Below are 57671 nucleotides of genomic sequence, written 5' to 3'. Positions count from 1 at the left end.
CGTAAGGTTTTTGCGATGTGGACTGCTTGTTCTATGGCTTCTTTGGCTTTGCCGGGAATGAGCGGTTTTGTAGCAGAATTAATGGTGTTTGTGGGTTTTGCAACGAGCGATGCTTACAATCCTGTGTTTAAAGTTTGCGTGGTATTCCTCGCTGCTGTCGGGGTGATTTTGACTCCGATTTACCTGCTATCGATGCTGCGTGAAATCTTCTACGGGCCTGAAAATAAGGAATTGTCGGATCACGAGGAATTGGTGGATGCGGAACCGCGAGAAGTGTTTATTATTGCGGCTCTGTTAGTGCCGATTATTGGCATTGGTTTGTATCCGAAGATGCTGACTCAGGTTTACGATGCGACTACTGTTCAGTTGACTGCAAAATTGCGCGATTCTGTGCCGTCGCTGGTGGCTAAGGCTGCTACGGACAAAACTGTGTCTCTGCGTGCTCCGGCGATCGAGCCGAGTAAGTTGTGATTTGAACTGGATTTAGGAAGAAAACCCCCAAACTTGATTTTTAAAAGGGTTTGGGGGTTTTCTATTTAATATAAGAAGGGGTTGACATAAATAAGCGACCTGTGGTATATGTAGGTAATATCGTGTATACTAAGCTGATGGGCATTTAAATCGAATAAAGAGACGAGCAAAATGCTTATCCCAGAAGCACCTCATAAAAATCAACTGTCAAATTAGATGCCAAGCAGCTTACTGCATCTGCAATACAATTATTAAGTTATAGCGGTTCTCATCAAGATGAGGTGCACCTGGTTCTTTGAATTTCAGGGTTTTTGAGCGTTTTTTTGTACCTCATATCAATTCCGCGCTTCCGGAGTCGGGCGTAAACTCGAATGAAGCTGCCAACAAATATCAACGCTATTTTCATTTTTTTGACTCACAGTCAACAGTTAACAGTCAACAGTCAACAATCATTCCGGTGCAACCGGAATCGATATCACCTACCTGAGAAAGGCTATATGTCGCAAGTTCTAGGTTAAGCTCAGAGCTTGTTGATTCTATATTAGGCTTTAGATAAATTAGCAGCGAGGCAACTAAGTGTGGTTCGATCTCGCCGAACAGCTAATCATATTTCCGGAGTGACCGGAATCTTGGTGTAGTAATTTACAGCGGGGTTCGCGGGCAATTAGATTAATCCCGCGTGTAATTTATTTTGCGTACTCGCTTATCAAAATGTAAAGCGCAATATTTATTTTCATCATTAAATCACTTATGCTTGAACAGTTACTCAACGGGCGCTACCAAATTGTAGAAAAGCTTGGTCAAGGCGGACAGGCTATTACTTACAAAGCTACAGATACCAAAACATTCGACCAAATCTGTGTTGTTAAGCACCTTTTACCTGCCAGAAGCACAGATCCCACCCTCTCTGAACAGGCCAAACACGATCTCTGGCAAATCGGCAAGCGTCTGTTTGCTCAAGAAGCAGAAGCCCTCGCAGAATTGGGGTATCATCCCCAAATTCCTCGACTGTTGGATCAGTTTGTAGAAAATCGAGAATTCTACTTAGTGCAAGAGTTTATTGAGGGACAGCCTCTCAGTGTGGAGTTGCCACCAGGTAAGCGTTGGAGCGAAAATCAGGTCATTCAACTGCTGCAAGAAATCTTGTCCATCCTAGATTTTGTTCACAATAAAAACGTTATCCATCGAGATATTAAACCTGATAATATCATTCGGCGAAGGTTGGACAATAAATTAGTGCTGGTAGACTTTGGCGCGGTCAAGTTAGAGCGACAGCTAACAGAAGTAAGTAGTGCGTCTCGAACCCGTATAACTATCAGTATTGGCACTCTAGGCTACGTACCCTCAGAGCAGCAGGATGGCAAACCAATTTTTGCCAGCGACTTGTATGCGTTGGGCATGATTAGCATCCAAGCATTAACCGGGAAAAATGCTGCCGAGTTGATGTTAAATCACAAAAAACGTGGCGAGATTGACTGGCATCCTCTGGTGACTGTAAATAAAGAGCTAGCTGAAGTCCTCACCAAAATGGTACGCTGCTTTCCTGAAGACCGTTACCAGAGTGCTAAGGAGGTTCTACGGGCGCTCAATTATAATAACGGTGCTTATACACCCCCAGAACCGCCGAAAAGACAAACTAATTACCCCACTGAGACAGTTTCTCAACTACCTAAAACTCAAAATTGGCAGTGTATCCGTACTCTCACGGGTCATGCAACCTCAGTTCGTTCCGTTGCCATTAGCCCAGACAGTCAAACCCTTGCTAGCGCTAGCGATGACAACACTGTTAAGGCGTGGCATCTCGACAGTGGCAATCTAAGAAACACCTTCAAGCAACAGTCAGGGTTTTTTCAGCGTGAAGCTACTTGTTTTACTTCCGTTGCTATCAGTCCAGACGGGCAGATACTTGCCAGCGGTTGTTTAGACAAAACTATCAAGCTGTGGCATCTAAATAATGGCAATTGGATTCGCGACCTCAAAGGGCATTCCGACTCGGTTTATTGCGTTGCTATTACCCCAGATAGTCAGACACTTGTTAGTGGCGGTCGAGAAAAGATAATTAAGGTTTGGAATTTATCTAATGGGCAAGAACTTCGCAGTCTCACAGGTCATTCCGACTCGGTTTATGCTGTTGCGATCGCTCCGGACGGTCAAACTTTGGTCAGTGGTAGTCGAGATAACACTATTAAAGTTTGGAATATACTGAATGGCAAATTGCTTAACACTTTCACGGGTCATGTAGACTGGGTTAATTGCGTTGCCATCAGTCCGAATGGCAAGACGATCGTCAGTGGTAGTAACGACAATAACATCAAGCTGTGGAATTTAGGCAGCGGACAACTAATTCGTACCCTGAACGGACATTCAAACTGGGTAACTTCTGTCGCCATCAGTCTCAATAACAGTACCCTGATCACCGGCAGTCGCGACAAAACTATCAAGCTGTGGAATCTAAACAGTGGAGAACTGATTGCCACTCTCACGGGGCATTTAGAATCGGTTTGCTGTGCAGTCCTCAGCCGAGAGGGAAATACTATTGCCAGTAGTAGCGATGACGGAGCTATCAAGATTTGGCAAGGTAATTAATTCAATAATTCAACTAAGTATGGAGCCAAAAATATGACTGAATTCAATCAGCCAATCGAGCGACAATTTTCCAATGTAATGCCTGTAAGGAAATTTGGCTTTTTGATGATTATTACTTGGGGACTGTATCAACTTCCTTGGTGTCACAAGCAGTGGAATTTTTTAAAAAACAGGGATAATTTGAATATTAACCCTTGGCTGAGGGCTTGGTTTTTCCCTTTTACAATCCACAGCTTAGCCAAAAAAATTTTCTTCCTAGCTGAAAAAGAAGGGTATAGAGAAAAAACTTCTGCTTTTCAGGTGACATTGATTTATTGGATATGTATTGTACTGTATCAATTACCGGGTATTTTTACGCTCCTCGGGTTGTTTTATTTTGTACCATTCTTAACAATTTTGAAAGCCGTCAATTATTACTGGGAACAACAACAACCCAATCTTCCAGTCAGGGAATCTTTCACAGGAGGGGAAGTTGCTTGGATTGTATTCGGTGCAATCCTTTGGCTGTTCTTTTGGCTGTTAGTAATTATCGGACTATTGTCACCGTCAGAATCGTAAACAAACATATCCTACTTTAATATGATGTCACCTAAATTTGAAAAACTGCTACAGCGCATTCAAGGCGTTCAGAACTTTGTAGCAGCTAGAGTCAATCAACACCCAATTTTTGGCAAAGTTGAACGAGAATTGAACAAGTTAGTTGAAATTCTCAAAGTAGGTAAGCTCAGGGTTCTAATTGTTAGTGAATCTCCGATCTTGGCAGAAGCGCTGCAAAACTTGGTTTGCCAACACAACAACCTAGCAGACATCTACCAATTTAAGACGACTTCCTTACCTTCTCATGCTCAAGGAAGTGAAATAACATCGCCTGTGGCAGTCACCATAAAATATACCAATAGTGCAGGAGAGCAGTCAACTCGTTTTTCACTACCTCAAAATCAGAAAGTAGTAATTGGGCGGAGCAAAGACAGTCAAATTCGGATTCCAGATGAATGCAAATTGGTCTCTGGACATCATGCCGAAATTATACCTCTTGTAAATTATGGATTTGGCAAAACAGACTGGCAATTTTGTGACACCAGCAATAATGGAACTTACATCAACGGTCAAAAGTTGCTGAAGGCTTGTCGTACTTTACAGGCAGGGGACTGTATCATACTCGGTTATCCAGAAGCCACTAGAAAAAGTCCTGAACTTGTTTTTGATGTTAAATTTAGCCCCAGCGAGAATAATAATAATGAGCTGGAAAAACAACTGATTGATTGTGACATTCTATATCTAGTTCTTGGCTCTGGTCAAACCCTTTCTGCTGATAAAAAGCAGTTTATCGATCGGGCTATTAAGGCTCAAGTATTAAAAGTAGTTATTGCAATAGATAGCACAGCTACAAGTCAAGGATGTAAAACTAATTTAGCGGTTATGGATACTTGGATTAAGCATCAAAACTTTAGTCAATCCTTGGTTTTAGTTTCTGCGCCTATTAGCTCTTTTTATTGCCATCATCAAGAGAATAGAGTTGAGCTAGTGGCCCAGTTAAAACCAAATTTATTTAGACCTGTTTTAGAGAGTCTAGCCAATGATGAATTCGATGAGGTTTTAAAGGAACGAATTAAACAGCAGTTTTTGACTCAAATAAATATTCTTGATGATTTTTTCAATAAGCAAGAAGATGCTCTAAAACAAGAAAGTCAAAAGCTGGAAGAATTGTTATGCGAACTGAGCGAGCGAGAAATCAATAAAGTATTACTCGAAGTGAATGCAGATAAAGAGCGAACATTCCAGCAAATAAAAACTAGGATATTAGAATCAAAAGATGCTTTCATTCATCCGTTCACTACAAAAAGCTTGCTTCACAGAATCAAGATGTTTACTGAAGAATTGCAGCCTGCGGTAACAAAAAAAGGTTCTGAACTATACCTAAGTTTAATGTCAGAGCAAATAGGGGAACGTGATAGTTTAAACCATTATATGAGGAATCATCTTTGCTACAAGGAAATTATTAATTGGGTGAAGGAAGAATGGAAGCAAAGTTGTTACGATTATGGGGATGGAGGATTGAATGGGCTTTTTCACAGGACGGAGACAAAACTGCTGAAGTTGATACAAATTAAAAACCTACCTAATTCATCTTTCTATTCGGAGCAACCGAATTTTGATGTTTACAAATATCTACAAGATTCTGTAGTAGAATTTCCTAACGAAATTTCTTATCAAGAAGTTGGTTCGTCTGTTGCTGGTGGGATTGGTATAGCGGTATCAATGATAATAGCAGCCTCAAGATTTCAGGCGGGTGATGGATGGTCGTCTATTATGGCATTTAATAATATTATAAATATCCTACTTGGAGGAGATGCGAAGCAAAAACAAGCGGCGGTCAGGCTAGAACAACAAACAGAAACTTTGAAGAAGGGTTTATGCAATCATTACCAAGGCTTAGCAAAATTTTTAGTTGAAAGATTGGTGCAAAATAGTTTTTTACTTGCAATTTTTGACCAGGAAGCTCTGCGTTTAAAGGAAATGACTGAGGTGATTAAAAATGAGCGAATTAAACTCTACGTTAACGATGTAAAAAAATGTGTGGAATACTGTGCAGATAGGCAAAATGCTTTGAAAAAGCAACAGATGGAACTCCTACAAATAATTAAGGGGAAGTGAATTCTTTGCCAGCCATTATTGGCTTTAAAATCAAACAAAAATTTTAATTAATTTACGGGTAAATTTATGGCAATACTAAAATTTTTTGCTAAAATTAGGATAGTTACTTAAGGAGACTTAACGAAGTATGACATCCTTTGATTCGACAGAAAATTTTGATACCAACAACGATGGACAAGTAGATGTTGTCGCTCACTTGGCAGATCATGATGGCGATGGTGTAGGTCATGTTGTTAATGCTTTCGCCGATCTAAATTATGATGGCACATTTGATGCTGTTTTCACGCGGAATGGCGAGCATACATTTAATGTTGGTTATGATACGAATCAAGACGGCAACTTGGATGCTTATGATTACGGTAATGATGGCACAATTGACGTAGTTACCGATGTCAATAACGACTCTCAAATCAACGAACAAGATGTTTCGATTGCTTCAGCAGCAATAGATGCGTTGAAGGACGTTTAATTTTGAGTTTAATAAAGTAAAAATTCTGAATGAGAACTCCCTGGTACTTACAGGGGGTTTTTCTGACGTTAGATCGAGTCCGCTAGCATCGGACTTGTATATCTAACTCTTCCCCTTGATGACTGAGTAGGTTGGGGGTAAGGATGCAAGTCCTATGTAACCTGACATGATATTACACAAGTTATCTATGACTTCCTGAAGCTGCTTGCCACCAAAAAACTTCTAGGTTATGAGCAATATCGATCCCATTAAACTGCGCCAACTAATGGCTCGATTGGAAACAATTGCAGGTATTCACCAAGGCTTCGAGGAACTCAACGCAGGACTTACTCGCCCTATCGAAAATTTTGTCCAAGAAATGCAGCAGAAATATGACTTTTCAGGTTGAAATTACCCCGATCGCTTCTTCTGAGATTGAGCAAGCATACGGCTGGTATCGAGAGCGAAATCCCGATTTTGCCGATCGCCATTAACCGCCGATGACCTGGATGAACTAGAAGGTGAAGTTTAGAATTTTCAGGCACTCATCAAGCGTCGTTATGCTTCGATCGCCCTACTCAATACTTCAAAATTACCACTAGAGCGATCGCTCTTCAATTAAGTGCGTTAGCGAAGCCCTCGAAGAAGATCGCTCTCTGAGTTTCTAGCCTTAAGTTTATTGGTGAGTGTTCTGCATCAAGTTGGATGGAGACATTTTTACAGTTGGCAAATTATATTTTGTCGCGGAAAGCTGTGCAACCATTTCTGCACGAGACGAAACCTCAAGCTTACGGAACATTCGCTTCAAAGCTTGCTTCACTGAATTCTCAGTAATCCAAAGTTCCCTCCCGATTGCTGCGTTGGTTCGCCCCAAAGCAACCAATTCGGCAATTTGCAATTCACGAGGCGTTAGGCGTGAGGTCTTGAAAGGTTGGTGCTGCGATTCCCTACGGGATAGCTTCGCCGCGCGTACTGTTGCAGCCCAAACAGACAAATGCAAACAGATCGCACTCAAATCCGCTAGATTTTCTGTATCGAAAGCGGGCATGGATCGATCGCGCGTACAACCCACTACACCCACTAATTGACCGCGACTGACAATCGGCCCCGCCATCACGTGCCAATGATCGGGTCGGGGACAAATTATTGTCCAAACCTTGGGAGATGCCACCAATGCTTCATGGACAGGAGCGTGACGTTCTGCTAAATAACGCACAACAGGATTGTGTTCGATCGATAGCCCAACTTTCAGTATTTTCTGAAGATTACTATCTACCAAGGGCAGTTGATCGAAGAAAAAGATTCCCGATCGCTTAGCTGCAAAATACTCACCGATTTTAGGCAGGACTTGCGATCGCAAATCTTGTTCGTCCTTTACCTGGTCGAGCGCTTCAAATAAAAGCTGCAAGGGACTTTTCATCGTCATGGTGTCAACCGATTTTAGATTTTAGATTTTAGATTTTAGAATTGACCCCACGGATGAATCCGGGCGCTTGTAACCAAATTGCTTGATTGTGAAAAAGAGTACCCGATCGAGGTCTAGAAGCATTGCAATACTCGAATTATATTACCCTTGTAATCTCAAAAGCAACTTGACATGACAACAAGTTCGGAAATCGAGCCCGATCGCACTCCCACACGTGGGATACTCATCAGCTTTTATGTGACTTCAATCATCTTTAATGTCTGCTTGATTGCTCAATTATTAACGGTTGGAGTTGCCTACTTCAATAATCCTGCATGGTGGAATATTCATGTTTGGCTAGTGCGAGGGTACAGTGGGCTGTCATTAGTATTACTGGGATGGTCGTTTATCGCCCCATTCTCACGCAGAATACGACATCTCGCCGCCAGTTTGCCAATCCTGCTTGGACTACAATTTTCCAGCATTCATCTCAAAAGTCCTCTTCACCTAGAGATACTGCATCCTCTAATTGGATTTACGTTACTCTATGTTTCTTCCAGCCTTGTACATCGCATATCGTCTACTTTATCGTCCAGCAACTATCACAATAATCAAATTTGAGAGGTATAAATGACGCAAGATGCAATCTTCACTCCCTTCTTTGCCACAGTGTTTCTAACACTCCTAGTCTGGGTGTATATGTACATCCGCCGTATCAGTTTTATCACCAATATAAAGCTCGCCCCGAATCAACTTGCTGTACCGGGCGCACTGGCACAAATTTCGCCACCAAGCGTATCCAATCCATCGGATAACCTAAAAAACCTGTTCGAGATTCCGGTACTTTTCTATGCGCTTGTCCTATACCTGTTCATCACAAAGCAGGTGGATACAGTGTATGTGAACGCCGCCTGGGTCTTCGTTGTGTTTCGCACCTTGCATAGTGCTGTCCATTGCACATTCAATCTCATCATACTTCGGTTCTACCTTTACCTATTTGCCACACTCGCGGTGTGGTTCATCGCGATCCGCGCAGCACTTATTCACTTTGGCACAATCAATTAACCTCGCTCAAATGAGCTAGAAGTTATCAACAGTAGCCGAACAATGAGCGTGCAGCGGAAAGCCGGCCCTGTTTCTACGTGTGTGTTCCGGGTCTTGCGGGGCGGTCTGCAACTGAACCGAGTCGTTAGGTCGCGATCGCAATACCCAATACTTTAAAATTACCAGTAGAGCGATCGCTCTTGAATTCTGTGCGTTAGCGAAGCCCTCGAAGAGGATCGCTCTCTGAGTTTCTAGTCTTATTGTTATACGAAGAGTGCGATTTTTGATTGGGCGATCGGGCAGTTTGCGGTAATTGATAATCAGAGCGATTATTAAAACCCAATGCGGTGCAATGTGCCTAACAAAGCTTTACAATTTAGTTCAAAACAAAATTCTGTATGCTGACCGACCAAAACAAAGCAATCGTTCTCCAGTTCTACAAAGCCTTCGACGATCGCAAAATCGAACAAGCCTTAGAACTTCTAGCGCCGAATTTTATTGCTCGCATGGCGGGAATCCCGGAGCCATTGGACGGGGAGGGGTTCAAGCAGTTCGGGATGTCATTTTATCTAGCTTTCAGTCAGGGTAAACACGTTTTTGATGAGGTTCTGGTTGCAGGCGATAAAGTAGTGACGTGCGGAACCTTCACAGCAACACACGTCGGAGAATTTCAGGGTCTGCCGCCAACGGGCAAACAAATCAGCTTGGCGATTATGCACATCGATCGAGTCGAGAACGGCAAAATCGCGGAGCATTGGGGGCAGGGCGATGCACTTGGATTAATGCAGCAGTTAGGGATTGTCTTCTTGCCGGGTCCAAAGTTACTACCACACATTTTGAGAGGTGCTGCGTCCAAACTGTTTAAGAAATCCGCCCAGAAATAAGATTGTCAGAGCTTATAGTTGACGGCGGCAGAACAAGTCACGGTAAGAGTTAGGTCGCGATCGCAATACTCAATACCCAATACTTCAAAATTACCTGCGGCCGATCGCCAAATGAATCTCCCCAATCGCTCCAATTCGTCTTAACAATATTTAACTTTTAAAAGTATCAAGAATCGGCAGATGTAGAAGAAAATGGTTTAGTTTAAATTGATTCTGGCAATTATCTTCAGGTGTACTCGCACGAAGGAGGAGTTTATGGGCATTCAAAACCCATCGTTCAGACGGAACCTCAAATTTCTGGGTGGTTCGGCTGTTGGGTTGGCGGGACTGCTGGCAGTCTGGATTGTGGGCGGCAACTATATCGCCTCTGTGCATGAAAAAGAAATCGAGCAGGATTTAGCAGCATATGCCCAACGGTTTCCCCAAACAGAGCCGAATGATGCGACGTTGAAGCTGGCGGCGTCCCTCGCTAAAGTGGGGTTCGATGGAGGGGCAAGTTTCTCTTCTGTTGATCGCTCCATCGGGTCTAGGGCTGATTTTAGGTCTTCAAAGGACGATCGAAAGGCATTTGAAGAAATCAGACAAGAATTAAAGCAGTACCTAGACGCTGAGATTGCCAAACCAAACGATGCCGTAAATCCACCTTCAGAGAAATTACAGCGCTATCTCGCCTCCAAGCAAACGGCTTTAACAGAACTTCGCCAGCAGGTTTTAAATAATGAAGTGCCGCACTGGGGAACAGATATTACCTGGATTCTGGAAGGAGATATGACGGCTCCCGTACCCGCTTATTTATGGCAGGTTAATTTCCAACAAGTGTTAGCCCTAGACATTCTAGAAAAATACCGTAAAGGTCAGACGGAAGCAGCAGCAGAAATGCTGGAAGTATCCTGGAAAATCAACCAGTCTTCAACAGAAAGCCCCCTCTTCATCTCTCAAATTGTAGCTTTGATTGTGACTAAATATCCAGCAGGGGTGATGCGGAAAGCCGATCGCGTTCCGACCCAGTGGCAGCAGCGCTTGCTGGAACACGATTACCGCGAATCGATATTGACATCCTTGCAGGGACAATATTTGTATGAGTTCAAATTTTTGCAAGACTTCCTTTGGAAACACTCGTGGTCTTCGCTACTAGACACGTACTCTTCGATACTAAAAGATATAGGCGCTTCTAGTGATAGGGGAATGCTTTCACTAATTCAAGGGAAGTATTTCTCAAATTTAACTTCAAATTTAACTTTAGAAGAAAAAATCTTAGACTGGACTTTCTCTCATGTCTTGGTATGGTTCAAGCCGGTGATCAAACCTTATGTTCGCTTTTGTGCGATCGATACTTATCACGCCTATAAACGATCGCTTGCAGCATCTCGCCAGCACAATTTTTGCGCTTCTGATTCAGTCACCGTAAATGACTTTGCGTGGTGGAATTATATAGGTAGGACATCTACAGATGTATCCTACCAAACCAGTAAAGGAGCCAAATCTATGCTGGATTTGGAACTGACTCAGAAAATTCTGCAAGTCAAAGCACTAGCAGCCAAAACCGGAAAATGGCCGTCATCGGTTCCCGAGATGAAGTCGTCTATTTGTCCGGGGGCAAAATGGCTGTATCGCGTTGCTCCAGATGGTACGATGTCGATCTCGTTTAGCGAGAAACCCAAATGGTTAGAGGAGAGATTAAAAAGCCGCAAAGGGCTACCATTTACCTATAGCGACAAGACACCGCCACAGCTCAAAAACCGAGCATCTACCCGACCAAAGCGATGAGCGCACATCCCCAACGACAGTTTGCGAACTTCCTCACCGTTGCCGTTCTCAGCAGCACGTTCGCGCTGGCAACCGTTGGCGAAGCATCGGGAAAAAATGCCTCAGATCCCGATATTTCCACGTACATCAAACAGTTAAAAACCGATTGTTAGAGATGCTGAAAGATGCTGTTCAGGGTTGATTTGAAGTCGCCCGTCAAAAAAATGAACTTGCGCCGGAGAAACAGTTAATTGAGTTATCTCTATGAAATATGTTGCTGGCAAAGCACTCTGCAACATCTTTAAGCAACATGATTTTAAGCTAAAAATAACCGCTTTATCTAGTTATAATGGTCTTTGGCTATCCCTCCCTAATAATTATTCAATTTTCCTGGTTGTATTTATTAATAAAAATGAAAAAATAAAATCATTTCTAGTGCTATGAAAGGGTTGATTCAATATCTTTACGAAATCAAATTAGATAAAGCTATTCTCTGGTGCTATCTCATTTGGTATATTATAGTAGTTTGTTTTCATTTTGATCCTTCGCTTAAAATATGGATCAATTCAATGGGTATAAGTGCTGTAATCGGTACGGGTCTGATGCTAAGTGTTTCTTCTAGTAAAGGCAAAAGAGATCATTGGCAGGCATTCAGGTTATATTTCATGCCATTTTGTGTTTCAAGTTTCTCTGCCTTGATTAAAGACCAGGGATTTATCATATTTATATCACCAAATATCACCGAAACAATAGTATCAGTATCATGCTGTGGTCTGTTTTTATTACTTATTTTAGTAGTCAAACTATTCAAAAATAAAGTTATTTAGCGCGCTTACAAAATTGGTGGAAGCAGTATAAATATGACATTTTAGGTTGAAATTACCCCGATCGCCTTTAAGGGCAATCGAGTTTGTAGACAGCTTACACCCCGATGAAGCGATTGAATTGCTTTCTTAGTTTCTAGTCGGATAGTTCTTTGAGTGCGATCGCTTTTTGGTTGGGCGATCGCCAAGTTGTACTATACTGACCCCTGTAAAGCAATTACCAAGATCCCCAGATGAGTATCGGCGGTAAGCTGGTTGCTAAAATCGGTCGATCGCGCTGGAATTTTTTGCCCTCAAATTGCTTTATTTGGATTAATTAGCGTTTTAAATTCTGCGTTCTACTTTCTCCGTTGCGGCGACACAAGCGGCGGGTAATGTCCTCCCTACCGTCAATTGTCAATAACCAATTATTAATTGTTAGTATTCCATAAGAGCGCCAAAAAGATATATCATAACCTTAACCGGATCATTTCTTCCCAGATATGTTCTACTGTTCTAATCCGACGTGTTCTCATCCTTTCAATCCCGACAACTCTAAATTTTGTCAAAGTTGCGGCCAGTCCGACCTCACGCCTCTCTTCAGAAACCGCTACCGCGTGATTCGACTGTTGGGCGAAGGGGGATTTGGCAGAACTTACGAAGCGGTAGATACGGATCGCATGGACGATCCGTGCGTAATCAAGCAGTTTGTACCCCAATTTCAAGGAACCTCAGCACTTGAAAAAGCCTCACAATTGTTTAAAGAAGAAGCGAAACGACTTTACGAACTCGGTGAACATCCCCAAATTCCTCGATTAATTGCTTATTTTGAACAAGACAAGCGACTTTATTTAGTACAAGAGTTGATTGAGGGGCAAACTTTACTAGCCGAATTAACTCAGCAGGGTGCTTTTAGCGAAGAAAAAATTTGGCAGTTGCTGGCAGATGTACTGCCGATTTTGAAATTTGTGCACGATCGCAATGTCATTCACCGAGACATCAAACTTGAGAATATCATGCGGCGCCGCACTTCTGTTAGCTCCTCGCTGCCAAAGGCGGGAAATTTTCGGAATTCAGCTTTCCGAAGAGGAGGGCGCGGAGAGTTAGTTTTGATAGATTTTGGCATTTCCAAACAAGTGACGGGCTCGCTGATGAGCAAAGTAGGCACGACGGTAGGAACGCCCGGATATTCGCCGATAGAACAAATGCGCGGTCAAGTTTTCCCCGGCAGCGATTTGTACAGTTTGGGAATAACTTGCCTGAGACTGCTAACTCAATGTTTGCCAAAAATTGACGGTTCCGATGACCTTTATGATCCGATAAATGGCGGCTGGATTTGGAGAGAACGGTTGCCAGCCGGCACAAAAATCAGCAGCGAGTTGGCAAATGTTTTAGACAAATTAATTCAAGATTATCTCAAAAATAGATATCAATCTGCTGATGAAGTAATCAAAGCTTTAAATCTCTATTCTTTACCTCCCCAACCCCATTGTGCCAATGGAGGACAACTTGCTCTAAATTCTTTTCGGACAAAGGGAGGACAACTTGCAATCAATAGCCCGCTCAATCAAAGCGGGCAAATCAACAGCAATATCTCTGTCAATCCGAGGAAAAAATCCAACACCACTCCGCCATTGAACAAGGCATCGCAGAGAATTGCTGCTGTCAAAAGCACTTTTGAATTTCAGGTGGTGACAGTAGACAAGCGCGGGAAGCAAATTAATGTTAACAGCGGCAAAGCGCGTTTTTTTGAAGAACCTCTTGGTAGCAGTACACTGCTGGAAATGGTATCTGTTCCTGGCGGTACTTTCCTCATGGGTTCTCCAAAAGATAGAGGTGACAGCGACGAAAAACCGCAGCATCCAGTAACTTTAGCATCTTTCTATATGGGCAAATTTCCAGTCACTCAGGCCCAGTGGACAGCAGTGGCGGCGCTGCCGGAAATTAAAATATTTCTCAATCCCGATGCTGCCCGTTTTAAAGGTGCAAATCGACCTGTAGAAAATGTATCTTGGTACGAGGCTGTGGAGTTTTGCGATCGACTTTCTCGCAAAACTGGTAAGAATTATCGCTTGCCTACCGAAGCCGAATGGGAATATGCTTGCCGGGGGCAAACTACGGGGCCGTTTCACTTTGGGGAAACGATTACCAGCGAGTTAGCCAATTACAACGGAAATTCTAATTACGCTGACGCGCCCAAGGGAGTTTATCGCTTTCAAACGACAGATGTTGGCAGTTTTCAACCTAATGCTTTCGGATTGTACGATTTCCACGGAAATGTTTGGGAATGGTGCGCGGATTCTTGGCACAATAATTATAACGGTGCGCCTGCGGATGGTAGCGTTTGGGAGTCTGACGGGGACTCTTCGCTGAGGTTGTTGCGGGGCGGTTCTTGGAACGATCATCCTCCGAATTGTCGCAGCGCGTGTCGCCTCAGATATCAGCCGGATTGTAAGGCTAGTATTGTGGGTTTTCGAGTGGTTCTTTCTGTTGTTTAAGAATGGCGATAGCTCTTTTTAACTTAACTAAAATTCAACCAGCTAAAAACGGTTTCAACCGTCAATTCTAACTCAATTCCATTAAGGATTGGTAAATCAGTTGCACCTTCGTACAACTCCACTCTTTGCCCGGAAAATACGGCTAAAATACTTTCTTCTTCGGGAATCATTAACCAGCCCAATTCAGTGCCTTGTTGCGAACAAGCTAGTAATTTAGCAAGCACTTTTGTTTGGCTTTGTTCGGGAGAAAGAATTTCAATCGCCCAGTCTGGATAAATTTCAAAGCGGTTAGCAATTCTACCCGATGGTAGAAATGGAATTCTTTCCCACCGAAATACTGCTACATCTGGGACGAGTGATACACCGCCGAAAGTGCAACGCAACTCTGGAAAAGCATAAGCAATCTTTGGTATTTCGACTATTTGGTTGATGACATTGCAAAGCTTAGCCTGCAATCTGCTATGTTCACCTTGAGGCATGGGTTTTTGAATGATTTCTTTGTTAATATATTCGGAAGCTGGCTCCGTTTCTGGAAGTTTGAGAAACTCCTCTAAGTTGGGCAAGATTTTAATGAGTGTAGTCATAGGTCAAGTCGATTTTAGATGTTCGATTTTAAATTGGATAGATATCAGAACCCCGACTGTTTAAAAGTCGGGGTTCGGGTATCTATTATGAAGGACAAATTCAAGCCTTAACTAGCCTTCTTCTGAGGAGCCATTATGCGTTCCACACTCATAGCAGCCACGCTTAATGTCACCACAGCCATGCCAAGAATTGCCACAGGCTGCAACTTCTCGTTGATAATTATAAACGCAAAAAGTGCCGTCATCGCCGGCCCCAAAGTGCCAATTACTGACGCTAAGGCCGCCCCCGCGAACCGGATGGCAAAATTATTCAAAAGATAGCTAAACAGCGTCAGCACCCCTAAAATAACGCCTCCGATAATCAAACCAGGCCAAACATTTTGGTCGATCTTAGGAGAAAAATTTTCCGACAGCGGCACCCACAAACTCAGGGAGGAAAATACAAAAATCGCGGCGAAATTAACTAAACTAAAAGGAATTGGGTGCAGCTTGCCCGCGGCCATTTGCGTCAGCAATACGTAACCTGCAAAGGTAATCCCAGAAGCCAGTGCCGCCGTGACTCCCACCCCGACATTGCCGCCGCCCGGAGGTGGGGCTGCAAAACTCGGCCACCCAGCTAAAATCAGACCTGCGGTAATCCCGACTATCGCAAAAAAGCCGACTCTGCTGGGGCGAGAACCAAACAAGATCCAAGAACCTAGTACGGTGACGATCGGGTAAATAAAGAAAATCGTAATCGCAATCCCCGCTGGAATATTGCCGATCGCCAAATAAATCAAAACCTGAGACAAAAACAGAAAAAATGCGCTTCCTAAAACCTTCCCCCACAAAGCTCGATCGCCCGACTGGAACAACCGCCTAATATCTTTCCAAACAGAAGGATACAGAAATGTCGCCAATATCGGCATCAAAGCCATCACCACGATCAGCCGCATCAACAAAATCAACAAAGAATTGCCAAAACCGGGAGTCACCACCCCCGGAAATTCAAACAAGCCAAAAACCACCCGAGGATTTCTGCCTTTAATCAGAATTCTTAAACAAACATTAAACAGCGACAATACCACCGCCGAAGACAAAGCCAGCACCAAACCTGTCTGTACAGAAGGTGCTTTAGCGGATGCGGTCGAGGGAACTGAAGAGGGTTCCGGCACGGCTTCCCGCGGCCTTTCCACAGGTGTTGGCTGCAGAAGTTGCGGGCGGACAGAATTAACAGAATTAGTTGATTCCTCGACATAGGAATCTTGAGCATCGAAAGGATTCTCAAGATATTCTTCTTCTTCTTCGAGTTCTTCCCTGATGCGGTTTACGAGATTTTGTAACAGCTCTTCCCCTTGCCGCTCTAGGGTTTGCATATTGTTGAGCCGCACGGAAAGCTCGCTTTCATAGCTGCTCAAATCTTGTTCCAGCATCTGGAAACTGCGATCGATCCTTTCATCCAGCGCCGCCAGCAACTGCGAGGCGCGTTCGTCGTAGTTGCTCGGCGGCAGGGGTATCGGGAACTCGCCGCTGGGAATAGGGCTGCTGAGAGAATTTCCAGAGTTAGCGCTGAGTTCGTTGAACCGCTGCACCAACAAATCCTGCAAATTGTGAGCCAAAACTTGAGCCAACTGCTTCAGCCACAATTGCTGCTGCTGAATGTATCGCCCAGACAGAGATTCCATTTGCTGAGACTGCAATTTGCGATATTGCTCTCTGAGGTCTTCAATATCCTCAATCAGGTGATTTTTTTCAGTTTGCAGCCGAGTAATGTCTTGATTTAACTGGCCTTTGACATTTTGATGCAAAGCGTCCAGTTCTTGCATTACTGAGTGGAGGACTTCTTCTGCTGATTGTACTTCCTCTGGCTCGTCCTTTGACGAGTATACGTTCCGCTGCGCCATTAGCCTATAACCTCTAATTTAAACTGCACGTTCACTGTTCTTAAGTATTTTGGCAAATCAGGCCGCAAGTTCTAGTGATATCAAATCCGTTAGCATCGGAATAGTAAATTCCAGTTCACTGTTCACTGTTCACTGTTGACTGTTCACTGTCAACCGTCAACCGTCAACATCATGTATGAGTGTAACCGGAAATGATATGAGTGGCTCTAAAAGATTGCGGACACTGTTGAATCAATAGTAGTCGCTAAGCTACAAATGTGAGAAAATTGCGTGAAGCAAAGCTATCCCGCTCTTAATCCCCCCAAGAACACTTTGTGCAATTAGAAATCATACTATAGCAATCCTCGCATCAGTTGTAAAAATATGTAGGGTTAGTGCTACCCCTACTCCCCGTGCCTACCCCAGCCTGCATCGGGGCAACCGGGCGTGGGTTTTGCCCCTACAAGAATTACACAAATCATTGAGGATTGCTATACAGCTTGACCTCTCCACGGATTGCTCCCGGTAATTCTCCCATCTAACTCACCCGATTGCACCCGAATCACAAACTTAATGACCGAAAGCATCCAGGATACAAGCCCCCGGATTCATCCGTCCAGAAATAAAAAACTTGTATCCGATGAAACTTGCCCCCCGAATTTATCCGTGGCGTCAAGGCTTCAATCTAAAATCTAAAATCTAAAATCTAAAATCGATTGACCCCTTCTGCGACTAAATTTGATTGGGGGGTGTCACTCCTAGCCCCTCAACGGATAACTTGATGCTGCGGGCAGAAATCCGGTTTCTTTTGCCCGCATTTCTCCCGCACTCCCGCACCCAGATTTATTATATTAAAGGTTCCGATCTTTTGCTCGCGAAAGTTTTAAGAGGCGATCGCACCCTCAATAAGCAACCACACGCATCAAAAAATTAACACATCCCATCCCCGAAGAGCAACAGATATGGCATCCGAAATTTATGACAATTCCTTTACAAAGGATATAGAAAAACTGAATATTTCTTCAGAAGCCGAAGTCTTTGTGTTTCCGGCATCATTTGCCCAGCAGCGGTTGTGGTTTCTCGATCAATTCGCACCGGAAAACCCTTTCTATAATGTAGTAACAGCACTGCGCTTAACTGGTTCCCTCAACTTAACAGCCTTAGAGCAAACATTCAACGAAATAGTGCAGCGACACGAAACTTTGCGAACCACTTTTGCAGCGGTATCAGGTCAACCAGTGCAGATAATCTCTCCCGCTTTCAAGACTAATTTAAAAGTATTAGACTTGCAAGATTTGCCGCCCGAACAACGGCACACAGAAGCAAAGAAACTCTCTGCCGCAGAATCTCTTCGCCCTTTCAATTTATCCACGGGGCCGCTGATGCGAATCACCCTCCTGCGGCTGACTGAAACCGAGCATATTCTCTTGCTAAATATGCACCACATAGCCTCCGATGATTGGTCGATCGGGGTGCTAATTCGAGAACTGGAGGTTATCTATACAGCTTTGATAAATCAACAGCCATCTGCCCTGCCAGAATTATCACTTCAATATGCCGACTTTGCCGAGTGGCAGCGCGAATGGCTGCAAGGTGAAGTATTAGAAACTCAGCTTGCTTATTGGCGGCAGCAATTGCACGGGATTTCTGTGTTAAATTTGCCGACTGATCGCCCTGCACCAGCTAGGCAAAATTATCGGGGAAAAACTCAATATTTAGAACTGCCTAAAAAGCTGAAGGACGCACTTTTAGCGCTCTCGCAGCGAGAAGGAGCGACTTTATTTATGACAGTGCTCGCTGCATTTCAAACTTTGCTTTACCGCTACTCGCAACAAGAAGATATTGTTGTAGGTTCGCCGATCGCCAATCGCAACCGCAGCGAAATCGAAGCATTAATCGGTTTTTTTGTCAACACTTTAGTGCTGCGAACAGACTGTTCGGGAAACCCGACATTTCGAGATTTTTTGGGCCGGGTGCGGGAAGTAACCCTGGGAGCTTATGCTCACCAAGATTTGCCTTTTGAAAAGCTAGTCGAGGAATTGCACCCAGAGCGATCGTTGAATCGCCACCCGCTGTTTCAAGTGGTATTCGGGCTGCAAAATGCGCCGCTGGACGAGCTAGAATTGCCAGAATTAAAGTTGAGTTCTTTTCCTTTGGAAACTCAAACCACGCGCTTTGATTTAGAGCTGTATTTGTGGGAAGCTTCCGATAATTTTAGGAGCAGATACGGCGAACATTGGGAAGATTCGGAAGGGATCAGAGGCTTAGCTGTGTACAATACAGATTTATTTGATGAAGTTACGATCGCCCGAATGCTGAAGCATTTTAAAACCCTGCTGGAAAGCATTGTCGCTAATCCAGAACAAGGAATTGCTAACTTACCTTTATTGAGCGAGGATGAAGTGAATCAATTATTCAAAGAATGGAACGATACTCGCACAGATTATCCTCAAAATAAGTGCATTCATCAGTTATTTGAAGAGCAAGTCCAGCAGCATCTGGAGAATGTCGCCCTAACTTTCGACAGCGAGCACCTCACTTACAGAGAACTCAACAGTCGCAGCAACCAACTGGCGAGTTACCTACAAAAAATGGGCGTGGGGGCGGAGGTTTTAGTGGGGCTTTGTGCAGAGCGATCGATCGACCTAATTGTCGGGATGTTGGCTATACTGAAAGCGGGAGGAGCTTATCTACCGTTAGATCCGAGCTATCCGCGCGATCGGCTAAACTTGATGCTGGAAGATGCTCAAGTTAAAGTCTTGCTAATTCAAGATAAATTGATTGAGAATTTCCGAGACTTCTCAAACTCGGTGATTTACTTCGATCGCGACTGGGAAGACATAGCCAAAGAAAGCGCCGAAAATCCCGCCAACACCGTAACAGCAGACAACCTAGCTTACGTTATTTACACATCTGGCTCAACAGGAAAACCCAAGGGAGTTGCTGTCACCCACAAAGCAGTAAATCGGCTGGTACTCAACACCAACTATATAAAAATAGAACCTAGCGATAAAATTGCCCAAGCATCAAACGCTTCATTCGATGCAGCCACATTCGAGATTTGGGGAGCCTTGCTTAACGGCGCTCAACTCGTGGGAATTAGCACAAATATTACCCTTTCGCCTCACGATTTAGCCTTAGAACTGCGCCAACAAGGCATCACCGTCTTGTTTTTAACAACGGCCTTATTTCAACAAATTGCTAGAGTTTTACCGCAAGCTTTTAATTCGCTGCGCTGCTTGCTGTTTGGCGGAGAAGCGGTCGATATGAGATGGGTTAAAAAACTTCTCCAACAAAAGCCAAGCACTAAATTAATTCACGTTTACGGGCCTACAGAAAATACCACATTTTCGGCTTATTATTGCGTGCAAGACGTACCCGAAACCGCAACATCTATCCCCATCGGCCGCCCGATCGCCAACACGCAAATTTATCTCCTCGATGCGGATTTGCAGCCGGTGGCGATCGGTGTTATAGGTCAATTGTACGTCGGCGGTGACGGATTGGCGAAAGGCTACCTCAACCAGCCCGATTTAACGGCTGCTGCATTCATTCCTAATCCTTTTAGCAATAAATCTGGTTCTAGCCTTTATAAAACAGGTGATTTAGGTCGCTATTTAGCTGACGGCAACATCGAGTTTTTAGGTCGCGTTGATGACCAAGTAAAAATTCGCGGCTACCGCATCGAGTTGGGAGAAATTGAAGCGGCTTTGTGCCAGCATCCACAAGTGCGCGAAGCAGTAGTAATTGTGAGGGAAGACATCCCCGACGATAAACATTTGGTAGCTTATGTTATTCCTGACGGCATCAATGAAAAATCAGAAAGTCACAATCTAAAATCAAGTGACTTGCGCCAATTTTTGAAAGAAAAGTTACCAGGATATATGGTTCCTGCAACTTATGCAGTGTTGGAGAATATGCCACTGACGCCTAATGGCAAAGTAGACCGCCGGGCCTTGCCTGATATAGATACAGACAGCGAGGATATAACAGAAAATTATGTAGCGCCTCGGACTGATCTCGAAAATGCGATCGGGAAAATTTGGGCTAAAGTTTTGGGCAAACAGCAGGTTAGTATCTACGATAATTTCTTTGAACTAGGCGGGCATTCCCTGCTAGCAACTCAGTTAATTTCTCGCATCCGAGACGCTTTGCAAGTCGAGCTATCGGTCAGCAGTTTGTTTGAGGCTCCGACTGTGGCGAGTCTGGCAAAATACATTGAGACAATGCGCTGGGCCGCGAAAGGTTTGGATACTCCTAGAACAGACGAAAATGAGCGGGAAAATGTGGAATTTTAAGGTCTTATACCAATTTTATATGAGGCTGCATAGAATCCGATCCCCCCTAGCCAAGAGGGCGGGCACGGGGGCACCGCCCCTACTAAGGGGGGGACAAGATTCCGATCTTTCGTCCCCCTTCTTAAGGGGGATTTAGGGGGATCGAGATATGTGCAACTTCACATTAAATTGGTTTTACATAATTGCGGGATGATTTTGATTGTTTTGTGGAATTGGCATCTGCCCTGTCGGTAGAAATTACCGCAATGGGAACTTATATTCAAGCCTGCTTCACGAGAAGATTTAGACCTCTGACTTGCTAATATAAAGGCTGAGGCTGCCTATATACTTGCAAGATTGCTTGCGGGGCATTACAAATAAGGGAGAAAAGGTTCTCTCAACAACCAGTCATCCAGAAAATCACAAACGATGTCCAACCAAGCGTCTGACCGTCTTAAACAAAATGCTGAAAAAATTATGCAGATATGGGAGAAGCGGGCGCGCGATGAAGTCGGTGCATCAACGCGTCACAATTCTCTTGTCTTGCAAGATTCCCTACCTCTGTACTTAAACCAACTGGTAGATGAACTCTCAAACAGAATTGTCAGGACACCTGCCCGAATCACAGCCGACGAGGTAGAAAGTACGCGGATTGGCAAGCTGCATGGCCATGAACGGGCGGGTTATGCTGACTACTCTATGACTGAACTCATTTTCGAGTATCAGCTCCTCCGTCAAGTAATATTTCAAGTTTTAGAAGAAGAAGCACCTTTAGGAGTGCAGGATAGAGACATTATTATCGGCTCCATTGAGCAAGCCGTTAATGACGCCGCCACTCAATTCTCCGAAACGCTGCGAGATATTCAAGAACTATTTATGGTGACGCTAACTCACGACCTCAGAGGGCCTCTTAATGTTGTAAAAATGGGAAGTCAACTCACTCTGCGGCGGCTTCAACGAGGAGACACCCATATCGATGTGGCGACGAGGATGATCGGTGCGGTCAATCGGCTGGATTCGATGATTCAAAATCTCCTTGATGCGAGTCGGCTGCGGGCAGGGCAGAGCTTAAAGATTGAATTTGAAGAATGCGATTTTGAGATGCTAGTCCAAGAGGTGGTAGAAGATTTGAGCTTTGCGTATGGAGAGCGGTTTGTTGTAGTCTCTGATTCTGAGATCAGGGCTGTTTGCAGCCGTAAAGAAATACGGCGGGTGATTGAAAATTTAGCAATTAACGCTGTGAAATATGGTGCGCCTACTACGCCGATTACACTCACGCTCCAGCAAACCCAAACGCAGATCAGCCTTACTATCCATAATGAAGGCGATCCGATCGCCCTAGACGCTCAATCCATCCTCTTTCAACAATTTCGTCGAACCATTTGTGCCCAGGAGCAAACCGGCTGGGGATTAGGATTATTTTTAGCAAAGAGTATTATTGAAGCCCATAAAGGGACACTTGCGGTTGAAAGTGCAGAGGGCAAGGGGACAAGCTTTATTATCCATTTACCTAAAGTTCTTGCTTAGTTCGGGACATTAAGACTAAGAAGAAAAATAGGGTCTAAAACAATACGGTTTAATTTTCCTTAACTGAACCCTATTGTTCTATAGAGTTGGAGTATCTATGAGGTTGCTAGTTAGAAATTTCCCACCCATCAGCTAATTTAGTTATGCCCTCCGATGGTTACACAGCATTTCATTATTGGTATAACATAAGTGGCAGAGGGATATATATGCTTTAGGGCAAAACAACATGACATTTATACGAGCGTGGCGATTCATAACACTGATGCTGGCTTCATTTAGTCTGAGTTTGTCTATGGCACATTTGCTAGAGTTGCCGCAAAGAATGCAGTTTGACCAGCAACTTTGGGTGAGAGTAACGGTCTTTGAAAATGTTTATAAATTGTTTGGCTCAGTCGGCGCAGCTTTTGAAATTACAGCGATTTTGACAGCAATCGTGCTGGCATTTCTTGTTCGCAAACATGGTTCAACTTTTTACTGGACGTTGGGCGGAGCTATTCTCTTGGTGCTAGCGTTTGTGAGTTGGATCATGTTTGTTGCGCCAATGAATGCTGAATTCGCCCAATGGTTGACGAATCCCATTCCAGCAGATTGGACGCGGTATCGGGATCAATGGGAGTATGCACACGCAGTAAACGCCTTGATTAAAATCCTTGGGCTAAGTTTGCTCGTGATTTCTGTGCTTGTTGAAACGCCGAAAAAGAGAGCGATCCATTCTGAGCGTGAGTGAGGCTTATTTAGATGAACGAGCTGGATTGAGTTCGGGCGTGAAGTCATCAAACAGCTTAATGTTTTTAGTAAACCAGAAATCTCAGAATGGTTCGGTATGTAGAAATACAGTGTAATTCTAGCTAAATACAAAATGACGTAGTTCTGGACTATTAGAGGCGAATAAACTCATCTGAGAAGCAGAAAATGCTGCCTCGATCGTGTTCATTTTATGGCGAATTATGCTTTATGAAAATCAACAAAATCTAACCCAATGAACCAACTTTTCCGCCTCATTTTGATATTCATGAGTGCGTTGATTGTCATCACATTCAACATCAATGGCAGTGCAAACCAACTGGACTTGGATGATAGGATCGATCGCTTCATCACCACTCAAATGAAGACTCATCACATTCCGGGTTTGGCACTCGCGATTACTCACAATAACCAAGTGTTGCACGTTAAGGGATACAGTACAGCAAACAACGAGCGGCCTGTTACAGCACAGACCCAATTCTTGATTGCTTCGATGAGCAAATCGTTTACCGCAATGGCAGTGATGCAGCTAGTTGAAGCGGGACAAATTAATCTGGATTCACCCGTGCAAACTTATCTACCAGAATTCACCGTGACCGATCCAGCGATCGCTGCCAAAATTACCATTCGTCATCTCCTCAATCAAGTGAGTGGTTTATCTGACGTAGGCTTTCCTGAGTTGCAGGTTTCTCAAGCAACAACAATTGGCGATCGCGTTACTAGCCTCAGTCGAGCAAGTCCCGTTGCGTTACCGGGCGCTCAGTTCCACTATTTCAATCCCAATTACGAAGTGTTGGCGCGAGTGGTTGAAGTGGTGAGTCAACAGCCATTCTCAGCCTACTTACAAACGCATATTTTTACACCTCTTCAGATGTCGCGGACGCTCAATGCAACTACAAGTGCTGACGCATTCCCAGGTGCTACCAACATGGCACAAGGACATCTGATGGGATTTGGACTTCCCTTCGCATATCCAGAAATGTCTGGTTATTTGAGCGGCAGTAGCGGGATCGTTTCCACCGCAGAGGACATGGCAAATTATCTAATCTTCCAAACCAACAGTGGACAACTTAAAGAGACAAAATTGCTTTCTGAAAGTAGTGTGGCGCTGATGCACACTCCACCCAAAACCATCGGTAGTTCCTATGGCATGGGTTGGTTCAAGGGCAGCGAGAACGGTGAACCAGCGATCGAACACTCTGGAATTTTGTCTACATTCTCTACGTATGTTGTGCTATTGCCGAAGGAAAAGTATGGAATTGCGCTACTTTGCAACATCTATGCGTGGCCGTTAATTCCAATGGCATTTCCGCAAATCAAAACTGGACTGATTCAATTACTAAAGGATGGGCAGCCTGCCGCAGGTGGGTTTTCAATAACCTTGTGGGGTATAGCGATCGCACTGTTAATGTTTATAGGTGTAATGCTGGCAATCCGCAGTTTGCTTTACTTACCACAATGGAGACAAGCGATTCGTAGAATTCCATTGTGGCGGGTCTGGTTAGGGATTGGCTGCACATTCTTGCCAGCGTTTTTCCTAGTTGTATTACCTTGGCTATTCGCATTGGTGTCCGATCGATTCTTTGGATATGTAGTTCTGTTTCGATCTATGCTCGATCTGATGCTTTGGCTGAGTGTGTGTGCGGTTTTGGGCGTAATAAATGGAATTGCACGTTTGATACTTCTGGCGCGTTCCAATGGATCAGAGTATTAGAAAAGCCAAATTATCTATTCAATCTCACGTCCATTTCACAATTCAAAAGAAATTATTTTATGAAGAAGTTAAACCAAACTGCTAATTCATCCCAAAAACCTAGATATAGCCCCTACGCCGACCTATTGATTGGTTTCTGCGGAAATGATGAGATAGTTACATCTAAAATCACTTTCTGACTAATCAATATAAAACGACATTTAACGAATCACGATTATGTATACCAGCACATCAAATAAATCACCGCTAAAGTTCTTTCTACTGGTTTTTGCTCTTGCTATTCCATTATGGGTTATTGAACCAATGGTCAAAGTTAAAGGACTTCCGCTGGATCTTCCTATTACTGACCTTATAGGTACCTTTATACCGTTAATAGCTGCCTGTATCCTTGTTTATAAAGAAGAAGGGCATGGTGGCGTCAAGAAACTGCTGAAAAGAGTTTTCGATTTTTCAAGAATCAAGCCAAAAATCTGGTATTTGCCTCTTATTTTCTTGATGCCAATAATATATTTATTGATATATGGAGTAATGCAACTGTTTAGACTGCCACTTCCTGTAGGAGTGGAAATTCCCTTTCTAAATAACGCGCTAATTTTTGCAATCATCTTTATCGGTGCTACAGGTGAAGAAGTCGGCTGGTCGGGATATGCCGTTGATGCTCTGCAAGAACGATGGTCTGCACTAACAACCGCCATCATGGTGGGCTTGGTGTGGGCAATATTGCATTACCCATCAATCATTCAACAGGGTCACGATTTGATATGGATAGCATGGGCAACTCTCGGTCTTGTTGGTATGCGGATACTTATTATTTGGCTTTATAACAACACTGGAAAGAGTGTTTCAGCGTGCATCATTTTTCATAGTTTGGCTAATATTGGGAGGATTTTATTTCCCAAAGATCAAACTCACAATCCGCTAGTTGACTATCCTGATATTCACTATTCAATAATTGCGATAGCCGCTGTCACTGTAATCTTTCTGTGGGGATCAAAGACATTAGCTCGATATAGATATAGATATACTTGATTTGTGCCCAGTTGCTTTCCTGAAAACGTATGAAAGTAATATGTCATTGGCCCATGCTTGAAAATTTAGATTGGCTAAGTAAATTAGTCCAGCAAAGAATTCAGGAAGTTCAAAAATAGTTATTAACAAAACAAGAAACTGTAGCCAACATAATTTAGTAAGATAAGGAAACAATTATTAACATATACAATTGCCATAATTCAGGGGGGAGCAAATCTAAATCTGCAAGAAATTGGGATGATAAATTCCTTTAATCCTCCAGCGATTATCACTTTCCTCGGCTAGAAATCTTGCACAAGAATCAATCAGCCTTTTAGGGGATGACTCTTGGGCCAACCCCACAATAAAATGGAAGTTTAGCTTAGCAGGTATGAAAGGCTGTTCGTGCAAATGGTGCAAGATATCCGATCGCACTTTACTCTCTTCAAGGAACAACGATGAATTACGATATCTTTGACGAACAATACTACCTTTCGCAATATCCTTGGGTGAAACCAGCCATTGATGCAGGAAGCATCAAATCTGGACTAGAACACTTTCAAAAATATGGTCAAGCCGCCGGCCTCACAAAAGTATCGCGGTATTTTGACGAATCTACCTACCTTGCCGACAATCCAGAGATAGCACCCTTCGTCCGCACAGTCAACCCAAACGCGCCCTTTGCGACCGGACTAGACCACTTTATCCAATACGGTTACGAACAGGGTCGCAGCCAAGTATCGCCTGAGTATGACGAAGAGTTTTATGTAGCAAATAACCGAGATTTACTGCCGTTTATTCAGAATGGAACTTTTAAAAATGGCTACCAGCACTTCATTCAATTCGGAATCAAAGACGGTCGGTTTGGAACTTCATTTTTGGAATCGGAATACTTACAGAAAAACCGCGATATTGTGCCGTTTGTCAACTCTGGAGCCTTAAAAACTGGTCGCGAACACTACTTCAAGTTCGGAAGTTCCGATCCAAGCCGCTCTGCGACTTTTGTTGGAACTTCGGGCAATGACATTATAACTGGTTCCGGGGTGGGGAATGCCGAATTATTTGGAGTTGAAGTAGGTATAGAACCTCATTACGGCGCCCGATTGTATGAAAGTGATGGCAGCAATGAATTTGATACTCTCATTGGCGGTATCGGTCGTGATAAATTTGTGTTAGGCCAATATCAAGCATTCGCCCGTAATGTGTCATTGCGTGGAGTACAGTATTACATCGGGCCGGGTTTTGCTACAATTCGGAACTTTACCAAAGGTCAAGATAGCATCGAGTTATTAGTGGATTCCTCAGATCAGTTATTGGTGTTTCCCATCAACAATAATCGAGATTTAGCTATCCAAAGGAAAGGCTATCCCACCTTTGAGAATGGAGTTTCTGTTCCCTCAACCAGTCCATTTGATACAATTGGTGTTATTGAAGGTGGCGGAAATCTCAGTTTGAATCTATCACCAGGATCTGGTTTCACACGTTTACTTGTGTAGAAATCTCGAAGCTATTCAGAATTTGCCCGATCGCTGCTGGGAGTAAGATCGCACATTCAACAAAATCTGCGATCGCACTTGCCGATGCCAACAACTCGCCTTTCGCGACTGTACTTTACTTTTTTTAAGAAAGCAACCATGAATTACGCAATTTTTGACGAACAATACTACCTTTCGCAATATCCGTGGCTGAAACCAGCCATTGACGCAGGAAGCATCAAATCTGGAAGAGAACATTTTGAAAAATTTGGTCAAACCGCCGGCTTAACTAAAGTATCGCGGTATTTTGACGAAGCTACTTACCTCGCTGGCAACCCAGACATCGCTGCCTTAGTCCGCACTCCCAACAACCCAAACGCGCCTTTTGCAACCGGCTTAGACCACTTTATCAAATTTGGCTACGAAGAAGGCCGCACCCCCGTATCGCCTGAGTATGACGAAGCGTTTTATGTAGCAAATAACCGAGATTTGCTGCCGTTGATTCAGAACGGAACTTTCAAATCAGGCTACCAGCACTTTATTCAATTCGGGGTAAAAGAAGGTCGTTTTGGAACTTCATTTTTTGAAACAGAATACTTACGGAAAAACCCCGATATTGTGCCATTTGTCAACTCTGGAACCTTGAAAACTGGTCGGGAACACTACTTCAATTTTGGAAAAAACGAGCCAAGCCGGTCTGCGACTTTTGTCGGAAGTTCTGGGAATGACATCCTCACCGGTTCCGGGGTGGGGAAAGTTGAATTAATTGCAGTTGAAGTAGGTTTAGCTACAGGTAATGGCTTTGGAAGCAGTCGACTTTATGAAAGTGATGGCAGTAATGAATTCGATATTCTCATTGGCGGTAGCGGCCGCGATACATTTGCGCTTGGTAAGGAGAACATAACCCGTAGGGGATCGCTACTAGGATCGACACAGTTTTATATCGGGCCGGGTTTTGCTACAATTCGGAACTTTAATCAAGGTCAGGATACTATTCAGCTAGCAGGATATTTCACACTATCAAATTCTTACTTAGATATATTCTCGGTGTTTCCCATTAACAATGGTCTAGATTTAGCTATCCAAACGAAGGGCTTTATAAACGCTATAAAGGGAGTGCTATCAACCAGTTCATTTGATACGATCGCTGTTATTGAAGGCGGCGGAAATCTGACATTAAATCAATTACCATCATCTCCAGATGATACATTTTCACTTGGATAGAAATCTCGAAGTTATTAGGGATTTGCTTGATCCTGCTGGGGAGTGCGATCGCACTTTTTTATTGGCTTGGGTGGAACAGAAAGATGGCTTGTTTATCCAATTGTGCTATGGATAACAGGCTTAGGCGGTTATTTGATGAACATAACAACAACCAAAAAACTTGGCGATTAGCACCTATAAAATAATTTTGTAAAAAGTTAAGGAGAGATAAAAATATGAAACAAAAGAAGCGATCGCTAAAGCAAATTGGATTTTTTCTACTTTACACTTTTGCCATCACATGGTTGTGCTGGATAATTATCATCATTGGCAACAGATATTTTAATGCTCTTTGGTATGGTGAGCCTTTATTTTTGATACTTTACTCAATCGGCAGTTTGGGGCCAGCCATTAGTTCTTATATTATTTATCGACAGTTCACTGAAGATTTTGGTGAAGAATCTTTTGTTAAGTATATCGTTGGTGAAAAAATTGATAAAAAAGTATGGCTGATATTTGGATTATTTTTAATTTGGCGTCTATTTATGGTTGGGATTGGCTTTGGAATCAATAAGCCTATATCAATTCTTTCTGTAATTATTAATCTACCACTGCTTATTCTTTTAGGTGGATTAGAGGAATTAGGTTGGCGTGGAATTTTGCAACCTAAATTAGAAAAGGTAGTTAATTATTTACCTTCTATCCTTATGGTGGGAGCTATATGGAGCATATGGCATTTGCCGTTATGGTTTATAAAAGGGACAATTCAAAGTTCATTTCCATTTGGATTGTATTTATTCTCAGGCATAATTTTAACTTCCAGTTTTACAACTCTGTATAAATACACAAGCAATTTATTTCTCTGTGTATTAACTCATGCCTGGTTCAATGGGTGTATTGGCTTAGCTTTATATATAGGTAATAACGGAGCCTTGCAACTAAATTTGAATTGGAAAGTAATTGTTGTTTTTTCCATCGAGCTAATAGTATCCGTCATTTTAGGAATAGCATATAGTCGTAAGAAAGCCCTTCTGTGTTAAGCAATACTTTCACTTGAAACAATTACTAACGTATTTCCGACTTGCATACTTAATCCCTTGGATGATTTGGTCGATTATAAGTCATCTCATTCAAACGTTACTCACAGTTTCTTCATTTTTGTTCGATATCATGAAAGATAGTTAATTTTCTTGTCGTTGACGAGGATGAAATCTATGAAATGGCAACAATTAATTCTGGCTTTTATAGCTACCATTTGCTTAATATTTGCAGGCAATGCCCTGGCGCAGACTGATATCAATATCAACAATACCAACCTCATCCGCTTTGGTGGAAGCGTAACCGTACCAGAGAACCAAGTTGTCGAAAATGCCCTTGCTTTTGGCGGGAGTGTTACGGTATCCCCTAATGCCAAAGTTGTGGATACAGCGATCGCGTTTGGCGGAGATGTCATCCTGCAAAAAGGAGCGCGGGTAGAAGGGGATGCTTACTCCTTTGGCGGCAAAATCGTACAGGAACCAGGTGCGATTATTGGTGGTGAACGCGCTACATTCAGCGATCGACATGGCATGATGTATGGCTCCAATCGAGGCAGAAGTAGCTTCTTCGCCCACTATTTCTTCAGTACCATTTTTAGAACTTGTTCCGCTGTAGTAGCAGCTATTCTCGGACTGATCATCTTACAAACCAGCCCACAGTTCCTGCCAAATTTGGCGACAAAATTGGGTCAACACCCCGGTTTGACTGCTCTATGGGGAATCGGGGCGATCGTTTCCTTGGTCTTTGCTACCGTGTTTTTAGCGATTACGCTCATTGGTATTCCTCTGATTCCACTCCTGAGTCTGACTGCGGTGATTACTGCTCTAGTCGGATCATTAGCCGTAGCACTTTTTGTCGGTCAACGCCTATTCCGTAATGGTAATTGGTCTTTACAGCAGCAGTTCTTGGTGGGTTTGGCGATCCTGACAGTTATGACACTAATTCCCTTTTTCGGAGGGTTAGTAGTTTTCCTAGTCAATCTGTTCGGGTTGGGTATCATCTTGCTGTGGCAATTTGGTAGAGAAAAACCCCAAATAGCTACTTAGTGAGTAGGGCGGTATAAATGTTGCTCAGGGTGAACAAGGTTCTGATGAAGGCAACGACCAAAAATGTTGAAGGTAAATTTCAATAATGAGAAATCCCCAGAAACCTTTCTCGCTCAGAACATATCTATTGATTGTCGTGGCGATATCTTGGCCATTTCAAATTGCGTATATCCTGTGGGCAAAGACGCCGTTTATGCGCTATGCCTTAAGCTCATTACCAATGATTATGGTCACAGTTGCTACTTATATTGCTGGTCGATATATATTTCATGATAGCTTCTCAAAAGCTGGTTGGAGTAGGGGGAAATCAAAACAATATTTCGCAGTCTTCTCACTAGCAATCTTTGTCTGGGTTGTTCCTACAATCCTCGAATTAGTCTTAGGAATGCGGAGTATTCCTAAAGGCGTTATCGTTCCAGAAATTCTCGGAAATTTTCTACTTCGTTTTATCGCAACCTTGATTCCAGCCTTTGGTGAAGAGTTTGGTTGGCGCGGCTATATGTTACCGCACTTGGTAAAACGATACAGATTAAGAACAGCACTGCTCCTTCATGGATTTATTTGGTGGGCATGGCATTTGCCTGTGATTGTTGGAATGGGCATGGCTGAAAAACTTACTGATAATATAGGTACTTCAATAGCCATTATGCTTGCAATCACTTTAATTCCTAGCATGATGCACGCGATGATTTATGCCTACATTTGGACAGTTACGCAAAGCCTTGCTGTTGTAACTGTTTATCACGCGGCATTTGATGAAATTCGGGATGCGATTGAGGCTTCGATCGGTTTTGGTTCTCTGGTTGAAATCTGGCAGATGCTTACCTTGACAGTCTTAGGGGGACTGCTGCTGTGGAAGGGAAATTGGAAACAGTTAACTGCGAGGAAAACATGAGCAAATCACTCTTGGCAAGGTGTCAGGGAACTTTATGAAATCAAAAACAGAACGAATGGCACGATTTAACGCCGAAAATGGAGAAATCATATTGACACAATATGAAAAGTGAAACCAAATTGACTCTGATTAAAATTATTCACACTGCGGTCTGGATATTCTTCAATTTTGTTATTTTCTATATGCTTTACGCCGCCATCGCCAATAAACTCGATCTTGGGCTCTGGATTGGTTATGGGTTTGTATTGCTAGAAGGGCTAACCCTACTAACTTTTAAATCACACTGCCCATTAAATCTACTTGCTCGAAAATACTCCAATTCCACAAAGGACAATTTTGATATTTATCTTCCCAGTTGGCTCGCCAAGTCTACGAAGTTAATCTATACAACTATTTTTGCGCTCATTACAATCATCACTATCTATCAAATGTTGAATTAAAAAATACCAAAACACTGGAGGCAGTAATGACCAAACAAATTTCTCTTGATGCGCTATGGGATTCAGCCACATCTCAGGATCGTGTATTCCACTTAGATGACTTCACTCACTTGCCAGAAGCAGCAAGACGATATCTCGAACACGCGATCGCACCTGGAACAAAGCTCGCTTCTGCGGTTCGCTTGAAGATGCACGGCGAAATCAAACTGAAGAGTTGGATTCCATTCAAAGCCGAGCAAGTCATTTGCTGGGAACATGGACTGATTTGGAGTGCTACAGCATGGATGAATAGCTTCTTGCCAATTGTCGGATCAGACCGCATTATCGACGGCATTGGTGCGATGCAGTGGAAGCTTTTAGGATTATTCCCTGTGATGACGGCGAGTGGTTCGGATATTACACGGTCGGCTATTGGTCGTCTCCAATCAGAGTCACTCTGGTTACCGTCTGTATTCTGCGGCGATGGCGTTTCATGGGCAAGTCCAGATTCATCGGATCTAGACTCCAACTTGCATCCCAGTTTTGTAGTGCAAGGCGAGAGAGCCGAACTAGATTTCACCCTTGATCAAACGGGTTGTCTCAAGACCTGTAAGCTACCACGCTGGGGCAATCCAGACGATGCTGAGTTCCGTTATGTGGACTTCGGTGGAATTTTAGAGGAAGAGGGCACATTCTGCGGCTACACCATTCCAACTCGGCTACGGATTGGATGGTACTTTGGCTCCGATCGGTTTGAGTCGGAGGGCGAGTTCTTCCGAGGCACGATCGATGATGCAATCTATCGATAGACCAACTTATGTCAAAGGAGAGAATGAAAAATGAGAAAATATCCGATTGCTTGGTTCTATATCTTGGCTTTTGGTATCTCATGGCTTGGCATGATATCGACCGTCTTAGCCTCGCGAGGCATTGCCCCATTTAACAGTCCTTACTTCCAACTTCTTTCCATCTTTTATGCCATTGGCCCTGCTCTTGCGGCTATGATTGTGTCACAGGTGACGCATGGTAAAACAGGGATTCGGGATTTGAACAAGGGACTAATCCGATGGCGGGTTAGCCTAATCTGGTACATCGTAGCGGTGCTGGGGTCTGCAATTTTGCTGATTGTGGCGCAAGCCGTAACGAAATTATTGGGCTTTTCGGTAACTATCGTAATGCCACCAGTCAATCTATCTCCCTATGTTATTTTCGGTTTCGGAGTAAATTTCCTCGCCCATACCTGCGAAGAAATTGGGTGGCGCGGTTTTGCATTACCACACTTGCAGAAACGATATAACGCTCTGATTGCTACTCTCATTGTGGGCATATTGTGGGGTTTATGGCATTTACCGCTTGTCTTTTTGGTAGGCAACCCGATGTCTGAGTTTCCTTTCGTCTGGTTTATCAGCATCGTGACCAATGCTTTTATCTATACCTGGATTTACAACAGCACTAAAGGCAGTATTTTGCTAGTGGCGCTTTTTCATGGTTCGGGGAACGTATGGGGACTATTTATAACTGGGGTGTCCCCTGTCGCATACGCTCTCGTGAATTGCGTTGTGGCGATCTCCGCGATCGCAGTATTTGGAAGAGCGCATCTCTCTCGCCGCCAGAGGGTTTGTGCGGAATAAAATGGGGTTGCAACTGAACTTAAATAATCCTGCAACGCTCGAACCGATAGGGGCTTCCTCTTGATGGACTGGATGGCGGTGGCGGTGGCTCCAGCGATCGCGCTACTTTGACGGATGGCGCAACAACTGTCTCCCTCGTGTTTCAGTTTAATGCTGAAGGGGCGATCGCTACTTTTCGGGTTGATGAATCAACGATTAAACGAATTGGACGCTTGGGTGAAACTATCGGGGCGAGGGTGGAATATCGAGAGTGTTTCCTCTATCTTTTCTCTTCGCTGTGCTTATCTTAATGGTCAACTTTCAGCTTGATGTATCTGCAAAAGTGAGATGCACCCGGGCGTCCCGCCCGAAGGCGTGTATTTTCACAGCAGGCGGGACACCAGACAAGAACCATCCTCAAATTGTGCAACGCCGAATTTTAAGGCCGACACAGCCAGAACCTACAGGATTTTAAGTCACATTTTTAGTCACGAAATTTCTGTGCAGAATGCCCTGACAGCTTCTGCAAACTGCTGGTTATGCTCGATTAATGCCATGTGTCCTCCTCGCTTGATAGTAACTAGCTCTGCTTGAGGTAATTCTGCTTTCATTCGCAGGCTAGCTGGGGGGGTAGTGGCGATATCTGAATCGCCGCAGATCACCAACACTGGAATGTCAATTGATGGCAAAGTTTTTGTTTCATCAAATTTGAGCATTCCCAGTGTGCCGCGAGCGAGAACGCCGGGAGAGCCCAAGGCTGATAGGAAAGCTGAGAACTCTAATTGACCGCGCGTTTCAGTGCCTTTAAATCCCGATAATTCTACACTGATGTGCAGTGAACCATTGAGATAGCTCAGCCAAGTCATTCCCCACATAATGGGTTCAAGAGCTATGGTGAGATAGAGCATAGGTTGGAGCAGCGGCTTCTGCAAAGCGCGTAATAAACCGCTAAAAATAGCGGTTTTGACGGGATTAGTATAAGTCGTATCTACCAGGATTAAACCAGCTACTCGACTACCGAGAAGTTCTGGAAAAAGCCGACTGAATGTTAGAGAAATCATGCCGCCCATACTGTGTCCGAGTAGGATAACAGGTTTAGTTCCTGCTATGGCAATGACGGCTTCGAGATCGCGGGCAAATTTTTCTAGGGAGTAGTCGCTGTTTTTTGGTCGAGTGGATTTTCCCAGACCTGGAAGATCCCAAACAATCACTCGGAAGCGATCGCTTAGTTGCCGTTTCGCGTAATACCAAACCATACTGTTCGGCCCCCAACCGTGGGAGAGAATAATCGGCTGTCCGTCCTCTGGGCCGTAGAATTCTACTTGTAAAATAGTGCCATCAGGCCTCTCTACCCGCTGCACCGTACCCGTCCGCGTCGGCTTGGGTTCGTCAGCACCGGGGCGGCGGAACAGCGGCAAACTGATAAAGCGGCCGCCAACAGACCAAAGAAGCATCAAGACTCCGCTGACTAAGTAGGACATCCCTACAAGTTCGCCGATGTACCATTCGTAAATAATGTATATACCTCCGCCAAGTACCCCGACGGACAGCAATCCCACCAGCCATAGGAACAGGAAATTGAAGGGCATGAACGGCATAAGCTGAAACCTTGGGTAGAATTTGGGTTGCGGATTCACACAGAATCATACTCAGGTTAGGCCACAGTAAGCAAGCGGTAAGTTAAGCTCTTAATTTGTGCGCTGGTGGAATTTAATTTATTGATTTGCCCAAGTAATGACAGGATGACTCAAAATGCCCGATCCAAAAATATCGAGTTCATCGCCAAATGCCAGAGATTCTGTCACGGTTGAGTTAGTTGAGTTTTTATCTTACCTTCGCAGTCTAGATATTAATATTTTTGTTGAGGGCGAGATCCTCCGCTGCAACGCTCCCGAAGGAATTATTACACCAGAACTGCGCGCCAAAATTTCTCATAAAAAAGCCGAAATTATTTCATTTTTAAAAGCAGCTAATCGTACTTCTAGTTTTACTTCTACACCGATTGTTCCTATGGGGCGGGACGGAAATCTACCGCTTTCCTTTGCACAGCAGCGCTTGTGGTTTCTCGACCAATTAGTACCCAACAATCCTTTTTATAATGTTCCCGCAGCATTGCGTTTGACAGGTTCGCTCAATTTTTCGGCGCTGCAACAAACCTTCAATGAAATTGTGCGCCGCCACGAAGCTTTACGCACGACTTTAGCAGTAGTTTCGGGGCAACCTGTTCAGAGAATAGCTGCTGCTTTCCACCTCCAGATTAATGTAGTGGATTTGCGAAATTTGCCAAAGGAATCTCGACAAAATGAAGCAAACAGGCTCACCGCCCAGGAAGCTCAACGCTCTTTCAATTTGTCCAATGACTTGTTGCTGCGAGTCACATTATTGCAGTTAGATGATGCCGAATATTTACTAATGCTGAATATGCACCACATTGTCTCCGATGGTTGGTCTATCGGGGTGCTAATTCAGGAATTAGGCGCGCTTTACACGGCATTTGCTAGCGAAAAGCCTTCGCCTTTACCGGCTTTGTCGATCCAGTATGCTGATTTTGCAAAATGGCAGCGCGAATGGCTGCAAGGGGAAGTTTTAGAAACGCAGCTTGCTTACTGGAGAGAGCAGTTAAACGGCATTTCTATGCTAAATTTGCCTGCGGATCGACCCAGGCCAGCAATTCAAAGTTACCAAGGCAAAAGGCAATTTTTGCAACTGCCAAAACAACTGAGCGAGGCTTTAGAAACGTTGAGCCAGCGCGAAGGAGTGACGCTGTTTATGACAATGTTGGCAGCTTTTAAAACGTTGCTTTACCATTACGCGCAGCAAGAAGATATTGTTGTAGGTTCGCCGATCGCCAATCGCAACCGCAGTGAAATAGAAGCATTGATCGGTTTTTTTGTCAACAGTTTGGTGTTGCGTACAGATTTGTCGGGAAATCCAACTTTTCGGGAACTTTTAAACCGAGTCAAAGAGGTAGCATTAGGAGCTTACGCTCACCAAGATTTGCCGTTTGAGAAGTTAGTAGAAGAACTGCACCCCGATCGCGCGTTGAACCAAAATCCCTTATTTCAGGTGGCGTTTGCGCTGCAAAACGCGCCGGGGAATCGGTTAGAATTGCCAGAATTAACGCTCAGCCCGCAGCAGTTAGATGTGGGTACAGCGCGGTTTGATTTGGAGTTTCATTTGTGGGAGCGATCGCCCGACAGATCGGGAAGCAACCAATCGCCCAGCAATAAGCTGTGGGTTGATAGCTCGGAGGGTATCAGCGGCATGGTTATTTACAGCGCCGACTTATTTGATGAAGCTACGATTACCCGCCTGATCGGGCATTTTCAAGCCTTGTTAGAAAGCATTGTGACAAATCCCGAACAGCGCATAGCAAACTTGCAATATTTGAGCGCCCAAGAGCGCGATTATTTGTTAGTTGAATGCAACAATACTCGGGCGGATTATCCGCAAGATTTGTGCATTCATCAGCTATTTGAAATGCAGGCCGCTCGGACACCGGATGCGGTGGCGCTGGTATTTGGAGAGGAGCGAGTCACCTATCGAGAGCTAAATCTCCGCAGCAACCAACTAGCACGTTATCTGCAAAAAATAGGGGTTGGGGCGGAAGTTTTAGTCGGGCTTTGCTGCGGGCGATCGCTCGATCTGATTGTGGGGATGTTGGGTATCCTGAAAGCGGGAGGAGCTTACTTAATTTTAGATCCGAGCTATCCTGCTGAGCGATCGAGCTTTATGGTAAAAGATGCTCAATTATCTGTTGTGTTAACTCAGCAGCAATGGATAGAGAATTTGCGCTCGCCCAATTTACAGATAGTTTGTTTAGACACAGACTGGGAGATGATTTCCCAAGAAATCGCCGACAATCCCACCAGCGCAGTCACAGCCGAAAATCTGGTTTACGCGATTTACACCTCCGGGTCCACGGGAAAGCCGAAAGGAGTGGAAATTGAGCACGGGAGCTTGTTAAATCTCGTTTTTTGGCATCAAAGAGAGTTTGGGGTGTCAGCGGGCGATCGAGCAACGCAAATTGCAGCGATCGGCTTTGATGCTTGCGGGTGGGAAATTTGGCCTTATCTCGCGGCGGGATCTAGCATTTACTTTCCAGAAGATGACATCAGGCGAGATCCTGAAAAACTGCAAAACTGGTTAGTATCAAACGCGATCGCAATTAGCTTTTTGCCAACACCTTTAGCCGAGAAACTTTTGCTATTAGATTGGCCTCAAACAACAGCGTTGCGAATCTTGCTCACAGGCGGCGAAAAACTGCAACAACATCCTTTAAAATCCTATCCATTTAAGCTAGTAAATAATTACGGCCCAACCGAAAACACCGTCGTCACAACTTCCGGTTATATTCCTGTAACAGAGCAAACAGACATCGCCCCGACAATTGGCCGCCCCATTGCTAACACTCAAGTCTACATATTAGACAAATATTTGCAGCCCGTACCAATGGGGGTTGTTGGCGAATTGTACATCGGCGGAAACGGACTCGCTCGCGGCTACCTCAACCGCCCAGATTTAACCGCACAAAGCTTTATTGTCAATCCTTTTAAACCAAATTCAGGCACCATTCTCCATGACTTGTTTAGGAACAGGCAAGATGCCTGTTCCACAAGAGATGAATTTTCTTGTGGAACAGGCATCTTGCCTGTTCTCGATAATGGTGCAACATCTCAGTTTAAACCAAATTCAGGAGAGCGAATTTACAAAACCGGCGACTTAGTGCGCTACAGAGGCGATCGCAACCTGGAATTTTTAGGACGCATTGACGAACAAGTAAAAATTCGCGGTTTCCGCATCGAATTAGGAGAAATCGAGACACTATTAACTCAACACCCGGCCGTGCAGCAAACTGTAGCAATAGCTTCGGAAGATGGACAGGGAGATAAACGTTTAGTAGCTTATATTGCCCTGAATGCAGAATATAGCGTTGCCCGCGAAAAAAACCAAATAATGCAATTGCAGGACGAACAGGTTTTGCAGTGGCAAATGCTCTACAATGAAACTTACAATCAACCTGCTATTGACTCAGATCCAACATTTAATATTGTCGGCTGGAATAGCAGTTATACTAATCAGCCAATCCCAGCAGAACAGATGCGCGACTGGGCGAACAATCAAGCCGCCCAAATTTTAGCTTTGCAGCCTAGCCGAGTGTTAGAAATTGGCTGCGGCACAGGTTTGTTGCTGTTCCAAATTGCCTCTCGCTGCACTCAATATTGCGGAACAGACTTTTCACCTATTTCGCTAAACTATATTCAGCAGCACTTGGCAAATCAACAGTTAGCTAATGTAACGCTGCTTCAGAAAATGGCGACAGACTTTGAAGGAGTAGAGACAGCAGCTTTTGACGCAGTAATTCTCAACTCTGTCGTGCAATATTTCCCGAATATCGACTATCTCGTGCAGGTGCTAGAAGGTGCGGTGAAAGCAACTGCCCCCGGCGGCTTTATATTCATCGGAGATGTCCGCAGCTTGCCGTTGCTGGCAGCTTTTCACGCTTCCGTACAACTGTATCAAGCCGAGCCTTCTCTCGCTGGCGAACAGTTGCAGCAGCGAGTACAAATGCAAATTTTTCAAGAAACAGAGTTAGTTATTGATCCAGAGTTTTTTAGCGCATTAAAGCACCGCTTTCCGCAGATGGGCGGCGTAGAGATTCAATTAATTCGCGGTAGTTATCACAATGAGTTAACTGATTTTCGGTACAATGCTATTCTGCATATTGCGTCTGAAACAGCACGCCCAAAATCATCGCTAAAAGGAGAGCGGCACCCAGAAAAACGGCTGGATTGGTTGGATGAAAATCAGAATCTGACTGTTACCAAGGTGCCACAAATATTATTGCAAAATCAACTCGATGTTTTAAGAATTGCTAATGTGCCTAATGCGCGGGTAACTGCTGCGGTGAAAGCGGCAGAGTTGTTGTCTGTTGTCGATAAATTTCCAACAGCAGGTCAGTTGCAGAAAGCCGTGGAAAAAGTCGAGGATTTAGGAGTAGATCCCGAAGCGTGGTATGCTTTGGAAGTTCCGTATAATGTTAATATTAGTTGGTCTAATTCCGACACTCAAGGGCGCTACGATGTAGTGTTTGCACGGGGCGAAACCAGAGATTTTGTGCCAGAAACCCGAAGCGATAACTTGCGTCCTTGGCGCTCTTATGCTAACAATCCCTTACAAGCTAAAGCAGCGCGTAAATTAGTGCCACAGTTGCAGGCTTATCTAGCAGAAAAACTGCCGGAATATATGGTTCCGTCGGCTTTTGTGGTGCTGGAGTCGCTACCTGTGACGGCTAACGGAAAGGTCGATCGCCTCGCTTTGCCTGCACCGGAGCCGATTAAGTTAGAATGGGCTGGCGGTTATGTTGCGCCTCAGACTTCTATTGAGGAAGTTTTAGTTAAAATTTGGGCTGAGGTTTTGGGGATAAAGCGAGTGGGTATCCGGGACAATTTCTTTGAATTGGGAGGCCATTCGCTGCTGGCGACTCAGCTTGTTTCTAGAGTGCGAGATGCTTTCGGGGTAGAGTTGCCTTTGCGCCGGGTTTTTGAAGCACCGACAATTGCAGAATTATCTAAGATTGTGGAGAATTTAAAAGATAAGAATTCTAAAAGTGAAGCTCCGGCTTTAGTGCCGATTTCGCGCGATAGTCGGCGGCGGAAGCTATCATCTTTTAATAGACCTCTTGCATAAATTTTTGATCGGTCAACCGCAGATATAAGGCAGATTAACGCAGATTAACGCAGATAATTTTAAGAGGGTTTGTGAATGAGTGCAAGAGATATAATCTAGAAAGTCAATAAAAATGATGGCTGTTGAACAGGTGCAGTTTCGAGAAATATGCAGCAAGAAATAGAAGTTTTTGTATTCCCCGCATCCTTTGCCCAGCAGCGGCTGTGGTTCCTCAATCAATTAGCACCGGGCAATCCTTTCTACAATGTCTCAACAGCACTCCGCTTAACAGGTTCCCTCAACTTAAGATCCTTAGAGCAAACCTTCAACGAAATTGTGCAGCGGCACGAAACTTTACGCACCACTTTTACGCTTTTGGAAGGGGAACTCGTACAAATTATTGCTCCCATTTTAACCGTATCCCTCCCCACAATCGACTTACAAAATCTCTCGCCCAACCAGCAGGAAACCGCAGCGCTGCAACTCGCAACCGATGCAGCGCAATGCCCTTTCGATTTAGCCGCCGGGCCGTTATTCAAAGTAACGCTGTTACAACTCAGTGAAAGCGAACATATATTGTTGCTGAATTTACATCATATTGTGGCTGATGGTTGGTCGATTGGAGTGCTAATTCGAGAGCTGGGAACGCTCTACACAGCATTTGTTAAAAATGAGCGATCGCACTTACCAGCACTGCCCGTGCAGTACGCCGACTTTGCAGAATGGCAGCACCAATGGTTGCAGGGCGAAGTATTAGAAACGCAGTTAGCTTATTGGCGACAGCAGTTAAACGGAATTACCACACTTAATCTACCAACAGACAGGCAAAGACCAGCCGTTCCATCCTACCGCGGCGCCAAACAATTTATAACGCTATCACCTGCTTTGAGCGAGGCGCTAAAGTCATTGAGCCAGCAAGAAAGCGCGACTTTATTTATCACTCTACTAGCCGCTTTTCAAACTTTGCTGTACCGCTATACAGGACAAGTAGATATTGCAGTAGGAACGCCGATCGCCAATCGCAACCAGAGCGAAATAGAAGCATTAATAGGTTTTTTTGTCAACAGTTTGGTGCTGCGTGCAGATTTATCAGGAAATCCCACTTTTCGGGAACTATTGCATCGGGTAAAAAACGTCGCAATGGCAGCCTACGCTCACCAAGATTTGCCCTTCGAGAAGTTGGTTGAGGAAATGCACCCCGATCGCGAGTTGAGTCGTAACCCCCTATTTCAAGTTAGTTTCAGCCTGCAAAACACTCCTGTAGCAGCGCTAGAATTGCCGGGAATCGCTTTCGAGGCGATCGACTTTGACGCAGGAACTGCCAAGCTAGATTTAGAGTGCCACTTGTGGGAAAATGCAGGAATTATTCAAGGGCAATTTGTCTACAGCACAGATTTATTTGATAGCGCTACAATTGCGCGGATGGCGGGACATTTCCAAACGCTGCTTGAAGCCATTGTTGCCAATTCCAAACAGCACCTCAGCGACTTGGCTTTGCTGACAGCGCCAGAATACCAGCAACTATTAATCGATTGGAATGACACTCAGAGAGATTATCCGCAAAACCAGTGTTTCCATCAGCTATTTGAAGATCGAGTCGCGCTAACGCCCGATGCTGTCGCAGCCGTCTTTGAAAACCAGCAGTTAACCTACCGCCAACTCAACAGCCGAGCCAACCAACTTGCACGTTACTTGCAGCAATTGGGAGCAGCACCAGAAGTTTTAGTGGGCTTTTGTGTAGAACGTTCCTTAGATGCGATCGTCGGATTGCTAGGCATTATCAAAGCAGGCGCAGCCTACCTGCCTTTAGATCCAACTTATCCTCAAGAGCGCCTTAACTTCATGTTAGAAGATGCTCAGGTGTCGATTTTGGTAACTCAACAGCACTTAGCAAACAACTTGACGCAGCCGGAAAATTACGGAGTTTTTTCAGTAGTGTGTTTGGACTCCGACCGAGAAATTATCGCCCGACAAAGCCCAGAAAACCCAACTACAAATATCCTACCAGAAAACCTAGCCTACGTCATTTACACATCTGGTTCAACCGGAAAACCCAAAGGCGTTTTAATCGAACATCGGGGACTATACAACTTAGCTCTAGCTCAAATAGAAGCTTTTAACTTAAACTCAAATCACCGCATTTTGCAATTCGCATCCCTGAGTTTTGATGCCTCAATCTTTGAGATTGTCATGGCATTAGGAACCGGAGCAACACTTTACTGTGCCAAGAAAGAATCTTTGTTGCCAGGACAAACATTAATCCAATTTTTGCAGGACAATGCTATTACCCACGCTACCCTCCCGCCCTCGCTGCTAGCTGTCCTTCCAAACGCCGAACTGCCCGCACTGCAAACAATCATTTGTGCTGGCGAATCCTGTTCCCCGGATATTGTTAAACGCTGGGCTTCCAGGCGCAGATTTTTTAACGCTTACGGCCCTACAGAAGCGACAGTCTGGTCAAGTTTGGCCGAAATTGGCGATTCCCAGCGGGATAGCTTCGCTTCACGCAAAAAACCACCAATCGGCCACCCAATAGCTAACACTCAACTCTATATTTTAGATAAAAATTTACAGCCTGTACCCGTTGGAATTCCCGGTGAATTGTACATCGGCGGCAGCGGATTGGCGCGAGGCTACCTGAAGCGCCCCGAATTAACCGCCCAGCGATTTATTGCTAATCCGTTTAGCCAGAAAGCAGGAGAACGAATTTATAAAACTGGTGACTTAGCGCGCTATTTTCCAGACGGCAATATTGAGTTTTTAGGCCGCACTGACGAACAGGTAAAAATTCGCGGTTATCGAATAGAATTGGGAGAAATTGAAGCGCTGCTGGTTCAGCATCCAGCAGTCAAAGAAACAGCGGCGGTTGCTGTGGATGATTTGTCGGGCAACAAACGCCTAGTTGCTTATGTCGTTCCCAATCAAAATCAGACGTTTAATTCCGGGGAAATACGCAATTTCCTCAAACAACAACTGCCCAATTACATGATTCCCAGTGCTTTTGTGGCGATGGATTTTCTGCCCCTAACTCCCAATGGCAAAATTGACCGCCTGCGCCTACCTGCACCGGAAAATGTAACTCGCAATTCAATAGATCAAAGCTGCCTTGCACCTCGCACACCAACCGAGTCAACCCTCGCCCAAATTTGGATCGCAATCCTCAACACAGAGTGCGTTGGCATTCGCGATAACTTCTTCGATTTGGGTGGAGATTCCCTGCTGGCAATCCGCCTCATCAATGAGATTAACCAGCAATTTCAGCGCGAGTTGCCGCTGTCTGCTCTTTTTTTAAATCCGACAATTGAAGGTTTAGCCGATTCGCTATCTTCAGAAACAAATTCTCTAGAATGGTCGCCTTTAGTTGCAATTAAGCCTCGCGGTAAAAATCCCCCGTTCTTCTGCGTCCATCCCATCTTTGGCGTCGTGTTTCCTTATGTCGAGTTAGCATTTCAACTAGGAGAAAATCAACCGTTTTACGGGCTGCAGCCAAAGGGTATTGACGGCAAAAGTTCTCCGTTAACTAGCATTGAAGAAATGGCGGCTGACTACATCGCAGCCTTGCGTACCGTTCAACCGAAAGGGCCTTATTTTTTAGGAGGCTGGTCTTTTGGAGGTTTGGTGGCTTTTGAGATGGCTCAACAGTTGCTCGCAGCGGGGGATGAAGTGGCTTTACTTGCTGTGCTGGATACTTTAGCGCCGGTTTCTGCTAACAAACCTTCTTTTTGGGACGGTTGCAAGTTTATTATGACTACTGTTTCGCGCTCTATCTGGCCTTTTGTAGTAGATTATTTTCGCTTGGTGGCTGCTGCGGAAAATGTTCAAAGTGGCGGTATTGCGGTCAAATTTCCGAAATTAAATAAGATGCTTAATCTAGTAGCTAATTTTTTGTCTCGCTGGAATTGGAAACAGGCCGTTATGGTTAGCATCCTATCTCAGGAGTCAAAAGAACGGAGCTGGCGCGAGCTGGCAATTCCCTCAATGTTTACTGTATTTCAGGCTAATAGTCAAGCAACTCTCAGCTATGTACCGAAAATTTATCCGCAGCGAATTACTCTGTTTAGATCGAGGGAAAAGCTAAGCATGAATCATCAAGATCCGACTCTTGGCTGGAGTGAATTAACGACTCAAAGAGTAGAGGTGATTAGGGTTCCGGGGAATCATCTTACTATGTTGAGAAAGCCTAACGTTGAGGTGCTGGCTCACAAGCTGAAGCATTGCTTTGAGGAGGAATTAAGTGATTGAGGAACCCGCGTGCTTGTGTGTCGAATAAAATAATCTTTATCACGTTTGTAGTGAGGACTAAAGTCCTCAGAGTTTTATGAGACTAAAGGGACACGGCATTGCGGTGTCCCTACTGTACTGGAATACGCTTTATCACGCTTGTAGTTAGGATGTCAAAAAATTGCGATCGCCCGAAGAACACTTTTTGCAACTAGAAATCATCATGCAGCGCCACGCCGCAGCACTCGAAGCTGAAGTCAGAGCTTTGCAAGCCGCTGACGAAACCGCCCAGTGGCCTCCTGACTGGAAACGTTGCTATAATTGGCGTTTCGCTAAAATTTTCGCTTCAGTGAAGATTTTTCGCAACTGGGGTGCAGATGCTGCGGCTTGGAAGCTTTTGCCTTCACGAGTTTATCCCAACCGAGGCAATCAGAAGGATTAGTGGGGTTGCTGATTCACGGTATGAATAAACTTTTCGCTTGATGTTACAAAACTCACTCTACTTGGCTTATAGCCATTCCGAAAACTTGAATTCATACTTGTATTCAGCAACGCCGAAATTCGAGTAGATGATTTAGCAAGAGCCTTACCCTCCGAAACTTTCACGCTTATTCAACTCCCAGGAGAAAAACCCAGAACGTTATGGGTAGCGACAATGGAAATCGAGTTATCAAAGTATACAGGCAAGAAAGTAGTAGCCATCGTCATGAATGCGGCGACTGTCGAACAAGCCAGTGAAATTGATTATTTGATGACTAATGTGGAGTTATCAACAGCAACATAAGAGTGGGTAGTAAAGACCTACTCCCAAAGAAATTGGGTAGAAGTTTTCTATCGATAAGCCAAGGGATGGTTAGGGTTAAAAGAATATCAAGTGAGAGATAAACGCAGTCTAATGAGGCATTTAATTTGGGTATTTTGTGCCTACAGTTTTATCCTCTGGCATACCTTAACCTGCGGATTAAGACGTAGATGGGCAAATAAACCTTTAAACACCTTTACGGAAGCGCTTGAAGCATTTCTGACAGCAATATCTTTTAGGTTTGTCAAGTGGCTGAATGAAAATTGGGACGTATTCTCTGCTTACAAAGCTAGTTTGGGCTTTATTGGGGCTTGAAATTTGTTTAAGTCCCGTTAAAAATATCCCTCTAGAAGTACGGTCTCAATATCCAGAAATTGAGTGGCGAAAAATCACCGGACTCAGAAATATCCTTATTTTTTCAGACATTAGATATAAATATGCTCCAAATCTGTCATCTTTAAGATATAGATTTATGGTGAGTGTTTATTCCTTTTCTAAGCTATTTGTATTTTAGATAACAAATTCTCAAAGAATAAGCCTGAATAATATATTTGCTTTGATCTAGATGGATCAGGGGATTACAGACATTTACCATAAAAAAGCAAGCTATGCCGAATCGACGTGATTTTCTTCTTGGTGGGACTGTAGCTGCGGCTGCGACCTTGTTACCAAATAAATTGATTGCTCAAACTCCAACCAATCGATCGGAAATGGCAGCTTTACAGGAAGGATATGTGGGACAGTATCAGGGTGGTGTGTACTTACTGCCAGCCAATGATGAGACAGTCCAATGGGGTTGGTTTAATAATGCAGAGACACCCCGCGCTCGGATTAAATCAGGGGACACCGTTGTCATGGAAACCATGATGGCTTCCATGAATCAAGTTTTGCCGGGGGTATCGATCGAAGAAATTACTAGACTGCGGGTAAATAATCCCGGTCGTGGACCCCATACGATTACAGGGCCGATCTTTGTAGAGGGCGCAGCACCCGGAGATACTCTCAAAGTCAAAATTAATCGGATTGTGCCTCGTACCTATGGCTCCAACTGGAACCTGCCGGGTAATCTTGCCCTAGGGCAATTCCCAACTAGCTTCCCGGAACCCCAAGTAAAACATTTCTTCCTTGACCTCAAGCGTGGGGTTACAGAATTTTTGCCGGGGATTGAATTACCTGTGCGTCCGTTCCCCGGTATTCTTGGGGTGGCGAGGGCTGAAAGTGGACAATATAGCACCGTACCCCCTGGACCTTTTGGCGGAAACCTCGACTGTAGAGAATTAGTAGAAGGCACAACGATTTACTTACCAGTGTTTGTGGATGGAGCTTTATTGTGGTCTGGGGATTCCCATGCGGTGCAAGGTAATGGTGAGATTAATTTAACAGCGATCGAGTCTGCCTTTAATGAACTGAACCTGACTGTAGAAGTAATTAAGGGTAAACGCCTGACTTGGCCACGGATTGAGTCAGATACTCATTGGATAACGATGGGTTATGATCGAGACCTCAATATTGCGCTCAATATTCTGGAAGAAGAAACCCTAAAATTTCTTGCTGAATCTAAAGGCTTAAACACTACTGAAGCTCGTCAATACATGGCAAACTACGGTGATTGTCGAGTAGCAGAGGTGGTCAATCAACTAAAAGGGGTCTATTGCATGTTACCGAAACAACCAACTCCAGTCCTTGCCCCTAACCCTACCACTGATACCTCAGATAGTTTTGTCACCCATGCCATCGATGGTGATGCAATGCAGGCTATGAACATGGCGGCTATGAGTCTTATTGAGAGAATGCAGACCCTAAAAGGACTTGTACCCCTTGATGCCTATTCCCTTGCCAGTTTAGCCATGGATGCACGGATTGGCAAAATAGAGCCGGGAGCAAAACATCTACATTGCTTGATGCCCAAGTCTCTCTGGGTCAGAAGTTAACAGCAGTTTGCGTTCAGATAAGTGGTGGTGCGATCCCCCTAAATCCCCCTATGTCCTTTGGAGAGGCTACGCCAACAAAAGGGGGACTTGAAGATCATTAACTTGGCTTACCAGAATTAAATTTGGGCGTTGCTGATTCACGGTATGAAGCAACTTTTCGCTTGATGTTACAAAACTCACCCTCCGAGGGCTTATAGCAATTCCGAAATCTTCCATTCATACCTGTATTCAGCAACGCCGGATTAGTTAACTGTTGACTGTTGACTGTTGACTGATGACTGTTCTGAAATGCCTCAATCTAAAATCTAAAATTGCCCAATGGATTGCGCGATGCTGAAGATGATAGCAGCCAAACCTGCTGCGATCGGAATTGTCACCAGCCAAGCCGAACCAATTGACAGCAAAGTTTGCAGGCGTACTGTTTTCCAAGCTTTGATCAGCCCGACTCCGACAACTGCACCCACTAAAGCGTGGGATGTGGAAACTGGCAAACCGAAGCGGGATGCTAGCAAGACTGTGGTGGCTGTGGCTAATTCCGCGCAAAATCCGCCGCTTGGTTGGAGTTCGATGATCTTTTCGCCGACTGTGGCTATTACATTTTTGCCCCAGATGGTTAAACCGATGACTATTCCTGCGCCTCCGAGGACTAAAATCCACAGGGGAACGCTGAAATCCTCTGAGGGAAAGGAACCTGTCCGCCGGATGTAGGCGATCGCAGCTAGGGGAGCAACTGCATTGCCTACGTCGTTTGAACCGTGGGAAAATGCTACAAAACAGGCGCTCAAGACTTGAAATCTCGCCATTTGTTGCTCGATGGGAGAGTGAGGGAGTTTCGGAGTGGGGGAGGAGTTTGTACTTGGGCCGAATCCCTTATCTCCTCTTCCTTCTTCCTTCTTCCTTCTTTCTTCTTCCTTCTCAACTGATTCTAATTTTTTCCAGCTATTGAGTGTCAAGGCGATCGCAGCTATTGCCCCGATGCCAATGACAATATCGTGAATTGGAAGATTCCAGCCAAATCGATCGTGCGCGGCGGCGATCGCCCCTGTCTGCACGAAAGCGACATTCACAACAGACGGCAGTACAATTATCCCAAATACGCTCAGCATTGCTGCACTCAGCCAAGGTATCCACTCGCGCATTTGAGATAGAGGATCTGGTCGATCGAGAATCGAATACTTCACCACACTGTAAAATAGCGCCGCTAAAGCACCGCTGGCAACAGGTGTCGCCACCCAAGTTAGGGAGATGGTGCCGATGGTTCGCCAATCAACTGCATTAATTCCGGCTGCAACACAGCTAAAACCCGCGATCGCGCCCACCACTGCATGGGATGAAGAAACCGGCAAACCTCGACTGGTAGCGATTTGCAGCCATATCCCGCAAGCTATCAGCACTGATACCATCCCGATTAAAAATACTTGCGGTTTGGCCGCGAAAACTTCTGCATTCACAACTCCTGTTGCGAGAGTTTCGGAAACTCCTTGCCCGAACAGCACTGCGCCGGAAAACTCCAGTATGCCTGCAACAATTATTGCCTGCCGCAGCGTTAGCGCCTTCGAGCCTACGGATGTCCCCATCGAGTTAGCGACATCGTTGGCCCCCAAGTTGGCGGCGACGTACAAGGCCAGTGCAGCCATTGCGCCCAATTGCAGAAATACGAGTCCAGAGGTATCTAACATAGAAATTTTTTGACATAAAACTGGTAGTTCGATATATGATAAGGGATTGTGAGTTTTGGTAAATCCCGTCAGTAACCCAGGTCTAAAAGACACTGGGCTTGCAAGAGCAATTCCCGCAAGCCGTACTGACCAGCCTCAGTCTTAACTGACTACGTTTTTTGAGTCACGACACCTGGAAATGCGTAGCTAGTTTCCTGCTCTGTCATTTGCAATTAAACAGTCTTAAGGTCACTGAGACAGTGTTGCAAGTCTAAAAAGCTCTTAAAACATGGGCGAAGCTAACATTACTGGAATGGCAAGGCGCTCCCGGCAATACAGGGATTAGACAAGTACCATTCCTCTACTTGTCTAGCCCCGAAAGGGGTAGGCGGTTTAAACCGCTCGTGTCGTTTCCCTCTCTTGGCTCAAGCCACTGAGTGTCCCACTTACCGAGTTTTTTTATGAAAGGCGCAGAAATAATCCGTTCGATCGAAACGGCAGAAATAGATAGAGTCAAGCAAGAACTCAATAAACAAGTTCCCGAAATTTACGTGGGCGACACAGTGCGAGTCGGCGTAAGAATTAAAGAGGGTAACAAAGAACGGGTTCAGCCCTACGAAGGGACTGTGATTGCCATGCGTAACGGTGGGATTAATGAAACAATCACCGTTCGCCGCGTGTTCCAGGGCGTCGGAGTGGAACGGGTGTTTTTGATTCACTCGCCCCGCATCGCCACGATCCAAGTGATGCGCCGCGGGAAAGTCCGCAGAGCAAAACTTTACTACCTGCGCGATCGGGTGGGCAAAGCTACTCGCGTCAAACAGCGGTTCGATCGCTCCCTGTAGGAATGCACCCAGCTTCCCCTTGGTTCATGGTTCATGGGAAATTGAGAAATTTCAAAAAAAAAGTTTCCCATTTAAGAGCGCACTGTGTTAAAATAGAAATCTAGAGGTTAAGCGAATTTCAGCAACCTCACCTGTGCGCTCTTAGTTCAGTTGGTAGAACGCAGGTCTCCAAAACCTGATGTCGGGGGTTCAAGTCCTCCAGGGCGCGCTGAATCACCAAACTTTAAATTCTGCCCGAAAGCGCCCGGATTATTGGCTGGCAACAGTCAAAACCGCAAACTTTCGGGTAGAATTAATTTTTGTGGGCGGTTCGCAAAAAATGCCATCAACAAATGCTCGGTGTCGCTTCTCGATCGTCGGTTTCGGCGATCGGCAGTTACACAGTTGAAAGGTTGGGCTTGTAAAAAAGTCGTGGCTTTAGATTTGAGATTTGGGACTTGGGCGTAAGTGGTTAGTGTCACAAAATCTGAGAGCCGCGGGCCACTCACACCATCTAAAATCTAAAATCTAAAATCTAAAATCGCAAGGGGGATTGAATCGTGGCGAAAAAAGACGAAGCTCAAGAAACTCAAGAAATGACGGCGCCTGGGTTTAATCCTACGGGTTTTTTAAAGGAAACTAGAGAAGAACTCGACAAAGTGGTTTGGCCCAGCAGGCAGCAGCTAATCAGCGAGTCTTTGGCCGTGCTTTTGATGGTAATCCTCTCAGCAAGCCTGATCTATTTTGTGGATAATTTCTTTAACTGGGGCGCGGGAAAGGTGTTTGGGCCATGACTTTTGCATCAGAAGAATCTGAGTATTCCACAGAAGCGACGGGACAGGCAGCATCGCCAGATGTGCCGGAGATTGATGCTCGCTGGTATGCTGTTCAAGTTGCCTCTGGCTGCGAGAAGCGGGTGAAGGCAAACTTGGATCAGCGGATTCAAACTTTGGATGTTGCCGATCGCATCGTTCAAGTAGAAATTCCGCAAACTCCGGCAATCAAAGTCGGCAAAGACGGTTCCAGGCGGCAGTCAGATGAAAAAATCTTTCCCGGCTACGTACTCATCCGTATGTTTATGGACGAGGATACGTGGCAGGTGATCAAGAATACCCCGAATGTAATTAATTTTGTCGGGGCAGAGCAGAAACGCCGCTACGGGCGCGGCAGGGGTCACGTCAAACCGCTACCTCTGAGTCATTCAGAAGTAGAACGGATCTTCAGAAACGCTCAGGAATCAGAACCAGTTGTCAAAGTATCGATGTCTACTGGAGACCACGTTGTGGTACTTTCCGGGCCATTTAAAGATTTTGAAGGTGATGTGATTGAAGTTAGCCCGGAACGAAACAAGCTCAAAGTTTTACTCTCGATTTTTGGGCGCGATACGCCTGTAGAATTGGAGTTCAATCAGGTTCAGAAACAGAACTAACTAATGGCAAAGAAAGTTGTTGCAGTAATTAAGTTGGCGATTACGGCGGGAAAAGCCAACCCAGCTCCTCCGATCGGCCCAGCTCTGGGTCAGCACGGCGTCAATATTATGATGTTTTGCAAGGAGTACAATGCTAGAACCGCAGACCAAGCGGGTCTGGTGGTTCCGGTAGAAATTTCGGTTTTTGAAGACCGCAGTTTTACATTTATTCTCAAAACCCCGCCGGCGTCGGTTTTGATTCAAAAAGCTGCTGGCATTGCTAAGGGTTCGGGAGAACCTAATCGCAAGCAAGTAGGGACGATTACACAGGCTCAGTTACGAGAAATCGCTGAAACCAAAATGCCTGACCTCAATGCTAATGATGTTGAGGCTGCTATGAAAATTGTGGCAGGAACGGCTAAAAATATGGGCGTGGCGATCGCGGATTGAAGTCAGTTGTCAGTTGTCAGTTGACAGTTGGCAGTTGTCAGTAATTCAGGATTTTGAAGCTAAAATCTTCAAGCTCAAATCGCAAATCCTAAGTCGGTTCAGGGGGAGAAGCAAAGCTTCGCTAGTAACCGAAAACTGGTAGATTTTAAGATTGTCCGATAGGTTCAATCTAAAATCTAAAATCTAAAATCTAAAATCGACTGACCCCAGGAGATAACAATGGCAAAGAAAGTATCGCGAAGACTGCAAGAACTTCAAAAGAAAGTTGAAGACAGACCTTATCTACCGCTGGAAGCTCTGCAACTTTTGAAAGAAACAGCAACCGCTAAGTTTGGCGAAGCTGCTGAAGCTCACATCCGTTTGGGAATTGACCCGAAATATACTGACCAACAGTTGCGGACAACTGTATCGCTACCAAAAGGAACTGGTCAAGTAGTCAGAATTGCGGTGATTGCTAAGGGCGAAAAAGTTAAAGAAGCCCTAAATGCCGGCGCGGATATTGCTGGTTCTGAAGAGTTGATCGATGAAATTCAGAAAGGCATGATGGACTTCGACTGCCTGATTGCTACCCCAGACGTGATGCCGTTGGTGGCAAAATTGGGTCGGTTGTTGGGCCCGCGCGGTTTGATGCCTTCTCCGAAAGGTGGCACGGTGACGACTGACATTGCTCAGGCGATCAACGAGTTTAAAGGTGGTAAACTAGAATTCCGTGCCGATCGAACTGGCATCGTTCATGTTATGTTTGGCAAGGCAGCTTTCTCAGCGGAAGATTTGCTCGTCAACCTTCATGCTTTGCAAGAAACAGTTGACCGCAACCGTCCTTCTGGTGCTAAAGGTCGCTACTGGCGCAGTTTGTACGTATCCGCAACAATGGGCCCGTCGATCGAAGTCGATATCAGTGCTCTGCGCGATACCAAACTTGATGCTGCGTAGAAAGAATTAAGCAGAAGGCAGAAGGTAAAAGACAGCTTCGGCTGTCTGTGTAAATCTCTCACAAGATTTGCGTCATAGCCTTGCTATGTCTGCCTTCTAGTGATAGCCTAATCAAAAATCAATAAGCTGAAGACCGCAGGTGCCGATCGCTTAATTTCCTGCCGAGGCTGAAGAAATAAAAACTCAAGACTCAAAGATTAGAAATTTTCTATTTTTAATTCTGACTTGTTAATTTTTAATTCTCTGCCCCGGCTCGAAGGTCGGGGTTTTTGACGGGCAGTTTTCGATCCTAAAAGGAGGTGAAATAAGTATGGGCAAAACTTTAGCGGTAAAAAATGAGATTATTGCAGACCTCAAGCAAACCTTGAGCGAATCTCAATTGGCGATCGTGATTGACTACACGGGCTTAACTGTTGCTGAAATCACAGATTTGCGTCGGCGTTTGCGTCCGAAAGGCAGCAGTTGCCAAGTGGCAAAAAACACGCTAATGCGAATTGCTGTTGAAGGTAACGAAACCTGGCAGCCGATACAAGAATTGCTGACAGGTACGTCGGCGTTTCTGTTCGTGCAAGAAGATATTGGCGGCGCGATTAAAGCTTACCAAGAATTCCAAAAAGTCTCTAAGAAGACTGAACTTCGCGGCGGCGTGATGGAAGGACGGGTACTGAAAGAAGCTGATGTTAAAGCATTAGCTGATCTGCCGTCGAAAGAACAACTCATGGCTCAAATTGCTGGCGCTATCAACGGTGTCGCAACCAAGTTGGCTGTGGGTATCAATCAAGTTCCTACTTCGATCGCTCGCGGTCTTAAAGCTTATGCTGAAAAAGACGGCGATTCCGCAGCAGTAGAAGCAGAAGCACCAGCAGAAGCTCAAGCAGAAGCACCAGCAGAAGCTCAAGCAGAAGCACCAGCACAACCTGAAGCAGAAGCACCAGCAGAAGCTGAAAGCACATCTGCGTAATTCATTAGTAATTAGTCACGAGTCAACAGTCGTTAGTTTTGAGAAACAAACTCATGACTGGAGACAAGAAACTCATAATTAATGAGCAATCCCCAATCCACAATCCACAATCCACAATCGAACTAGGAGTTCAAAAAATGTCTACTGCAACTGATGAAATCTTGGACAAACTTAAGTCTTTGACTTTGCTCGAAGCATCTGAATTGGTCAAGCAAATTGAAGAAGCTTTCGGCGTCAGCGCTGCTGCTCCTGTAGGCGGCATGATGATGATGGGCGGCCCTGCTGCTGCCGCTGCTGAACCCGAAGAAGTACAAACTGAGTTCAGCGTGATTCTTGAAGAAGTTCCTGCTGACAAGAAAATCGCAATTCTGAAGGAAGTCCGCGCAATTACCGGTCTGGGTTTGAAGGAAGCGAAAGACTTGGTAGAAGCCGCACCGAAAGCAGTTAAGGAAGCTATTGCTAAGGAAGCTGCTGAAGAAATGAAGAAACAGCTTGAAGCTGTGGGCGCAAAGATTTCTATTAAGTAGTCAGAGAATGTAGTTGATATCAATTCCGGTGACACCGGAATGATGGTTGACTGTTAACTGTTGACTGTTAACTGTTAACTGTTAACTATTCCCTAAAATTAATCGCGCGATAGTTACATCTCTCGCGCGATTAATTATTTTTTGCGCTAGGGAAACGGCATTGCCATGTCCTCTTAGATTTTAGAGGCGGCTTCCATTTGCCGCACGACTGTTAAAGCAGAATAGGAAACACCGGCAGTTCCTTCTCCGGGATGGGTGGAGTCGCCCACTAACCACAAGTTTTTAATTGGTGTGCGGTTGGCAAATCCGAAGGGCCCGAAGGTTGGTATTCGCTGCCCGATGCCGCCGACAACGCCTCTATCTCTCGCTGTGTAGCGGGCAAACGTTCGGGGTGTGGCGGCTTCTTGGTGTACGATCGACTCTGGCGTCAAATTGAAATATTCGCTCAAACGGGCGATCGCCCCTGCGGTATATTTTTGCTTTAATCCTTCATAATCAACCGAATTCCACCATATTCGAGTATCAGTAAATGACGAAGCGATAATTGTCGCCATTCCCTCCGGTGCTCGCCCATCACCCGGATGACTGACTGAAACAAATAATGAATTATTCTCCCCAATCTCGCCGTCGTAATCGTAAAGAAACTGAAGGTGCGGCGGACAATTTGCTGGAATTGCGCTTTCATGCACTCCCAAATATATCACGAAAGCACCGGATGCGGGCGGCAATTTATCGACTCGATATTTGTAGCCTGCCATTTGATTTGGCAGTTGGTTTGTTGTCTCTGAAGTCTCTGATTTAACCGATAAATTATCTGTTAAATTTTCGATAATCGGCTCGCTTGACAACAACTTTACTAGATTTTGCGCGGTCACGTTGGCAACAATGCGATCGGCTGTTTCTGTCCAAACTTCGCCTGTTTTTTGATTGCGAATCACTGTAGCGGTGGCTTTGCCGTTGGCGGTGACAATACTTTCAACTGTGTGTCGCAATAAGACTTGACCGCCGTAAAGTTCGATCGCCCCTACAAGTCGATCGCTCAACACCTGCATACTTCCTTCTAGATGATACAATCCCTGCGGCTCTTGCGAAACTCCTAAAGCCGTCGCCGCGTAAAGTAGCGCCGTTTCTTCGGTATCGACTTGAGAATACAATTTTAACTGCAAATCCAGAAAAGTTCTCAAGCGCAAATTGTCGCCTAACCCACAAAGCCGCAAAGCATCTCCCACTGTCATAAAAGTGAAAGGCAAAGTAATTAGAGTATCGGGGCGAACTGCTTGAATTAATTGCCAGAAATCCCAGAAATTTCTGGGCGGTAAAACTGGATCGCGCCCTTGAAAGTTCCAGCTAGCTTTGAACAATGCAGACAATAATTGCCAAAAAGGTTCGCTTCCGGGAAACTGCCGCTGCCTTTCTTCCTGCCACTTTTGCGGATCACGCCACACGCTAATCGGTGCGGTTTCTCCCGGCAAAAACACCGCACAAGCGGGATCGCAGGGTGTGGCGGGGGGAAGTTCTATGTCTAATTCTGAGAAAATTCGGTGGTGAATGCCTCCGGGTTCCAATCCTGCAACCTGGGTGGCGCCGACATCGAAGGTAAAGCCTTTGCGTTTGAAGGTGGAAGCGCATCCTCCGGGGACGATCGCCTGGTCTAAGACTAGCACTTTGTATCCTCTGCGGGCTAGGAGGGCGGCTGCTGTTAGCCCGCCGATGCCGCCTCCAATTACCGTGACGCGGCCCTTAGTGTCTGTGGGACTGGGTTTGCCTAAAGGGGTGCGATCGCCTGTCATAAATTTATTTATTGTAATATTTCTTAATAGTATGCTCATATTTTGCAATAAAAAGCTCTTGTAGCGACAGGTTGAAATCTATCGCTACAAGAGGAAGGAGGTCGAGTTTAGAGGACGTTTTGTTTTAGGGATAAGGTGCTCCGGGCGCACCCGGAGCGTTAGACAGTGCCGTGCTGATGAGAAAATCAGGGACGGCGCCACTTGTTGAGATAAGCTTCGCCAATCCCAGCCACAGCCTGCAGTTGACCTAGCTGTTCCCGTAAAGCTTTGATGGTTCTTAGCTGTTCTTGAGACTGTTGCTGCAAAGCGTCGTAATTCCGCTGTATCGCCGCACTCTGGTTCAATTGATTTTCTAGAGAGTGCAACTTGGTTAGTTGAACTTGGAATTCGCCGATCGCACTTGACTTTTCGGCTAACTCGTGCTGCAAAGATTCGTAACTCGACTTCGACACGGTTTCCTGCAATTGCTGTGCCAAATTTTGCTTTTCGGTGGCGAATTGCTGCTGCAAAGATTCCAGAGCACTGGATTTTTCGGCGAGTTGCTGGTGCAAAGATTCCAGAGCACTGGATTTTTCTGCTAGCTGCTGCTGAAACTCGTGTTCTTTTTCGGCGACTTGCTGCTGCAAAGATTCGATCGAACTCGATTTTTCTGCTAGCTGCTGCTGAAACTCGTGTTCCCGGTGGTCTTTTTCGGTGATTTGCTGCTGCAAAGATGCGATCGAACTCGATTTTTCTGCTAGCTGTTGCTGAAACTCGTGTTCTTTTTCGGCGACTTGCTGCTGCAAAGATGCGATCGAACTCGATTTTTCTGCTAGCTGTTGCTGAAATTCGTGTTCCCGGTGGTCTTTTTCGGCGATTTGCTGCTGCAAAGATTCCAGAGCACTCGATTTTTCTGCTAGCTGTTGCTGAAACTCGTGTTCCCGGTGGTCTTTTTCGGCGAATTGCTGCTGCAAAGAAGCGATCGAACTTTCGCGTTCACTCAACTGCTGCTGTAAACTTTCGTAACTTGACTTCGCTACAGTTTCGGCTAATTGGCTTTCGAGATTTTGCTTTTCGGTAGCTAATTGCTGCTGCAAAGAAGCGATCGAACTTTCGCGTTCACTCAACTGCTGCTGTAAACTTTCGTAACTTGACTTCGCTACAGTTTCGGCTAATTGGCTTTCGAGATTTTGCTTTTCGGTAGCTAATTGCTGCTGCAAAGAAGCGATCGAACTTTCGCGTTCACTCAACTGCTGCTGTAAACTTTCGTAACTTGACTTCGCTACAGTTTCGGCTAATTGGCTTTCGAGATTTTGCTTTTCGGTAGCTAATTGCTGCTGCAAAGAAGCGATCGAACTTTCGCGTTCACTCAACTGCTGCTGTAAACTTTCGTAACTTGACTTCGCTACAGTTTCGGCTAATTGGCTTTCGAGATTTTGCTTTTCGGTAGCGAGTTGCTGCTGCAAAGAAGCGATCGAACTTTCGCGTTCACTCAACTGCTGCTGTAAACTTTCGTAACTTGACTTCGCTACAGTTTCGGCTAATTGGCTTTCGAGATTTTGCTTTTCGGTAGCGA

The 57671-nt window shown here is 44.8% G+C and carries 44 protein-coding genes, 1 tRNA gene, 2 pseudogenes and 1 other annotated feature (1 of these 48 only partly in view); of the genes and pseudogenes, 40 read left to right on the top strand and 7 right to left on the bottom strand.

Features of this window, described 5'->3' with window-relative positions; translation table 11 throughout:
- The 6 genes from ndhD1 to QUB04_RS19240 all read left to right on the top strand — a co-directional run.
- Positions 1–471, top strand: the 3' end of a protein-coding gene (gene ndhD1 / locus QUB04_RS19265) for a photosynthetic/respiratory NAD(P)H-quinone oxidoreductase subunit D1 (RefSeq protein WP_445301073.1). The gene continues 1116 nt to the left of window position 1, outside the view; 471 of the gene's 1587 nt are visible here — the last part of the coding sequence; the start codon falls outside the window, past its left edge; its stop codon occupies positions 469–471.
- A gap of 750 nt (positions 472–1221) precedes the next feature.
- Positions 1222–3057 (top strand): serine/threonine-protein kinase, encoded by a 1836-nt coding sequence (locus QUB04_RS19260; RefSeq protein ID WP_333286769.1) that lies wholly within the window; start codon positions 1222–1224, stop codon positions 3055–3057.
- A 33-nt stretch (positions 3058–3090) separates the two neighbouring features.
- Positions 3091–3615 (top strand): hypothetical protein, encoded by a 525-nt coding sequence (locus tag QUB04_RS19255; RefSeq protein WP_333286767.1) that lies wholly within the window; start codon positions 3091–3093, stop codon positions 3613–3615.
- A gap of 21 nt (positions 3616–3636) precedes the next feature.
- Positions 3637–5712, top strand: coding sequence for an FHA domain-containing protein (locus QUB04_RS19250; RefSeq protein ID WP_333286765.1), 2076 nt, complete (start codon positions 3637–3639; stop codon positions 5710–5712).
- Between the two features lie 127 nt (positions 5713–5839).
- The gene (locus QUB04_RS19245; RefSeq protein WP_333286763.1) at positions 5840–6181 is read left to right on the top strand and encodes a hypothetical protein; all 342 of its coding nucleotides are present in this window, start codon (positions 5840–5842) and stop codon (positions 6179–6181) included.
- Between the two features lie 229 nt (positions 6182–6410).
- Positions 6411–6569 (top strand): hypothetical protein, encoded by a 159-nt coding sequence (locus tag QUB04_RS19240; protein WP_333286761.1) that lies wholly within the window; start codon positions 6411–6413, stop codon positions 6567–6569.
- A 267-nt stretch (positions 6570–6836) separates the two neighbouring features.
- Here QUB04_RS19240 and QUB04_RS19235 read toward each other — a convergent pair whose 3' ends face one another.
- On the bottom strand, positions 6837–7580 hold the full coding sequence (locus QUB04_RS19235; RefSeq protein ID WP_333286760.1) for a LuxR C-terminal-related transcriptional regulator: 744 nt from the start codon (positions 7578–7580) through the stop codon (positions 6837–6839).
- A 177-nt stretch (positions 7581–7757) separates the two neighbouring features.
- Here QUB04_RS19235 and QUB04_RS19230 point away from each other — a divergent pair, with 177 nt between their 5' ends.
- The 6 genes from QUB04_RS19230 to QUB04_RS19205 all read left to right on the top strand — a co-directional run bounded on the left by QUB04_RS19230 (position 7758) and on the right by QUB04_RS19205 (position 14540).
- A complete protein-coding gene (locus QUB04_RS19230) occupies positions 7758–8186 on the top strand; it encodes a DUF6220 domain-containing protein (protein WP_333286757.1) in 429 nt (142 codons plus the stop codon).
- A 9-nt stretch (positions 8187–8195) separates the two neighbouring features.
- Positions 8196–8630, top strand: coding sequence for an MAPEG family protein (locus QUB04_RS19225; RefSeq protein ID WP_333286755.1), 435 nt, complete (start codon positions 8196–8198; stop codon positions 8628–8630).
- Positions 8631–9007: 377 nt separating this feature from the next.
- Positions 9008–9493, top strand: a complete 486-nt coding sequence (locus tag QUB04_RS19220; RefSeq protein ID WP_333286754.1) for an ester cyclase — start codon at positions 9008–9010, stop codon at positions 9491–9493.
- 255 nt (positions 9494–9748) lie between these two features.
- Positions 9749–11260: a hypothetical protein gene (locus tag QUB04_RS19215; protein ID WP_333286752.1), complete on the top strand. Its 1512-nt coding sequence runs from the start codon at positions 9749–9751 to the stop codon at positions 11258–11260.
- Positions 11257–11412, top strand: coding sequence for a hypothetical protein (locus QUB04_RS19210; protein WP_333286750.1), 156 nt, complete (start codon positions 11257–11259; stop codon positions 11410–11412). Before QUB04_RS19215 ends, QUB04_RS19210 begins: the two co-directional genes overlap by 4 nt.
- Positions 11413–12545: 1133 nt before the next feature.
- Positions 12546–14540 (top strand): bifunctional serine/threonine-protein kinase/formylglycine-generating enzyme family protein, encoded by a 1995-nt coding sequence (locus QUB04_RS19205; protein WP_333286748.1) that lies wholly within the window; start codon positions 12546–12548, stop codon positions 14538–14540.
- Between the two features lie 23 nt (positions 14541–14563).
- Here the strand turns inward: QUB04_RS19205 and QUB04_RS19200 are convergent, their stop codons facing one another.
- Together QUB04_RS19200 and QUB04_RS19195 are read right to left on the bottom strand one after the other, a co-directional pair.
- On the bottom strand, positions 14564–15124 hold the full coding sequence (locus tag QUB04_RS19200) for a Uma2 family endonuclease (RefSeq protein WP_333286746.1): 561 nt from the start codon (positions 15122–15124) through the stop codon (positions 14564–14566).
- Between the two features lie 107 nt (positions 15125–15231).
- The gene (locus QUB04_RS19195) at positions 15232–17007 is read right to left on the bottom strand and encodes an EamA family transporter (RefSeq protein WP_333286744.1); all 1776 of its coding nucleotides are present in this window, start codon (positions 17005–17007) and stop codon (positions 15232–15234) included.
- Between the two features lie 941 nt (positions 17008–17948).
- Between QUB04_RS19195 and QUB04_RS19190 the strand changes: the two genes are divergently transcribed.
- From QUB04_RS19190 to QUB04_RS19130, 13 genes and pseudogenes are all read left to right on the top strand, one after another.
- Positions 17949–21284 carry an amino acid adenylation domain-containing protein gene (locus QUB04_RS19190; RefSeq protein WP_333286742.1) on the top strand — a complete coding sequence of 1112 codons (3336 nt, stop codon included), beginning with the start codon at positions 17949–17951 and terminating at the stop codon, positions 21282–21284.
- Positions 21285–21692: 408 nt separating this feature from the next.
- Positions 21693–22790, top strand: coding sequence for a HAMP domain-containing sensor histidine kinase (locus QUB04_RS19185; RefSeq protein WP_333286740.1), 1098 nt, complete (start codon positions 21693–21695; stop codon positions 22788–22790).
- A gap of 292 nt (positions 22791–23082) precedes the next feature.
- On the top strand, positions 23083–23517 hold the full coding sequence (locus QUB04_RS19180; RefSeq protein WP_333286738.1) for a hypothetical protein: 435 nt from the start codon (positions 23083–23085) through the stop codon (positions 23515–23517).
- A gap of 252 nt (positions 23518–23769) precedes the next feature.
- Entirely contained in the window at positions 23770–25248 is a 1479-nt protein-coding gene (locus QUB04_RS19175; protein ID WP_333286736.1) for a serine hydrolase domain-containing protein, read from the top strand.
- Positions 25249–25464: 216 nt separating this feature from the next.
- Positions 25465–26277 (top strand): CPBP family intramembrane glutamic endopeptidase, encoded by an 813-nt coding sequence (locus tag QUB04_RS19170; protein WP_333286734.1) that lies wholly within the window; start codon positions 25465–25467, stop codon positions 26275–26277.
- A 437-nt stretch (positions 26278–26714) separates the two neighbouring features.
- On the top strand, positions 26715–27752 hold the full coding sequence (locus QUB04_RS19165; RefSeq protein ID WP_333286732.1) for a calcium-binding protein: 1038 nt from the start codon (positions 26715–26717) through the stop codon (positions 27750–27752).
- A gap of 138 nt (positions 27753–27890) precedes the next feature.
- Positions 27891–28955: a calcium-binding protein gene (locus tag QUB04_RS19160; protein WP_333286730.1), complete on the top strand. Its 1065-nt coding sequence runs from the start codon at positions 27891–27893 to the stop codon at positions 28953–28955.
- A gap of 215 nt (positions 28956–29170) precedes the next feature.
- Positions 29171–29974: a CPBP family intramembrane glutamic endopeptidase gene (locus QUB04_RS19155; protein WP_333286728.1), complete on the top strand. Its 804-nt coding sequence runs from the start codon at positions 29171–29173 to the stop codon at positions 29972–29974.
- A 174-nt stretch (positions 29975–30148) separates the two neighbouring features.
- On the top strand, positions 30149–31018 hold the full coding sequence (locus tag QUB04_RS19150) for a hypothetical protein (protein WP_333286726.1): 870 nt from the start codon (positions 30149–30151) through the stop codon (positions 31016–31018).
- A gap of 85 nt (positions 31019–31103) precedes the next feature.
- On the top strand, positions 31104–31913 hold the full coding sequence (locus tag QUB04_RS19145; protein WP_333286724.1) for a CPBP family intramembrane glutamic endopeptidase: 810 nt from the start codon (positions 31104–31106) through the stop codon (positions 31911–31913).
- A 466-nt stretch (positions 31914–32379) separates the two neighbouring features.
- Positions 32380–33141, top strand: coding sequence for a DUF6920 family protein (locus QUB04_RS19140; RefSeq protein ID WP_333286722.1), 762 nt, complete (start codon positions 32380–32382; stop codon positions 33139–33141).
- A 30-nt stretch (positions 33142–33171) separates the two neighbouring features.
- Positions 33172–33963 (top strand): type II CAAX endopeptidase family protein, encoded by a 792-nt coding sequence (locus QUB04_RS19135; RefSeq protein WP_333286720.1) that lies wholly within the window; start codon positions 33172–33174, stop codon positions 33961–33963.
- Between the two features lie 185 nt (positions 33964–34148).
- Positions 34149–34272 (top strand): annotated as a pseudogene (locus QUB04_RS19130) (ISKra4-like element ISMiva1 family transposase); the annotation flags it as partial.
- 158 nt (positions 34273–34430) lie between these two features.
- Here the strand turns inward: QUB04_RS19130 and QUB04_RS19125 are convergent.
- Positions 34431–35531, bottom strand: a complete 1101-nt coding sequence (locus tag QUB04_RS19125) for an alpha/beta hydrolase (RefSeq protein WP_333286718.1) — start codon at positions 35529–35531, stop codon at positions 34431–34433.
- A gap of 163 nt (positions 35532–35694) precedes the next feature.
- On the opposite strand from QUB04_RS19125, the gene QUB04_RS19120 reads away from it, so the two are divergent.
- From QUB04_RS19120 to QUB04_RS19100, 6 genes and pseudogenes are all read left to right on the top strand, one after another.
- Positions 35695–40632 carry an amino acid adenylation domain-containing protein gene (locus tag QUB04_RS19120; protein ID WP_333286716.1) on the top strand — a complete coding sequence of 1646 codons (4938 nt, stop codon included), beginning with the start codon at positions 35695–35697 and terminating at the stop codon, positions 40630–40632.
- Between the two features lie 147 nt (positions 40633–40779).
- Positions 40780–44853, top strand: a complete 4074-nt coding sequence (locus tag QUB04_RS19115) for an amino acid adenylation domain-containing protein (RefSeq protein ID WP_333286714.1) — start codon at positions 40780–40782, stop codon at positions 44851–44853.
- 160 nt (positions 44854–45013) lie between these two features.
- Positions 45014–45274 (top strand): hypothetical protein, encoded by a 261-nt coding sequence (locus QUB04_RS19110; RefSeq protein WP_190663911.1) that lies wholly within the window; start codon positions 45014–45016, stop codon positions 45272–45274.
- Positions 45275–45391: 117 nt separating this feature from the next.
- A pseudogene (locus QUB04_RS19105) lies at positions 45392–45949 on the top strand (IS701 family transposase); the annotation flags it as partial.
- On the top strand, positions 45891–46148 hold the full coding sequence (locus tag QUB04_RS32555; protein ID WP_445301072.1) for a HepT-like ribonuclease domain-containing protein: 258 nt from the start codon (positions 45891–45893) through the stop codon (positions 46146–46148). The pseudogene QUB04_RS19105 and the gene QUB04_RS32555, both read left to right, overlap by 59 nt.
- A gap of 94 nt (positions 46149–46242) precedes the next feature.
- Positions 46243–47565, top strand: coding sequence for an acetamidase/formamidase family protein (locus QUB04_RS19100; RefSeq protein WP_333286711.1), 1323 nt, complete (start codon positions 46243–46245; stop codon positions 47563–47565).
- A 305-nt stretch (positions 47566–47870) separates the two neighbouring features.
- Here the strand turns inward: QUB04_RS19100 and QUB04_RS19095 are convergent, their stop codons facing one another.
- Positions 47871–49244, bottom strand: coding sequence for an inorganic phosphate transporter (locus QUB04_RS19095; RefSeq protein WP_333286709.1), 1374 nt, complete (start codon positions 49242–49244; stop codon positions 47871–47873).
- A gap of 440 nt (positions 49245–49684) precedes the next feature.
- Here QUB04_RS19095 and rplS point away from each other — a divergent pair, with 440 nt between their 5' ends.
- From rplS to rplL, 9 genes are all read left to right on the top strand, one after another.
- Positions 49685–50068: a 50S ribosomal protein L19 gene (gene rplS / locus QUB04_RS19090; protein ID WP_333054363.1), complete on the top strand. Its 384-nt coding sequence runs from the start codon at positions 49685–49687 to the stop codon at positions 50066–50068.
- Between the two features lie 135 nt (positions 50069–50203).
- Positions 50204–50276: transfer RNA gene (locus tag QUB04_RS19085), tRNA-Trp, on the top strand.
- Positions 50247–50456, top strand: a complete 210-nt coding sequence (locus tag QUB04_RS19080; RefSeq protein WP_333214733.1) for a hypothetical protein — start codon at positions 50247–50249, stop codon at positions 50454–50456. The genes QUB04_RS19085 and QUB04_RS19080 overlap by 30 nt, the downstream gene beginning before the upstream one ends.
- Before the next feature lie 151 nt (positions 50457–50607).
- Positions 50608–50841, top strand: a complete 234-nt coding sequence (gene secE / locus QUB04_RS19075) for a preprotein translocase subunit SecE (protein WP_333286707.1) — start codon at positions 50608–50610, stop codon at positions 50839–50841.
- Positions 50838–51476: a transcription termination/antitermination protein NusG gene (gene nusG, locus QUB04_RS19070; RefSeq protein WP_242721257.1), complete on the top strand. Its 639-nt coding sequence runs from the start codon at positions 50838–50840 to the stop codon at positions 51474–51476. Before secE ends, nusG begins: the two co-directional genes overlap by 4 nt.
- Positions 51477–51479: 3 nt before the next feature.
- Positions 51480–51905: a 50S ribosomal protein L11 gene (rplK, locus tag QUB04_RS19065; protein ID WP_006635588.1), complete on the top strand. Its 426-nt coding sequence runs from the start codon at positions 51480–51482 to the stop codon at positions 51903–51905.
- A gap of 219 nt (positions 51906–52124) precedes the next feature.
- A complete protein-coding gene (gene rplA, locus QUB04_RS19060) occupies positions 52125–52838 on the top strand; it encodes a 50S ribosomal protein L1 (protein ID WP_190663916.1) in 714 nt (237 codons plus the stop codon).
- A 108-nt stretch (positions 52839–52946) separates the two neighbouring features.
- Positions 52947–53119 (top strand) — a sequence feature (ribosomal protein L10 leader region).
- Positions 53120–53148: 29 nt separating this feature from the next.
- Positions 53149–53799, top strand: a complete 651-nt coding sequence (gene rplJ, locus QUB04_RS19055; protein WP_333286704.1) for a 50S ribosomal protein L10 — start codon at positions 53149–53151, stop codon at positions 53797–53799.
- Positions 53800–53936: 137 nt separating this feature from the next.
- The gene (gene rplL, locus QUB04_RS19050; RefSeq protein WP_333286702.1) at positions 53937–54326 is read left to right on the top strand and encodes a 50S ribosomal protein L7/L12; all 390 of its coding nucleotides are present in this window, start codon (positions 53937–53939) and stop codon (positions 54324–54326) included.
- 173 nt (positions 54327–54499) lie between these two features.
- On the opposite strand, the gene QUB04_RS19045 is transcribed toward rplL, so the two are convergent.
- Positions 54500–56116 carry an FAD-dependent oxidoreductase gene (locus QUB04_RS19045; protein ID WP_333286787.1) on the bottom strand — a complete coding sequence of 539 codons (1617 nt, stop codon included), beginning with the start codon at positions 56114–56116 and terminating at the stop codon, positions 54500–54502.
- Between the two features lie 185 nt (positions 56117–56301).
- Positions 56302–57671 (bottom strand): CopG family transcriptional regulator (locus QUB04_RS19040; RefSeq protein WP_333286700.1); only part of this gene is annotated, 1370 nt, incomplete at its 5' end.

It is taken from the genome of Microcoleus sp. D2_18a_B4 (assembly GCF_036702475.1).
In the GTDB taxonomy this organism is placed as follows: Bacteria; Cyanobacteriota; Cyanobacteriia; order Cyanobacteriales; family Microcoleaceae; genus Microcoleus.
The sequence above is the reverse complement of the archived record's forward strand: the minus strand, read 5'-3'. Positions and strand labels throughout refer to the sequence as shown.

Bases quoted from the DNA above. Each gene is read 5' to 3' on its own strand.
- QUB04_RS19195 (WP_333286744.1), bottom strand. From the start codon at position 17,007: ATGGCGCAGCGGAACGTATACTCGTCAAAGGACGAGCCAGAGGAAGTA.
- rplJ (WP_333286704.1), top strand. From the start codon at position 53,149: ATGGGCAAAACTTTAGCGGTAAAAAATGAGATTATTGCAGACCTCAAG.
- rplK (WP_006635588.1), top strand. From the start codon at position 51,480: ATGGCAAAGAAAGTTGTTGCAGTAATTAAGTTGGCGATTACGGCGGGA.
- QUB04_RS19135 (WP_333286720.1), top strand. From the start codon at position 33,172: ATGAGAAAATATCCGATTGCTTGGTTCTATATCTTGGCTTTTGGTATC.
- QUB04_RS19210 (WP_333286750.1), top strand. From the start codon at position 11,257: ATGAGCGCACATCCCCAACGACAGTTTGCGAACTTCCTCACCGTTGCC.
- QUB04_RS19235 (WP_333286760.1), bottom strand. From the start codon at position 7,580: ATGAAAAGTCCCTTGCAGCTTTTATTTGAAGCGCTCGACCAGGTAAAG.
- rplA (WP_190663916.1), top strand. From the start codon at position 52,125: ATGGCAAAGAAAGTATCGCGAAGACTGCAAGAACTTCAAAAGAAAGTT.
- QUB04_RS19170 (WP_333286734.1), top strand. From the start codon at position 25,465: ATGTATACCAGCACATCAAATAAATCACCGCTAAAGTTCTTTCTACTG.
- QUB04_RS19155 (WP_333286728.1), top strand. From the start codon at position 29,171: ATGAAACAAAAGAAGCGATCGCTAAAGCAAATTGGATTTTTTCTACTT.
- QUB04_RS19145 (WP_333286724.1), top strand. From the start codon at position 31,104: ATGAGAAATCCCCAGAAACCTTTCTCGCTCAGAACATATCTATTGATT.
- QUB04_RS19150 (WP_333286726.1), top strand. From the start codon at position 30,149: ATGAAATGGCAACAATTAATTCTGGCTTTTATAGCTACCATTTGCTTA.
- QUB04_RS19095 (WP_333286709.1), bottom strand. From the start codon at position 49,244: ATGTTAGATACCTCTGGACTCGTATTTCTGCAATTGGGCGCAATGGCT.
- QUB04_RS19115 (WP_333286714.1), top strand. From the start codon at position 40,780: ATGCAGCAAGAAATAGAAGTTTTTGTATTCCCCGCATCCTTTGCCCAG.
- QUB04_RS19255 (WP_333286767.1), top strand. From the start codon at position 3,091: ATGACTGAATTCAATCAGCCAATCGAGCGACAATTTTCCAATGTAATG.
- QUB04_RS19200 (WP_333286746.1), bottom strand. From the start codon at position 15,124: ATGACTACACTCATTAAAATCTTGCCCAACTTAGAGGAGTTTCTCAAA.
- QUB04_RS19240 (WP_333286761.1), top strand. From the start codon at position 6,411: ATGAGCAATATCGATCCCATTAAACTGCGCCAACTAATGGCTCGATTG.
- QUB04_RS19125 (WP_333286718.1), bottom strand. From the start codon at position 35,531: ATGCCCTTCAATTTCCTGTTCCTATGGCTGGTGGGATTGCTGTCCGTC.
- QUB04_RS19175 (WP_333286736.1), top strand. From the start codon at position 23,770: ATGAACCAACTTTTCCGCCTCATTTTGATATTCATGAGTGCGTTGATT.
- rplL (WP_333286702.1), top strand. From the start codon at position 53,937: ATGTCTACTGCAACTGATGAAATCTTGGACAAACTTAAGTCTTTGACT.
- nusG (WP_242721257.1), top strand. From the start codon at position 50,838: ATGACTTTTGCATCAGAAGAATCTGAGTATTCCACAGAAGCGACGGGA.
- QUB04_RS19225 (WP_333286755.1), top strand. From the start codon at position 8,196: ATGACGCAAGATGCAATCTTCACTCCCTTCTTTGCCACAGTGTTTCTA.
- QUB04_RS19205 (WP_333286748.1), top strand. From the start codon at position 12,546: ATGTTCTACTGTTCTAATCCGACGTGTTCTCATCCTTTCAATCCCGAC.
- QUB04_RS19260 (WP_333286769.1), top strand. From the start codon at position 1,222: ATGCTTGAACAGTTACTCAACGGGCGCTACCAAATTGTAGAAAAGCTT.
- QUB04_RS19120 (WP_333286716.1), top strand. From the start codon at position 35,695: ATGCCCGATCCAAAAATATCGAGTTCATCGCCAAATGCCAGAGATTCT.
- QUB04_RS19230 (WP_333286757.1), top strand. From the start codon at position 7,758: ATGACAACAAGTTCGGAAATCGAGCCCGATCGCACTCCCACACGTGGG.
- QUB04_RS19045 (WP_333286787.1), bottom strand. From the start codon at position 56,116: ATGACAGGCGATCGCACCCCTTTAGGCAAACCCAGTCCCACAGACACT.
- QUB04_RS19185 (WP_333286740.1), top strand. From the start codon at position 21,693: ATGTCCAACCAAGCGTCTGACCGTCTTAAACAAAATGCTGAAAAAATT.
- QUB04_RS19160 (WP_333286730.1), top strand. From the start codon at position 27,891: ATGAATTACGCAATTTTTGACGAACAATACTACCTTTCGCAATATCCG.
- QUB04_RS19165 (WP_333286732.1), top strand. From the start codon at position 26,715: ATGAATTACGATATCTTTGACGAACAATACTACCTTTCGCAATATCCT.
- QUB04_RS19250 (WP_333286765.1), top strand. From the start codon at position 3,637: ATGATGTCACCTAAATTTGAAAAACTGCTACAGCGCATTCAAGGCGTT.
- QUB04_RS19180 (WP_333286738.1), top strand. From the start codon at position 23,083: ATGGCACATTTGCTAGAGTTGCCGCAAAGAATGCAGTTTGACCAGCAA.
- rplS (WP_333054363.1), top strand. From the start codon at position 49,685: ATGAAAGGCGCAGAAATAATCCGTTCGATCGAAACGGCAGAAATAGAT.
- QUB04_RS19140 (WP_333286722.1), top strand. From the start codon at position 32,380: ATGACCAAACAAATTTCTCTTGATGCGCTATGGGATTCAGCCACATCT.
- QUB04_RS19215 (WP_333286752.1), top strand. From the start codon at position 9,749: ATGGGCATTCAAAACCCATCGTTCAGACGGAACCTCAAATTTCTGGGT.
- QUB04_RS19245 (WP_333286763.1), top strand. From the start codon at position 5,840: ATGACATCCTTTGATTCGACAGAAAATTTTGATACCAACAACGATGGA.
- QUB04_RS19100 (WP_333286711.1), top strand. From the start codon at position 46,243: ATGCCGAATCGACGTGATTTTCTTCTTGGTGGGACTGTAGCTGCGGCT.
- QUB04_RS19220 (WP_333286754.1), top strand. From the start codon at position 9,008: ATGCTGACCGACCAAAACAAAGCAATCGTTCTCCAGTTCTACAAAGCC.
- QUB04_RS32555 (WP_445301072.1), top strand. From the start codon at position 45,891: ATGAAAATTGGGACGTATTCTCTGCTTACAAAGCTAGTTTGGGCTTTA.
- QUB04_RS19080 (WP_333214733.1), top strand. From the start codon at position 50,247: ATGTCGGGGGTTCAAGTCCTCCAGGGCGCGCTGAATCACCAAACTTTA.
- QUB04_RS19190 (WP_333286742.1), top strand. From the start codon at position 17,949: ATGGCATCCGAAATTTATGACAATTCCTTTACAAAGGATATAGAAAAA.